The sequence below is a fragment of the Mariniphaga sp. genome (assembly GCF_041687215.1).
Taxonomy (GTDB): Bacteria; Bacteroidota; Bacteroidia; order Bacteroidales; family Prolixibacteraceae; genus Mariniphaga.
Window position 1 is genome coordinate 46,493 of record NZ_JAWLCI010000007.1, and the last position, 57,671, is coordinate 104,163.

At 41.0% G+C, this 57,671-nt stretch carries 40 protein-coding genes and 2 pseudogenes (1 of these 42 cut by a window edge); 22 read left to right on the forward strand and 20 right to left on the reverse strand.

The window, feature by feature from the left end; translation table 11 throughout:
- The 7 genes from ACESMA_RS04720 to ACESMA_RS04750 form a co-directional block, all read right to left on the reverse strand.
- Positions 1–1,967: hypothetical protein (locus ACESMA_RS04720; RefSeq protein ID WP_372947621.1), on the reverse strand; the 1,967-nt coding region annotated here is incomplete at its 3' end.
- Positions 1,968–2,300: 333 nt separating this feature from the next.
- Entirely contained in the window at positions 2,301–4,823 is a 2,523-nt protein-coding gene (locus ACESMA_RS04725) for a right-handed parallel beta-helix repeat-containing protein (RefSeq protein ID WP_372947622.1), read from the reverse strand.
- A 164-nt stretch (positions 4,824–4,987) separates the two neighbouring features.
- Positions 4,988–8,368, reverse strand: coding sequence for a M6 family metalloprotease domain-containing protein (locus ACESMA_RS04730; RefSeq protein WP_372947623.1), 3,381 nt, complete (start codon positions 8,366–8,368; stop codon positions 4,988–4,990).
- A gap of 79 nt (positions 8,369–8,447) precedes the next feature.
- A complete protein-coding gene (locus tag ACESMA_RS04735; protein WP_372947624.1) occupies positions 8,448–12,575 on the reverse strand; it encodes a PKD domain-containing protein in 4,128 nt (1,375 codons plus the stop codon).
- 132 nt (positions 12,576–12,707) lie between these two features.
- Positions 12,708–13,448, reverse strand: coding sequence for a LytR/AlgR family response regulator transcription factor (locus ACESMA_RS04740; RefSeq protein WP_372947625.1), 741 nt, complete (start codon positions 13,446–13,448; stop codon positions 12,708–12,710).
- 249 nt (positions 13,449–13,697) lie between these two features.
- On the reverse strand, positions 13,698–17,411 hold the full coding sequence (locus tag ACESMA_RS04745) for an HYR domain-containing protein (RefSeq protein ID WP_372947626.1): 3,714 nt from the start codon (positions 17,409–17,411) through the stop codon (positions 13,698–13,700).
- Positions 17,412–17,868: 457 nt separating this feature from the next.
- Complete coding sequence (locus ACESMA_RS04750) at positions 17,869–21,249, reverse strand: HYR domain-containing protein (RefSeq protein WP_372947627.1); 3,381 nt, start codon at positions 21,247–21,249, stop codon at positions 17,869–17,871.
- A 250-nt stretch (positions 21,250–21,499) separates the two neighbouring features.
- Between ACESMA_RS04750 and rpsO the strand changes: the two genes are divergently transcribed.
- From rpsO to ACESMA_RS04785, 7 genes are all read left to right on the forward strand, one after another.
- Positions 21,500–21,769, forward strand: coding sequence for a 30S ribosomal protein S15 (rpsO, locus tag ACESMA_RS04755; protein WP_372947628.1), 270 nt, complete (start codon positions 21,500–21,502; stop codon positions 21,767–21,769).
- Between the two features lie 107 nt (positions 21,770–21,876).
- Entirely contained in the window at positions 21,877–24,171 is a 2,295-nt protein-coding gene (gene pnp / locus ACESMA_RS04760) for a polyribonucleotide nucleotidyltransferase (RefSeq protein ID WP_372947629.1), read from the forward strand.
- A gap of 90 nt (positions 24,172–24,261) precedes the next feature.
- The gene (locus ACESMA_RS04765; RefSeq protein WP_372947630.1) at positions 24,262–24,744 is read left to right on the forward strand and encodes a hypothetical protein; all 483 of its coding nucleotides are present in this window, start codon (positions 24,262–24,264) and stop codon (positions 24,742–24,744) included.
- 17 nt (positions 24,745–24,761) lie between these two features.
- Positions 24,762–25,394, forward strand: coding sequence for a deoxynucleoside kinase (locus tag ACESMA_RS04770; RefSeq protein WP_372947631.1), 633 nt, complete (start codon positions 24,762–24,764; stop codon positions 25,392–25,394).
- Between the two features lie 178 nt (positions 25,395–25,572).
- A complete protein-coding gene (locus ACESMA_RS04775) occupies positions 25,573–27,246 on the forward strand; it encodes a tetratricopeptide repeat protein (RefSeq protein WP_372947632.1) in 1,674 nt (557 codons plus the stop codon).
- Positions 27,247–27,387: 141 nt separating this feature from the next.
- Positions 27,388–28,758: a dipeptidase gene (locus tag ACESMA_RS04780; protein ID WP_372947633.1), complete on the forward strand. Its 1,371-nt coding sequence runs from the start codon at positions 27,388–27,390 to the stop codon at positions 28,756–28,758.
- A gap of 60 nt (positions 28,759–28,818) precedes the next feature.
- Positions 28,819–30,246: a sulfatase gene (locus ACESMA_RS04785; RefSeq protein WP_372947634.1), complete on the forward strand. Its 1,428-nt coding sequence runs from the start codon at positions 28,819–28,821 to the stop codon at positions 30,244–30,246.
- A 4-nt stretch (positions 30,247–30,250) separates the two neighbouring features.
- Here ACESMA_RS04785 and ACESMA_RS04790 read toward each other — a convergent pair whose 3' ends face one another.
- Positions 30,251–30,775 (reverse strand): DUF2490 domain-containing protein, encoded by a 525-nt coding sequence (locus ACESMA_RS04790; protein ID WP_372947663.1) that lies wholly within the window; start codon positions 30,773–30,775, stop codon positions 30,251–30,253.
- A gap of 161 nt (positions 30,776–30,936) precedes the next feature.
- Positions 30,937–31,352: pseudogene (locus ACESMA_RS04795) on the reverse strand (DUF4956 domain-containing protein); the annotation flags it as partial.
- Positions 31,353–31,740: 388 nt separating this feature from the next.
- Here ACESMA_RS04795 and ACESMA_RS04800 point away from each other — a divergent pair.
- The 5 genes and pseudogenes from ACESMA_RS04800 to ACESMA_RS04820 all read left to right on the forward strand — a co-directional run bounded on the left by ACESMA_RS04800 (position 31,741) and on the right by ACESMA_RS04820 (position 38,475).
- Positions 31,741–35,121 (forward strand): VPS10 domain-containing protein, encoded by a 3,381-nt coding sequence (locus ACESMA_RS04800; protein ID WP_372947635.1) that lies wholly within the window; start codon positions 31,741–31,743, stop codon positions 35,119–35,121.
- A gap of 50 nt (positions 35,122–35,171) precedes the next feature.
- Positions 35,172–36,053 (forward strand): hypothetical protein, encoded by an 882-nt coding sequence (locus ACESMA_RS04805; RefSeq protein WP_372947636.1) that lies wholly within the window; start codon positions 35,172–35,174, stop codon positions 36,051–36,053.
- Between the two features lie 278 nt (positions 36,054–36,331).
- On the forward strand, positions 36,332–36,778 hold the full coding sequence (locus ACESMA_RS04810) for an alpha-glucuronidase family glycosyl hydrolase (RefSeq protein WP_372947637.1): 447 nt from the start codon (positions 36,332–36,334) through the stop codon (positions 36,776–36,778).
- A 54-nt stretch (positions 36,779–36,832) separates the two neighbouring features.
- A pseudogene (locus tag ACESMA_RS04815) lies at positions 36,833–38,234 on the forward strand (alpha-glucuronidase); the annotation flags it as partial.
- Positions 38,235–38,277: 43 nt separating this feature from the next.
- On the forward strand, positions 38,278–38,475 hold the full coding sequence (locus tag ACESMA_RS04820; RefSeq protein WP_372947664.1) for a hypothetical protein: 198 nt from the start codon (positions 38,278–38,280) through the stop codon (positions 38,473–38,475).
- A gap of 62 nt (positions 38,476–38,537) precedes the next feature.
- Here ACESMA_RS04820 and ACESMA_RS04825 read toward each other — a convergent pair whose 3' ends face one another.
- The 3 genes from ACESMA_RS04825 to ACESMA_RS04835 all read right to left on the reverse strand — a co-directional run bounded on the left by ACESMA_RS04825 (position 38,538) and on the right by ACESMA_RS04835 (position 41,584).
- Positions 38,538–39,287 (reverse strand): hypothetical protein, encoded by a 750-nt coding sequence (locus ACESMA_RS04825; RefSeq protein WP_372947638.1) that lies wholly within the window; start codon positions 39,285–39,287, stop codon positions 38,538–38,540.
- Between the two features lie 144 nt (positions 39,288–39,431).
- Positions 39,432–40,592 carry a M23 family metallopeptidase gene (locus tag ACESMA_RS04830; protein ID WP_372947639.1) on the reverse strand — a complete coding sequence of 387 codons (1,161 nt, stop codon included), beginning with the start codon at positions 40,590–40,592 and terminating at the stop codon, positions 39,432–39,434.
- A 134-nt stretch (positions 40,593–40,726) separates the two neighbouring features.
- A complete protein-coding gene (locus tag ACESMA_RS04835) occupies positions 40,727–41,584 on the reverse strand; it encodes a YitT family protein (protein ID WP_372947640.1) in 858 nt (285 codons plus the stop codon).
- A gap of 199 nt (positions 41,585–41,783) precedes the next feature.
- On the opposite strand from ACESMA_RS04835, the gene ACESMA_RS04840 reads away from it, so the two are divergent.
- Entirely contained in the window at positions 41,784–42,194 is a 411-nt protein-coding gene (locus tag ACESMA_RS04840) for a hypothetical protein (protein WP_372947641.1), read from the forward strand.
- Positions 42,195–42,354: 160 nt separating this feature from the next.
- Entirely contained in the window at positions 42,355–42,765 is a 411-nt protein-coding gene (locus ACESMA_RS04845; RefSeq protein ID WP_372947642.1) for a hypothetical protein, read from the forward strand.
- Positions 42,766–42,833: 68 nt separating this feature from the next.
- Here the strand turns inward: ACESMA_RS04845 and sucD are convergent, their stop codons facing one another.
- Complete coding sequence (gene sucD / locus ACESMA_RS04850) at positions 42,834–43,706, reverse strand: succinate--CoA ligase subunit alpha (protein ID WP_372947643.1); 873 nt, start codon at positions 43,704–43,706, stop codon at positions 42,834–42,836.
- 66 nt (positions 43,707–43,772) lie between these two features.
- A complete protein-coding gene (gene sucC, locus ACESMA_RS04855) occupies positions 43,773–44,906 on the reverse strand; it encodes an ADP-forming succinate--CoA ligase subunit beta (protein WP_372947644.1) in 1,134 nt (377 codons plus the stop codon).
- Between the two features lie 230 nt (positions 44,907–45,136).
- Here sucC and ACESMA_RS04860 point away from each other — a divergent pair, with 230 nt between their 5' ends.
- From ACESMA_RS04860 to ACESMA_RS04875, 4 genes are all read left to right on the forward strand, one after another.
- Positions 45,137–45,751: an SIS domain-containing protein gene (locus tag ACESMA_RS04860; RefSeq protein ID WP_372947645.1), complete on the forward strand. Its 615-nt coding sequence runs from the start codon at positions 45,137–45,139 to the stop codon at positions 45,749–45,751.
- Between the two features lie 29 nt (positions 45,752–45,780).
- Entirely contained in the window at positions 45,781–46,323 is a 543-nt protein-coding gene (locus ACESMA_RS04865) for a hydrolase (protein WP_372947646.1), read from the forward strand.
- Positions 46,324–46,591: 268 nt separating this feature from the next.
- Positions 46,592–48,010 (forward strand): amidophosphoribosyltransferase, encoded by a 1,419-nt coding sequence (locus ACESMA_RS04870; protein ID WP_372947647.1) that lies wholly within the window; start codon positions 46,592–46,594, stop codon positions 48,008–48,010.
- A gap of 11 nt (positions 48,011–48,021) precedes the next feature.
- A complete protein-coding gene (locus tag ACESMA_RS04875; RefSeq protein WP_372947648.1) occupies positions 48,022–48,780 on the forward strand; it encodes an MBL fold metallo-hydrolase in 759 nt (252 codons plus the stop codon).
- Positions 48,781–48,787: 7 nt separating this feature from the next.
- On the opposite strand, the gene ACESMA_RS04880 is transcribed toward ACESMA_RS04875, so the two are convergent.
- Positions 48,788–49,555 (reverse strand): Bax inhibitor-1/YccA family protein, encoded by a 768-nt coding sequence (locus ACESMA_RS04880; RefSeq protein ID WP_372947649.1) that lies wholly within the window; start codon positions 49,553–49,555, stop codon positions 48,788–48,790.
- Between the two features lie 274 nt (positions 49,556–49,829).
- On the opposite strand from ACESMA_RS04880, the gene ACESMA_RS04885 reads away from it, so the two are divergent.
- On the forward strand, positions 49,830–50,129 hold the full coding sequence (locus ACESMA_RS04885) for a CopG family antitoxin (RefSeq protein ID WP_372947650.1): 300 nt from the start codon (positions 49,830–49,832) through the stop codon (positions 50,127–50,129).
- Positions 50,130–50,137: 8 nt separating this feature from the next.
- On the opposite strand, the gene ACESMA_RS04890 is transcribed toward ACESMA_RS04885, so the two are convergent.
- The 3 genes from ACESMA_RS04890 to ACESMA_RS04900 all read right to left on the reverse strand — a co-directional run bounded on the left by ACESMA_RS04890 (position 50,138) and on the right by ACESMA_RS04900 (position 54,540).
- Entirely contained in the window at positions 50,138–52,333 is a 2,196-nt protein-coding gene (locus tag ACESMA_RS04890; RefSeq protein WP_372947651.1) for a S9 family peptidase, read from the reverse strand.
- 217 nt (positions 52,334–52,550) lie between these two features.
- Positions 52,551–53,891 (reverse strand): tRNA (N6-isopentenyl adenosine(37)-C2)-methylthiotransferase MiaB, encoded by a 1,341-nt coding sequence (miaB, locus tag ACESMA_RS04895; protein ID WP_372947652.1) that lies wholly within the window; start codon positions 53,889–53,891, stop codon positions 52,551–52,553.
- Positions 53,892–53,895: 4 nt separating this feature from the next.
- Positions 53,896–54,540, reverse strand: coding sequence for a ferredoxin--NADP reductase (locus ACESMA_RS04900; RefSeq protein WP_372947653.1), 645 nt, complete (start codon positions 54,538–54,540; stop codon positions 53,896–53,898).
- Positions 54,541–54,697: 157 nt separating this feature from the next.
- Here ACESMA_RS04900 and ACESMA_RS04905 point away from each other — a divergent pair, with 157 nt between their 5' ends.
- Positions 54,698–54,931, forward strand: coding sequence for a type II toxin-antitoxin system HicB family antitoxin (locus ACESMA_RS04905; RefSeq protein ID WP_372947654.1), 234 nt, complete (start codon positions 54,698–54,700; stop codon positions 54,929–54,931).
- Positions 54,932–54,963: 32 nt separating this feature from the next.
- A complete protein-coding gene (locus ACESMA_RS04910; protein WP_372947655.1) occupies positions 54,964–55,143 on the forward strand; it encodes a type II toxin-antitoxin system HicA family toxin in 180 nt (59 codons plus the stop codon).
- 112 nt (positions 55,144–55,255) lie between these two features.
- Here ACESMA_RS04910 and ACESMA_RS04915 read toward each other — a convergent pair whose 3' ends face one another.
- Positions 55,256–56,716 (reverse strand): tryptophanase, encoded by a 1,461-nt coding sequence (locus ACESMA_RS04915; RefSeq protein WP_372947656.1) that lies wholly within the window; start codon positions 56,714–56,716, stop codon positions 55,256–55,258.
- A 141-nt stretch (positions 56,717–56,857) separates the two neighbouring features.
- Entirely contained in the window at positions 56,858–57,319 is a 462-nt protein-coding gene (locus tag ACESMA_RS04920) for a GAF domain-containing protein (protein WP_372947657.1), read from the reverse strand.
- A 70-nt stretch (positions 57,320–57,389) separates the two neighbouring features.
- On the opposite strand from ACESMA_RS04920, the gene ACESMA_RS04925 reads away from it, so the two are divergent.
- On the forward strand, positions 57,390–57,671 hold the 5' portion of the coding sequence (locus tag ACESMA_RS04925) for a DUF4870 domain-containing protein (protein WP_372947658.1). Its footprint extends 87 nt past the window's final position; 282 of the gene's 369 nt are visible here — the first part of the coding sequence; its start codon is at positions 57,390–57,392; the stop codon falls past the right edge of the window.

Here is a 57,671-nt window from a genome sequence, read left to right on the forward strand (position 1 = left end):
CCTTCATCAGGAGAAATATTACCTATAAAATTTCGCCAGCCTCCAAGGAAACCAAAATCTTCTACTGCTTTTCCTTCTTCATCCTGGATTTTTACAAGAGTAGAATTATCGATAAGTGGTTGAAACAGGAATTTTATGTCTGCTGAATCAGGTGTCACAGGAGCAGAAAAAATCTGCCAGCCTTCACCGAACACCAGTTTCTGGCAGGTTTCTGCAGATTCATCCACTTTGAGTGTTATTTTCTTACTTGTGAGGGTTAAATCTGTTACAACATTGTTTGTTACTACACAATGGTATTTCCCGGAATCCTCATAAGCTAAATTGTCAATCACTAAATCCGCCCCGGTTTGAGTATCCAATAATACATCATCTTTGTACCATTGGTAATTATTTAGTTCTCCTCCTGTTGGCGCAGCAAAACTAAAATTAGACCCTGGGATTTTTGCTATGGTTTGACTTGTGCCGATACTGTCCTGAGGAGCATAAAAGAAATCGATGGATAGATCCAAATCCATGTTATACTCCAAATCTTCAAATGAAAGATTATTACTGGAAACATCAACAAAAATCAGGTTGGCCTGCAAGGTTATTTCGGGCAGCGAACTCAATTGATTTGATTGCAAATTCAGGATTTGCAAATTGCCTAATTGATTAATTTCTTCGGGAACAGCACCAGTTAATTGATTCTGACTTAAATTTACCCAATAAAGACTGGAAATTTGTCCTATTTGAGCAGGCAAGTTACCTGTTAGCTGGTTGGAGTATAGGTAAATAAATTCAAGATTGGAAAGTTGCCATATTTCATCAGGAATGTCTCCGGTTAATTGGTTCTGGCTTAAATCTATCCACCTGAATTCCGGTAATTGACCAAGTTCTGCAGGAATTGATCCCGTTAATTGGTTTTCATTTAAATACAACAGATTGAGATTTGTTAATTGTTCCAACTCATTTGGAATAGTTCCTGTAAGCTGATTTTTTCCCAGATTCAACCATCGCATGTTGGTTAACTGGCCCAATTCTAAGTGAATAGTGTCATTTAGCTGATTAGCGTCGAGATACAATTGTTCAAGATTTGAAAGATTAGCCAATTCCACAGGAATTTTACCGCTCAGCTGATTTTCACTTAACACCAACCACCTGAGACTGGGTAATTGTGCCAACGAAACCGGAATGGTATCAGTAAACTGATTTTGTCCCAAATCCAGGAACTGCAGCAATGGAAATTGTCCGAATTCCTCAGGAACAAAACCTGAAAATTGATTGTGACTCAAATCAAGCCACCTTAACCCTGAAAGTTGTTCTATGCCATCGGGAATGGTTCCGGATAGTTGGTTGTCACTTAAATACAATAGGTCGAGGTTAGTGAGTTGGAACAACTCAACCGGAATGGTTCCGGTTAATTGATTCCCGTTCAAATACAGGTATTCCAGTTCTGCAAGATTGCCCAGTTCGGCAGGTATTGGCCCGGTTAACTGATTGGTATCCAAAGCCAGATATTCGAGCGAAATTAATTGTCCGAGGTCAGCCGGGATTTCTCCGGAAAGATTATTGTCTTTTAATCGTATCTCGGTCACAAAATCTGATTCAATTGTTATTCCGTACCATGTACTTAAAGGACCTGTAAGCCAGTTTGTGTTGGTTGTCCAGTTATCTCCGTCAGTAACATTGTATAAGTTTACCAATATTAATGAATCACTTTCGCTAACGGCCGCTTTTACCGGAATATCTTTTATAATTGATGATTTTGTGTAAACTGACGGTGAATTATCTGTTTTTTGAAGGTTTTGCAGTTCTGTCTGAATAAGGTTATTTACCTTTTGTTCAATCTGGGTTAAAACATCTTCCTTCAAATTTGGCCCATTGCTTTTTTGTGTTGGTTGAGCTAATAAATCAATATTCACGATAAGAATAAAGATTAACATTGCTATAAGTGAAACAAATTTTAACTGCGTCCAATGTTTTTTCATAATACTGGTTTAATAAAATAATATTTTAAGTTTTTATGTGAATTTGTTTGTTTTCCCATATTTACGTGTACAATGTTACAAATTGTGATTTAAAAAAATCTGGTAATTTTAAGTTATTTTACGTCAAAACTAAAGAATATAAACAAAAAATAAAGCTATAAATTGCAATTAATATACCATAATAATTAAGTAATTGAAAACTTTTACTTTAGATGTTGTAAAAAAGAGAAAGCAGTATTATATTGGGACATTGTATCCCAAAGCTTTTTCTACAAAAGATTATAAGTGCGATCCACCGATAAAAGATAAATCCGACGTATCAAGTGCATTCTATTAATTTATTGTCAATGAACAATTGGCCGTAACGTTTACCCTATACCCCTTGCCGGGTTTTAAATTACCAATGTTGTTTTTCCAACCTCCCAAAAAGCCATAGTCTTCTATTGATGATCCGTTTTCGTCCATTACTTTATTCAAATATCCTTCGTCAATTAATGATTGAAAAACTTCGAGACCATCCTGTTCATTTACCAATGGCCAGGAAATAATATTCCATCCTGGGGAAAGTTGTATCTCCACAGGTGAAATTGTTCCGGTACCTTTAATTTCAAGCGTATCTTTTGAGGTAACATTTACTTTATACCCCTTTGTTCTGTCCAGATTTCCGATGTTGTTTGTCCATCCGCCCAAAAAGCCAAAATCTTCAATGGAATTTCCACTTTCGTCCATCACTTTTTTCAGGTTGCCTGAATCAACAAGTGGTTGTATAATATTCAATAGGTCTGAATCTGCCGGCATAACCCGCATGGAAACAATATTCCAGCCGGGAGAAAAAGTTAATTCCTGTTTTTCCTGGTACTTGTAGGCTCCCATGTCAATATCTATTCCTTGAATTAAGGGATAACCAGAGAAGTCCTGAGTTCCCGGATTTATATTGAAAAGTGAATTTAGATCCAGTCCTGCATTTATTACAGGCGAATTTCCCTGAACAGTATAACTAATCATTTCAGTTAATTGGGTTGGTTCAGTAATCGCAGTATTTCCGGGATTTAGGAACATGGGATCGGTGTACATTCCAACAATCTCACCATTCAGCATTTCCTGATTATTGGTTTGAGCCCACTGGTCAAAAACAATTTCGGAATCCAGGTAAAACGAATTGTTAAATGAATACCAGCAGTTTCCCTGGAAATTTTCTTCGTCAATTCCGTTGTAAACGTTGCTTTGTTTAGAAACAAAGATATTATTATGGAAGTTGAAATTGTTATTCAGGTGATCTAAAAAAGCCAAAGCCGGTCCATCTGAATTGTAAACTACATTGTTATAGAAATAAAGATCTTTGAATGTATTCAGGTCATTTGTCCCATTCCAGAACTCAATGCTGCCTTTTCCTGAAATATTTCCATCATTCTCGCTAATGCAATACCTGATGGTGTTGTTTCCCCAGTTTGTGGCACCGTTATATTGAAATGCAGCATAACCTGCACCATGATTGTCATATGATAAACAATACTGAATGGTTGAATTAGTTGTTCCTCCATCTAAATCAAACCCAACTCCATCAAGTCCTCCATCAGATGTTTTGTTATCATGTGAAATGCAATGCTGTATAACTGCACCATCCACTTCGGCAACCCAAATTCCACCAGGGCCATTTCCGGTTCGGGGCATATCCCAGCCATTGTTGGATGCTACACAATATTCTATCAGAATATTACTGGCATTGTAAACAAAAATTCCGCTTCCACTGTGGTTATCTGAAACAGTAGGATCGCCAGGATTATTCTCGGTAATACTTTGTCCTATGTAAATATCTGACAGTGAAGTTTTATAATTACCAGATATATAAATTCCGGCGTAACCATTCTCATGGGCATAAATGTTTGTAAATTGCAGATTATCACCTACGCATCTGGCAGTCAGGCCTGAGTGCTGAAATCCTCTGATCTCAGCACTGTCAACAACAATGTTGGAACAATAACTTAAACTGATACCATTTCCTTCGTTCCCGGTTTTTCGGCCATCTCCGGTAAAAATAAGATTATAAATGTTAAGAAATTGGCAATCTGCTGCAACAAATCCTGAGTTTGCTCCGGCATTAATGGTAGCCCTGCCTGAACCATAAGAACCTATAGTTACCGGGTTTCCGGCTACTCCGGAATCGAATGAGTTCAACCGGAGAGTTCCTGTAAAAGTATTTTCACCCTCAAACAAAATCTGATCTCCTGGTTGAAAAATCATTTGGTTTACCCTATCTATTGTTTGCCAGGCTTCGGAAGGTGATGTACCGGTATTGTTGTCGTCCCCTTGAGGACTGATGTAGTAAGTACCCAATCCTGCCTGTTCGTCAGGTACAGGGCCTGAAAATTCTGCTACCAAACTAATGGCATCTACCCAAACATCTCCTGTTCCTTCAGTTTTGTAAATATAGATAGTGGGATCATTATCCGGATTTGCGCCGGTGGTAAAAGTCAAACTATCAGTTTTAAAATCTGTATCTTCAAATGTAATACTAACCAATTCATTTCCAAAATTATTTGCACCAAGAAGAATCGGCGTACTTGACAGGGATTTTACAGAAGCTTTTAAGGTATAAGTGGTATTAGGCTCAAGATTAACCCTTTGGTATAGATATACTTCGTTGCCGGTAAGTTTTGCGCTGTTGAAACCCGAGTAAGGATCAACAGCATCTATTGTTGCAATATTGGTAACGTTATTAGGCCAGATTGCCCAGTACGGCATAAAGTCTCCTGTCTCAAAGCCTGGATTTTTAATCAAATTCTGTGCGGAAGTATTATTCAAACTGAATAATACTATACTTATAATAATATTGATTTTTATTTTAAGAATTGTCATTCTTTAAAATGGCTTTTTATTGCGTCCAAAAATAACTTTTACGAAAGGTTTTTCAATTCAAAAATAATTTAATATTTGACTTTTTTCACATTTTTCCCGGAAATACGTGCCTTTATGTTGATTTTCAGAAATTTTACTTTTTTAAAATTATCCGTGCATTAACCTTATTTACTGTAAATTAATTTTTTTATGATTATTTCATTTGCAAGAACAATCCTTAAATAATAAATCCCTGACGAAACCTGTTGGTTTGCGTAATTTATTCCATCCCAGCTAAACTTGTTTCTACCATTTTGCAGAAGCAACTTATTTGTAACCATTTGAATTCGTTGTCCCAATTGGTTTAAAACCTCAATTTGCACTTCCGCATCTTCCGCCAGATTAATTTCAATAGTAATATCATCGCTGAACGGATTCGGATAATAGTTGACTTCAGTTTTAGCAGAGAGCAATTCTACGTCTAACTTGGTGGTGGCATATTTTCCCAAACTCAGAAAAGATGATTCGTGCTTTATAAAAAAGCCTGGTCCTTTCAGGATTTCAGGTTCCAGTTCAAATTCCTGTTGTTGTTTTGTACTCCACAGTTTTAAGGTAAATTCATTGCCTTCTGTAAATCCGGGCATTCCAAAATCATCGGCTGCCGAGGCAGGAACAGAAACTGTTCCTGAATTCAAATGCAAGGGTAGCAGGGTTACTGCACCCACACAAATATTACCGTCGAAAACAGCAAGTTCGTCACCAGATTGAAGAAGAGAAATCGGCAGCTCACTGATGTTTAAATTCATGTGGTCCAATCCGTTGTTTTCATATTTAGGGCGGAAATGGGAAGTTGCCACTTCTTGCGGAAGTGAAGCGACAGACTTTGGATAGGATTCCTGAATCCAGACCGTATCGGCCACCGCAAGTTTGATTTTATATCCTTCTCCCGGGACAAATTCTCCGATAAGATTTTTCCAACCCCCAAGAAATCCCCAATTTTCAATGGCATTTCCTGCTTCATCCTGTACTTTTTGCAATGCACCTTTGTTAATGAGCGGTTGCAGAATTTCCATGGCATCAAAAGGTGTGGTTTTCGGATAACCCATAATGTTCCAGCCGCTGCTGAGCGGAATGGCAAACGGGTATTCCACAGGCTCTCCGTTAACTTCCAGCGTTTCATCAAAAGTCACTCTAATTTTATATCCTTCAGTGGTCTGAATATTACCGATAAGATTTTTCCAACCACCAAGAAATCCCCAGTCTTCCATCGCATTTCCCTGCTCGTCCTGGATCTTTACCAGTGAGGTGTTATCGATAAGCGGTTGAAACAGGGTTTTCATGTCAGAGGTTTTGGAATGAACGGGTGCAGAGAAAAGATTCCAGCCCGAATTAAAATGCAGGTCCATGGAAATCTCAGTCTGGCTTGTTCCATATAATTCCACAAATGCGGTTGCTCCGGCATTAAATGTGGGTTCATCAACCGGTTGCAACATGTTGTTGAAATACAGGGTGCTTTGAACCGGGAATTCCGCCGAAGCGCTGCAATCCCATAATTTGTAAGTGATGTTGTTCCCGGTAGTAAATCCGTTTCCGGTTCCGTCGTCGCGGGAAACAACAACAACCAGAACATTATCCAAACTGACTGTTTGCGCAACTTTGCCGAATCCCACACACAAATCTCCATCGAAAACGCCGATTTCATCGCCGGGCTGTAAATCCATTCCATCGAGTTGGGCCACTAAAATGTTAATGTTCATCTGATCGAACCCGTTTCCATTCCAAACTGATTGGAAATAAGAAGGACAGTCGGGAGGAGGAAATACGGTTATATAATTTTCTTTAAAAATGGTATCGGAATGGAAATCATCGGATATAATTAATTCAACTGAGTAAACTCCGGGAATTAGATAATAATGTTCAGGATTTTGCTCTGTGCTTAACTCTCCGTCACCAAAACTCCATAACCATGAAGTTGGGCTACCGGTTGACAAATCGGTAAAATTAACTTTTTCACCTGCGTTCACATTTGTTTTCGAAGTTGAAAAATTAGCGAAAATATGTTCACCAGTATAGAATTTAAATTCAATGCTGTCTCCCGTTAATTTAACATCGTAAATACTGAATGAATTTTTTGTGCCATTTTCAAGAAACGGATAAGGATCGCTGAAACTGCTCAGTTCACTTCGGTTTTCAACATCTGAAAAGGTTGCATTTTCCAAAAATCCGTTCTCTGAATTTTCATCAATACCGGGGCGGATCATATAAATTTCATCAGGCGGACCATTCCTGTTTCCGGTAATTTCCGGATTAACCCTGTAAACCAGGAGTCCTTCATCATAACTATAATACAGATTAGAATCGTATCCGGTTTTTTTTCTGTACTCTACCATAAAAAATTCGGAATCTGATTCAGGAACCGGAATTTTGTAACAAGCAAACGGATTTACTGAAACAGCCGGCAGTTTATAGGAACCGCTGGATGTCATTTCAGGAATGGTACTAAACCAGTTCCCATATTTATATTTCATCCAGGTGGTGGTATGCTGGGCATTGTCCCATGCCATTAAATCCCATCCACCCACAGGGTTTAAACCATCATGGCTGTAATGATAAAGGTCAGGAGCTCCAAGAGTATGGAACATTTCATGGCATAATACAGAAACATTAGTACTTTCACTAAGTTGAAAATTATAATCCCAAACCCTGGCATTGTTTATAAAAACTTCCTTTAAATATAGTGCCCAGCGATGCGGCCAGAGCAAATCTGACCAACCTTCTACATTTCCCTGGATGATAAAACAAATATTGTCAACATAGCCATCCTGGTCTGCATCAAAATTGAGTCCGCTTGCTTCAATTGCCGGTTTTACAAACTTTACTGCATTTTGCAACAGGGTATGTTCCCGTTCCACAAGTTCATCATCATTGGAATATCCGTATGGATTAGTGGTAGCATCATAGGCCTGATAATAATTTCTATTGTAGGGGTCCTGGTAAGAAAGTACCCAGCCTTCATGTGGAATTGGATAAAAAGTTGAAGATATACTGAGCTGATTCCCACTGACTTCTTTGAAATAATCATATAAGCTAAAATCATTACCATTAAAAATATTCTGATAATCCGAAACGGGCGTAATGTATTCACTTTGGTCAGCAAACCGTATAAAAATGACAATATTATTAAGTTCACCAGTTGATATATAGCTGCTTTTTGTTTGGAGTTCAGTTGATTTAAGCAAAGATTTTTCAGGATATACATTTATTCCCGGTTCCATTCCTGAATTTTGCGGATCATCCGTTCCAACAATAAATTCTGAAGGTGCCAGTTTTCCGTCTTCTATTACAGCAAATACATAAAATCCATTATTGGGATTTTTTATAATGGTGAAGTTTCGTTCGTCATGCAGCCAGTTATAAAATTCATCGCCCGATGCAAAACAACTAACTATTTGGCCATCAGGCTGTGTGATTTTTACCGGGACATTTCTTAGGTAGGCAGCAAAAATGCTTTTTGAAATCAGGAAGATCAATAAGCATAAAAAGAAGGGAAGGGTTTGTTTTTTCACACCTGGTAAGTTGAGTTTTAGTAATAATTAAAAAATCCCTGCAAAAACTTGCAGGGATTTTTGATGATTTTTAAAAATTCTATCGTAAGGTTATTTTCTCTGTGCGATTCGTATTTTGAGAAGAAACTTTTATAAAATAAACTCCGGCGGGATTTGCCGAAAGATCGATCTGGGTTGTTAGACCGTCAACCTGTTTAAACAGAACATTTTGCCCAAGTTGATTGAATACCTGCACTTTTGTTCCGTTTTCGGGTAAAGTTTCAAACTGAATATTCACCAGTCCGTTTGTTGGATTCGGATAAACTTTTAATGATGCAAATTCAATATCGTTAATTCCAACTTTAACGGTAATATTCAAAGTTAATGAAGTTTCAACGGTTTCAACACCATCACTGGCTTTTAGTGTAAATGTATGTTCACCCAAAAGGCTTTCCACTCTTGGAATAGAATCGGATGCCAGAGTAGCTGTGCCGTCACCGTTATCGGTGAGTGTCATCCATTCAGGAAGATCATCGGCAAAAATGGTTAAATCATCCAAAGCATCCGGATCAGTTGCAGAAACAGTAGCAGAAAATCCGTAACCAATATCGGCGGTCACGTTTTCAACAGGATCAAACTCAGGAGCTTTGTTCACATGCAGAACTGTAACCAAAACGGTATCTGGTTCTGAATCCTGTTCGCCGTCATTAACAACCAATACTACCGGAACAGTAATGTCATCATGCACTTCGGGTGCAGTTACTGTTATCGAATCCAGAGTGGCATCTTCAAGTACAATGTCTCCTGCACTCCAGGTAAAGGTAATTTCTTCCCCATCAGGATCAAATGAACCTTTTCCATTCAGGGTGAATTCTTCCCCTTCTGTTACTACAATATCTTCACCAGCAACGGCAACCGGGGCAAGATTTATATTCAGAACGGTAATAGTAACGGTATCCGGTTCTGAACTCAGGATGCCATCGTTTACCACAAGAATTGCATGATAGGTCATATTCTCAGTTACTTCGGGAGCAGTTAACGGAGCCATTTCAAGAGTTGGGTTATCAATGGTTAAATCATCTGAACTCCAGATATAACTCAGTGCATCTCCTTCCAGGTCAGATGAAGCTGAACCATCGAGTGTGAACATTTCACCTTCGTTTACAGTAATATCAGCTCCTGCATCTGCAACAGGCGCAGTATTTTCCCTTATGTGTAGCTCAATGATTTCCATTACCCTTTCTATGCCATCATTAACCTGAAGCTTTAATTTTAAAACGGTGTATTCATCAAATTCGGGAACTGTAATTGTCGTCACCTGTGCAGATGAATCGCTAAACTGAACTAAATCAGCTTCGTTTTCATACAAAGTGGACCACCTGAAAACCAGTTCGTCACCGTCGGGGTCATATGTGTCGGATGCATCCAATGTAAGGATTTGGCCTTCTCTTACTTCAAGCATGGTCTCTGTTACAATAACCGGAGGTAAATTCCCCACAACTGTAATATCCACTGTAGTTTCATCGGTCAGGCCCAAATCATCGGTAACAACCAATGTGAAGGTGTAATTTGCCTGTCCATCAATTTTGGGTGCTGTAAAAGTTGGATTGGCAGTCCCCGGATTGGTGAGCGTAATACCTGCAGGTGCAGTCCATGCATAGGTTACTAAATCTCCGTCGGGATCGCTTGAGCCGGTTCCGTCAAGGGTAACCAAATTGTCTGAATAAACCTTTTGCGTTTCACCTGCATCGGCAACCGGAGCTTTATTTTCAGTAACAGTTACAGTAACAGTTGCAATATCGGTTTCTGCTGAGCCATCTGTAACCACCAATGTGAAAGTATAGTCGGTATCAACTGTTACAGCCGGTGTAGAAAATGATGGAGTGGCCGATGTGGCATCATCCAGTATTATGCCTGCCGGAGCAGTCCAGCTAAAAGTAATGTTATCCAACGCATCAGGGTCAGCAGATGCTGTTCCGTCAAGACTGGCAGTTTTTTGTTCTCTTATTGAGAAATCAGTTCCGGCATCAGCTACGGGTGGTTTATTAATGTGGTTAACAGTTACAATAACAACATCAGAAGCCGTGTTATTTTCTGCTTCCCCATCATCCACAGTTAAAGTGATTTCAAAATCAGTATCTTCTTCCACTTCGGGAGCAGTAAATGTTGGAGATTCAGCAGTAGGATCATCAATTACAAAACCTGTGGGTGCAGTCCACAAATAGGTTAAATCTGCACCTTCGGGATCACTTGAGCCAGATCCGTCTAATTGCCCTGCTTCATTCTCATTAATTGCGAAATCAGCACCAGCATCAGCAACAGGTACAATATTAGTGTGTACAACAAATACAGAAACGGTATCCGGTTCAGAATCCACTGTTCCGTCATTAATAATCAATTCAAACCTGAAGGTACTGTCTTTCATTAAAGCCGGTGGTTCTGGTGCGGTAAACGAAGGTTGGGCAGATGTATTGTCATCCAACACTGCTCCGTCAAGCGAGGTCCACGTGTATGTTAAAACATCAAGTTCATCGGGATCAGACGAGCCGGTTCCATCCAAAAGTACAACCGAACCCTCATCAACAGTCTGATCTTCGCCGGCATCAGCAACAGGGGGTTTGTTAATGTGAAGTACTGATATTATTACATCATCAGGTGTTGAAGTCCAAATGCCATCATCTACAGTTAAAGTGAATACCAAATCCGTGTTTTCATGCACTTCCGGAGCGGTAAATAATGGAGTTGCGGCTGTTGGATCATCCAGTGTTATGCCTGCCGGAGCAGTCCATAAATAAGTCAATGGTTTCAATTCGGTATCTGTAGAACCGGTTCCGTCAAGTTGTACCACATCTCCTTCATCTACTGTTTGGTCTGGTCCTGCATCGGCAACCGGTGGGATATTTTCGTGAATTACGCGAACCGTTACGAAAGCCGTGTCAGAATCCAGTTTCCCATCGTTCACTACCAGTTTAAATTCGTAATCCTTAAAATCTTCAATTATAACCGGCGAAGTAAAGGTAACTGCCGGATTGGTATTGTCGCCGTCAAATGTAATTCCATCGGGTGCTATCCAAAGAAAGGTAATAATATCTCCTGCGTCAGGATCAGATGAGGTAGAACCGTCAAGTGTAACTGTGACACCTTCATCAACCTGCTGATCATCTCCGGCAACAGCAACAGGTTTGCGATTGAAGTCTTTTATAGTAACTACAACGGTATCTTTTGAACTAAGCGGTACAGTGTTGGTTACCGTAAGAATGGCGAGGTACTCGGTATCAGAAGTTACTGTAGGTGCTGTAAATGATGGAGTAGCCGATGTGGCATCATCCAGCGTAAAATCTGGCGGTTGAATTTCCCATGAATAGGTAATGGCTAGTCCTTCCGGGTCATTGGAGGCACTGCCGTCAAGTTGTCCTGGTTCTTCTTCAGTCACCTCGAAGTCAGTTCCGGCGTCCGCTGTTGGTGGTAATGGCACATCAACTACCTTAACCACAACGGTATCCGGTTCAGAATCTCTTTCCCCATCGTTTACAGTTAAGGCAAACCGGTAAGTGGCATCTGCCAAAACAGACGGAGCAGTGAATGCCGGATTTTCTGATGTAAAATCTGTTAATCCGAAACCATCAATGTCTTTCCACAGAAAAGTAAGTGTGGCACTTTCCGGGTCTGACGAACCTGATCCATTAAGTTGTCCTGCTGTTTTTTCATCAATGGAAAAGTCGGTGCCTGCATCGGCAACCGGTTTGTAATTGTGGGTTCCCAGTAAAACAACAAAAACAGATTCTCCTTCCTGAAAAACTGGAGCAGGATCAATTACAGTTCCTTCTGAAACATTATAATAAATAGATGTAACAGCGGCAATTTCTTCCTCTTCTGAAACATCCCAGAATTTGTATGAGATGGAATTCCCAATGGTAAATCCATCTTTTGAAATTGTACCTGCATCATCTTCTCCTGCCTGACCTGCAATTGTCAATAGATCATCAAATTCTCCAAGCTCTTCGGTAAGAACTACAACTCCAACACAGATGTCTCCGTCGAAAACACCAATCTCATCTCCTGCAACAAGATTAACCCCGTTGACTTTTGCTTCCATTAAATTTATGTTCATAAATCCCGGGGGGGTGATTTCTCCGTAAACAGGAGTAAAATGTGTTTGTGCTATTGTGATTTTACTAAAAGTAAAAATCAATGCAACCAATAAAATGTAAGTGTAAATGTTTCTCATAATATGATTAAATTTTGGTTTAACTGTTCTAAAAGTACAATTGCAAATTTCAATTAATCCACAAATTGATATACTTTTTTTAAATGAATCAATAATTCCAATGAACTGTCTGATTTTTTAAACAAAAATGTTCTAATAAAGTATTTTTTGCATATATTTTTTTGATGAAGGAATTTTAGCAATTGACCCATTATATTCAATAAAAAGCTGCTGGTCTTTTTTGGAATATTTTTTAATATACTTCATATTTACAATATGTTTCCTGCTTACCCTGATGAACTGATGTGCCGGAAGCCTTTCTGAAAGTTTCCCAAGGTTTTGACTGATAGTTTCTTGTTTGCCCTTGTATAAGTGTAAGACAGAATAACTCCCATCGGCCTCCATGTAAATGAGTTCATCGGGCATGAAAAAGTTAACTTCCTGATTTGACTGGATTTGAATAATTTCAATTGATTTTTGTGGGTTATTTTCCGATATTGAACTTTTGTGAAGATTAAGATGGTTTTCAACTTTCCTGATTGATGTTCTAATATCTTTCATAGTGACGGGTTTCCGCAAAAAATCGACAGGTGAAAACCGGAGAACTTCAGCGGAAAACTGATTGTGATCGGATACAATTATAACATGAGTATGAATTTGATGTAACTCTAAAAGCTTAAGAATGTCAATGCCATTCAGGTTTTCATTAAGAGTTAAACCCAGAAAAACAATGTCAGGTGTAAGAATTCTAATGGCTTCCATACCCGATTTCATATCGAAAAATATATTAACGTTTTTAAAGTTTAATTCGAATAGCAATTCCCGCAACCTGAATGCCGGGGTTTGTTCAGCTTCAATAATTAAAATATTTGTATTATCTGAAAGCTTTTCCATAATACGATAGATAATAAACGTCCAATGAATAAAGTAATAAATTAAATAAACTGCCGTTAATTCACAACAAATATATTTAAAATTACAGATTCCAGTCATTATTATAGAAAAAGTTTAAAATTTTAAAAAGGATAATGTTTTTGGTTTGAGTTGGGTTCATTTCAAGTCTTGGAAATTAAAACCTATATAAATAAAAAAGGGGTAGCCACACCTGGCCACCCCGTTCCCCGGTGTTTTGTTATTTGATTTTTATTTCCTGTCGAGCACCAGTTTTTTAACTGCTTCTTTTCCCTCAATGTTCAGTTTTACAAAGTACATTCCTGAAACCTGATATTCCATATTGAATGAAATGTTTTGGTTATTCGTGAATTTACGATGGATAATCTGCTGTCCGGTTATTGTATAAACGGTTACTTCAGCAGCTCCCACGCCGACATTTTTAACTTCAAGATTTACCCAGTCTCTGGCTGGATTCGGGTACATGTTCACGTTAAAATCGGTAAAAGCAATTTGTCCGGAGTTTACCGGGTAACCATCCACACACAACTGGAAGGTATCGGCTGCCGCGGCTCCATCCGGGTCGGTAGCCATAACAACGATGTGAACACAGCCGGTATCTTCAATCATCGGACTGAAAACCAGGGAATCGTTCATCATTTCGGCCCATGCAGGCAGCGGATCACCGTTTTTGAGCATTGCGCTGACTGTGAGAGCATCTCCATCAATATCATCAAATAATTCACCCAAAACCTTACTAACCGGAACTTTCAAACCATAGGAAGCATTGACTACCTGGTCGGATATTGGATTCACAACAAATGGAGCATCGTTTACCGAATTTACTGTTAATGTAAATGATTCGGTAACAATTCCTCCTTCACTGTCCTCAACTTTGATGGTAATTATCGCATCGCCCGACATTTCGGGTGCAAGTTCAATTTCCAGCGAACCTGTGTTTCCTGATGTATAATTCACTGCGATGCTGGTAACCAATTCAGGATTGTCGTTTTCTGCAGTTAGAGTAACCGTTTGTTCTTCTGCATCATTTCCATACGAAATGCCTGTTAATTGAACCATCACAGGTGGGTCATCTTCATTCGCTGTTATGTTTTCAATAGGATCAATAGTGGGCAAATCATTAGTTGTAATAATTGTAACAGAAAATGAAAGGGTAGTAGTATTTCCGCCACCGTCTTCAACTGTCCAGGTTTCGGTAGTGGTTCCGGCAGGGAATATTCCGTCAGGTCCGAGGCCTTCAATAAGTTCAGGAACAAGCGTGCAATTATCCAATACCTCAATTGCAGGGTATTCAATTGCAGATTCTGCCAGACCGGGTTCAAGAACAACTTCAATATCATCAACCGCAACAAACGTTGGAGGAAGCGTATCGTGAACAGTCACCGTTGTCCATGCCCTGGAAATGTTGCCCTGAGCATCTTCAACGGAAAGCCGGGTGTGAATTACTTCATCAAACACTTGATCACAAGAAAAAATGTGTGGATATGCATTTATTTTTAGTTCTTCAAATGCTGTCGATTCATCGGTTGTTCCTTCTGTCATTTTTTCCAAGTCCTCGCGAGTCAGCCAATATTTTCCTGTTTCATCAAGATAAACATCAATTGGATTGGCAACAACAACAGGTTCCTGGTTTCCACCTGTAATTGTGATGTTGGCAATGCAAGAAGAAGAGTTTCCGGCCAAATCGGTAACAGTAAGAATAACTTCCTGGGTTCCCAAGTCGTTCCAGGTAAAATCAGTCTGGCTCAGTTCCATGCTTTCAATGCCGCAATTGTCGGTGCTGCCCTGGTCAATATCTTCGGGTGTGATGGTAACTGTGCCAGTTTCATCCAAAACAAACTCAAAATCTCCTGTTGATGTAGTGCCCCATTTTAAGGCATTGACAAAAAGTTTCTGCACATTAACATTTGAAAGAGAATTACTGCTGGCATAATTTCCGGCATGCCCAAATCCAACCACTTTGCCTTTTTCCAACTCCCTTACGGCAACAGCGGCATTGCCATCGTGGTCAAGCATCAGGGTTTCGGCCGGATAAGTATCATACTGCCGTACTTGCCCTACATTGTGTCCAGCAAAATCAATGATAAAAGAGGAAGGTATTCCATCCAAAACCGGGTGTGTATCATAACCGGGAACTGTGTTGTAGGTTATGGCCGTTTCATAGCCGCTGTTTCTTTGAAGAATTACAATGGGTGCCAATGCAGGATGAGTTGGGTATTCATCCAATTCGTAGGCATCCCATTCAGAATGAACAAACAGTTTCCCCTGAACCTGGACAAAATCGAGTAGTGCATTTTGTGCAGACAATGGTAATCCAAAGGAGAAAGTTGATCCGTTTAAATGAACAACGGCATCAAACCCATCCAGTGAGGGATTGGTTCCATCCCATTGGTATTCGGGTACAGTTGGCAAAGTTACGGTGAAACCTGAAGCTTCAATGGCAGTTTTAAGACTTTGGGTGTTTGCATTGTCAATATCCCACAGCAGCAATACGCTTTTCCCGGTTCCATTGCTTCCGCACACTGCAAACGGCGCTTCGGTGTCTTCAACGGTAACATTAAACGTGCAACTTGTTTCGTTGCCTGCTGCGTCGGTGGCAGTTAAGGTTACAGGAGTTGTACCAATCGGGAAAAAAGAACCTGATGAAATAGTTGCTTCGACTTGCGTTCCGGGACAATTGTCAGAAGCTACCACCCCGGTGTTTTCTGTTCCATCATCAATGCTGCCGTTTAAAACTCTCAAGTGATCAAAAATGATGGAATTTTCACCTATACAAGTATAATTGGCAAGCTTAATGCTAATTTTGCTAAAATCTATGTTCTCACCAACTTCTGCAAGATCCAGAATCATATCGCCTGTTGCCGAAGGAAGTTCTGTGTAACTGTCAGGATTTGTCAAAATATATGTAGTTAAAAACCAACTGCCTACCATATCTTTTCCGTAATAAACATGTTGTCCAAGACTTTGATTATTCTCATCAAACAATTCTACAGTTAAATAAGGGAAATTATATGTTGTTAAATTTGAAGCAAATTCCATATAAGCCTGAAGGTCAGTTGTTTTGGTATTGCCATTGATGTCATAAATTTTTGTGAGCGATTCAGTTGAACACCATGAATAAGTGTTGCCAACAACGCTTGTCTTTATTGCGGTAGAGCCGTCGTAAGGAGAAGTAATTTCTTCGTAGTTGAATATCGGATTGTTATAGTGATCATAAACCTCCCATTCAGAAAGACTGGCAGGAAGAACTTCATCAAGAAGAACTTCATCGGCCAGTGTGCTAAAAGTAACTACAGCTCCGCATTCGCCGGGATCGTTTGAAACCACAATGTTTTCGGGGCAGTCTAATAACGGCGGTTCGGTGTCGTTTACGATTACTGAGAAACTGCAAGTAGTTTCAACACCCAAAGAGTCGGTTAAAAGAAAAGTATTCATTGTGGTGCCAATTGGGAATTCTGATCCGCTGGGTAATCCCCCGGTTTGGACTGCACTTCCTTTTTCAGAAGCGATAACTGTATAATTTACTACAGCACCACAAACTCCCGGGTCATTGTCAACCTCAATATCATCAGGGCAAAAATGACCCGGTACCGAATAGGTAATGTTGCCGGGAGTAACTCCTCCTTGTCCGGATTGTGCCACCACAACTCCTTCTTCATTTTTAATTACATATTCACATTCATGAGCAAAGTAGGTCCCCGGAACGAAGTTTGTGGTAATTGTATTTCCGGGATTTACTGAAAACGTAAAAACAGCAGGTCCTGCATCACTAGAAAGGGTTATGTTATCCAGAACTAAATTTCCGTCTATTAATACGTCAATAGTTCCTCCGTTCCACCCATCACCAAAAATATCTCTTAATTCTATAGTATAAGTTAAAGTTTGGCTAAAAAGGGTGGTTGCTGAAAAAAGCATTGATAAAAAGAACAGGTAAAATTTTTTCATAACAATTTAGTTTTAAGTAAAATTGATAATTTGGTAATATTTTTTTTGATTGAAATTGATTATAATAAATACACGACACACTGTTGGTATCGTTACATTTCAATGAACTATAGCCACAGGTATCCTTCTTATTTATTAAGTCGGACTATTTAAGATTTATGACTGTTTAAACGTTTGTAAAAATCGGAGCTAAATTTAGAGATTAAAACAAGTGTTGAATGTTTAAATTGTAAAATCGATATCCAAATTGTAAAATTTTTTCTCATTTTGTCAATCACCGGTGAGTTTAAATTAGTTTTATTTAATGTTTTTTGGGGTCAGTTTTGATTCCATTTAGAATGTTGAATGACTTTTCAATAAAATCAAAATGTACAAATTCCAGACAGAAAAAATTTTTATTAAAGAAAAAGGGGATGATTCTAATCACCCCCTTGTTTAAGCTTATAATAATATTGAATTATTTCCTGTCGAGCACCAGTTTTTTAACTGCTTCTTTTCCCTCAATGTTCAGTTTTACAAAGTACATTCCTGAAACCTGATATTCCATATTGAATGAAATGTTTTGGTTATTCGTGAATTTACGATGGATAATCTGCTGTCCGGTTATTGTATAAACGGTTACTTCAGCAGCTCCCACTCCGGCATTTTTAACTTCAAGATTCACCCAGTCTCTGGCCGGATTCGGGAACATGTTCACGTTAAAATCGGTAAAAGCAATTTGTCCGGAGTTTACCGGGTAACCATCCACACACAACTGGAAGGTATCGGCTGCCGCAGCTCCATCCGGATCAGTAGCCATTACAACAATGTTAACACAACCGGTATCTTCAATCATAGGGCTGAAAACCAGGGAATCGTTCATCATTTCGGCCCATGCAGGCAGCGGATCGCCTCCTTCAAGCATAGCGCTGATGGTGAGTTCATCGCCATCAGAATCGTAAAATAATTCACCCAAAACCGAACTAACCGGAACTTTCAATACATAGGAAGCATTAACCACCTGATCGGCAACTGGATTCACAACAATCGGAGCATCGTTCACCGGATTAACTGTTAATGTAAACGTTTCGGTAGCAATCCCTCCTTCATTATCCTCAACTGTTATGGTGATTAAAGCATTGCCCGACATTTCGGGTGCAAGTTCAATTTCCAGAGTACCTGTACTTCCAGTAGCATAATTTACCGTAATTGCGCTGACCAGTTCATTGTTGTCGCTTTCTGCAGTTACAGTAACAGTTTGTTCTTCCATATCGTTGCCATACGAAATTCCCGACAGTTCCACTGTGACTGGTGGATCATCCTCGTTGGCTGTTACATCTTCAACAGGATCAATTGTTGGCAAATCATTGGTTGTAATAACTGTTACGGTAAATGAAAGGGTAGCAGTATTACCTCCACCGTCTTCAACCATCCATGTTTCAGTTGTGGTTCCGGCAGGGAATATTCCATCCGGTCCGAGACCTTCAACAAGTTCAGGAACGAGTACGCAATTATCCAATACCTCTATAACCGGATATTCAATTGCAGATTCAGCCAGACCAGGTTCAAGAACAACTTCAATATCAGTAACCGGAACGAAGTCTGGAGGAAGCGTATCGTGAACAATTACCGTGGTCCATTCCCATGCTTTATTGCCTGCTTCGTCTTCCACAGTTAAGCGGGTGTGTATTACATCATCATAAACCTGTGCACATGTAAAAATATGCGGATAGGCACTTAATTCAAGTTCTTCAAACGGTGTGATGGCGTCATTAGTTCCTGCCGCCATTTCTTCCAGGTCTGCACGAGTCAGCACATATCTTCCTGTTTCATCAAGGTAAACCTCAATGGGATTGGCAACAACATTCGGAGCTTCTTCCTGGTTAACAACCGTTACATTAAAGCTGCAGGTTGAAGAATTCCCGGCTGCGTCAGTGGCTGTTAGTGTGACTTCTGTGGTACCAATGGGAAAACAAGTTCCTGATGGATAATCATAAGTTGCTGTTACTGCGCCACAATTATCAGAAGCACCGCTTTCCAATATTTTGTAAGAATGCCATAAGGTGCCGTCTGAAATCCAGATATGGCCATTGGCGTAACTTGTGTTTAAGTAGCTTGCCCCTGGTGCTGAAATTGGCAGTTGAACTGAATGGGAATAAACGCCGGTAGTTTTATCCACAAAATACACGGCTTTATTTAAATAGTCGTAAATCAGTGCTTCTCCTCCTGGTATTCCTGTATAACCAACAAAAGTGGAATTTAATGTATTGGCAGGAAGTCCGGTGATTGGAATTGCACCTCCAATCAAGGCTCCCGTGGTTCTGGAAGTTTTGTAAATAGAATTATTAAAAAAATAGATAACTTCATCCAAATCATAATCATAATCTGCTTGAGATTGTGAATCTGGTTGATAATTAGTTGCCGGGTCATTTGTTCCGGTTGAAAGTGCATATCCATTGGCATCCAAATCTACAACCCTGTAGCCATCACCGCCATAGCTGCTGCCTTCCAATGCTGAGGTGTTTGGATTCCACCATAATCCTCTGAAATCAAAATTTGCAGTGTTTGCAGCAAGCTGACTTCCAGTTTCGTCGTAGGTATATAATGTATAGCCCGAAGAACCTGCCCGAATCGCGTAATAAAGTTTTTTATCCGGATTGTATGCTACCCCAGCCTGGTTTGTGGGTGCATTGGGCAGTGTAATCCCCGGTTCTGCTTCTCCACCTGTTATTATTCCCAGGTCGGGCAAATTCACAACTGCACAGTTTTCTCCCGGATCGTTGTATACAACAATGTCTTCAGGACAGGTAAATACGGGAGGTTCTGTGTCATTTACGATTACATTGAAGGTGCAGGTATCAAGATCTCCTCCGCCAAAATCAAACTCGTATTGCTGAATTGTGGCTCCTACAGGGAATTCATCACCACTTGAAAAGTCGCTGTTATCGATTTGCGTAACGGTGGCTCCCTCTGCTGTGGGGGTATCGTAATTTACAATAGCGCCACAGATTCCGGGATCGTTATCAACAATAACATCTGCACAATCGCATTTTTTTGAAACCCAGAGCAAAGCATTGGCCAGCAAAATATCTCCATCGGTTGTAGCATCCCAAAAATCACCACGAATTGTTGAAGATGGTGGAAAGATATTAATATCGGCTCTTCTTGCGCTGGCAGGGCCTAAATTTTCTTTTACCACAACCAGCGGCAGCCCGTCACTCCATTCCGCAATTACTTCCGAGCCGGCTGTCATTGTTGCATTATTGCTTCGGAATTCATTAGGATTAACCAAACTGGTTAAACCCTCCATAATGGGATGGTTTGCGTCGTGAACAGTTCCAAGTGTGGTTGTGGCACCTGATGTGTAAGTTCCCAGGTTTAATAACAAATAGTCTGTATTAAATCGGGTACCTTCTATTCCCCAACCAGTAAAGAGATTAAAAACTGCTGATACCACACCTCCGCCTTCATCAATATAAGCTGCAAGGGAATCTCCAACAGTATCATTTAGTGAACCATCTGCCCAAACAAGTATGGCATCATAATTTCTGAGGGTTTCCAATGTGGGAGTGGTATAAATTTCTGTATCCACTAAATTGAACATACCCGTATTCATTAAATAGGTTTGAACGTCGGTTACATAAGTGACATCGTCAGCCGCTAATAATAAAGCATCAATTTTGCACTCAGCATCATTTGCCAAAGCTTGTTTAGCAAAATGGCCGGGAACAGTTGCCGATTTCAAATTTTGCACTCCTTCTTTATAGGAGGCATAAGGTAAATTTTGGGTATTAAACTCTTGTCCTGTTGTAAATAGAAAAATAAAGGACAACACTAAAAAGAAGTAAATTTTTTTCATAAATAACTGAATTTACGGTTAATAATAATTATATTAAATTTATTTATTTGAACATTATTTACTTCCTACAATTTACGTAGTTTAAAATTAATAAAAGGAAAAGTTCAATAGTTTTTTACAAAAATAATTATGCTATTCCTCATCTTTGAAAATCAAAAACTTTTCCCTACTTTTGCGCCCGGTAATTTTAAGCCGTTTCTATCTATCGCGATGCTGCGGCTTAAACATGGTATAATTAAAAATTTTAAAGATGTATTTAACACCGGAAAAAAAACAGGAGTTTTTTGCCCAATTTGGCAAAGACGAAAAAGACACAGGTAGTTCCGAAGGGCAAATTGCCCTTTTCACTTACAGGATTAACCACCTTACAGGACACCTGAAAAGCAACAAAAAAGATTTCAGTACGCGCAGAGCGCTAATCAAGCTTGTTGGTAAGCGGCGCAGGCTGCTCGATTATTTAAAGGAAAAAGATATTGAACGGTACCGCGCAATCATCGAAAAACTGAAACTGCGTAAATAGAAAAAATAATGGAAAGGCAATGATTGAGTTGCCTTTCTTTTTTGTATCTTGCAAAACCTCACCACCCATTGTAATTTATAAACATTTTGAATTTATTGAGAAAAATTATGGTAAACGCAACAACAAAAACAATCGAACTTGCCGATGGCAGGACGATTACCATAGAAACCGGCAAACTGGCCAAGCAGGCCGATGGGTCGGTGGTGGTTCGCATGGGTGAAACCATGGTGCTGGCAACCGTTGTTTCAGCACAGGAAGCAAACGAAGATGTAGATTTTATGCCGCTTTCGGTAGATTACCGCGAGAAGTTTTCAGCAGCCGGACGCTTTCCCGGTGGATTTTTAAAACGCGAAGGCCGCCCTTCCGACGAAGAAATTTTAACTGCCCGCTTGGTTGACAGGGCATTGCGCCCGCTGTTTCCCGAAGATTACCACGCAGAAACTGCCGTGATGATTTCGTTGATTTCAGCCAGTAAGGAAGACCTGCCCGATGCACTTACCGGACTTGCAGCTTCGGCTGCCATTGCAGTGTCTGATGTGCCTTTTGAAACACCAATCTCAGAAGTACGCGTGGCTCGTGTAAATGGTCAATTGGTAGTAAATCCTACCTATTCGCAGTTAAAGGAGTCTGACCTCGATATTATGGTTGGTGCTTCTTCCAACAACATTATGATGGTGGAAGGGGAAATGAATGAGGTTTCTGAAGAAGAAATGCTCGAAGCCATTAGGTTCGCCCACGAAGAAATTAAAAAACACTGCCAGGCTCAAGCTGAACTTGCAGCAGAATTGGGTATAGTAAAACGGGAATACAGTCACGAAAAGAACGACGAAGATTTGCGTGAAAAAGTAAAAGCCGATTTATACGATAAATGTTACACACTGGCAAAACAACAAACTACTAAACAGGAACGGACGGCTGGTTTCGATGCCATCCGCGATGAATACATTGAAGCATACAAGGAAGCCAATGCTGAAAATGAAGAGGTTGACATTGAGCTGCATGAAAAGCTGATTAAACGGTATTTTCACGATGTGGAAAAAGAAGCCATGCGTCGCATGATCCTGGATGACAAAATCAGGCTCGATGGCCGGAAGACAGATGAAATAAGGCCAATATGGGGCGAAGTGGACTATCTCCCGGGGTCACATGGTTCGGCACTTTTTACCCGCGGCGAAACTCAATCACTGACCTCAGTTACGCTGGGCACGAAAATGGATGAAAAAATCATCGATAATGTGACTGTTCAGGGAAAAGAAAAATTTCTGCTTCACTATAATTTTCCTCCGTTCTGTGTTGGCGAGCCCCGCACTCCGCGTGGCCTGAGCCGCCGTGAGATAGGACATGGAAACCTGGCGCACCGTGCTTTAAAACGGATGATTCCGGAAGATTTCCCTTACATGGTTCGTATCGTTTCCGACATTCTCGAGTCTAACGGATCGTCGTCAATGGCAACGGTTTGCGCCGGAACGATGGCTATGATGGATTCAGCTATGAAGATGAAAAGGCCGGTGTCGGGAATTGCCATGGGTTTGATTACAGATAAAGGTTCTGAAAAATACGCTGTTCTTTCCGATATTCTGGGCGACGAAGATCACCTGGGCGATATGGACTTTAAAGTAGCCGGAACCGTAAATGGAATTACTGCCACACAAATGGATATTAAAGTGGACGGACTTTCATACGAAGTTCTTTCTCAAGCGCTTATGCAGGCAAAAGAAGGCCGGTTGCACATTCTGAATAAAATGATGGAAGTGATTTCTGAACCACGATCCGAATTCAAACCAAATGTACCGCGTATTGAGGTTATTGAAGTTCCGAAAGATATGATTGGTGCAATTATTGGGCCAGGTGGAAAAATTATTCAGGCTATTCAGCAGGAAACCGAAACCGTGATTGCTATAGAAGAGGTTGGTGACATAGGGAAGGTTGAAATTTCGGGTGCCGGAATTGAAGCTATTGAAGCGGCTAAAAAACGAATAAAAGCCATTATTGCGCTGCCCGAAGTGGGTGAAATATATAAAGGGAAAGTAAAATCTGTTGTTTCATTTGGTGCATTTGTGGAAATTATTCCCGGCAAAGACGGACTACTGCATGTTTCTGAAATGGCCTGGGAGCGGGTTGAATCAGCAGAAGATTTTGTGAAAGAAGGAGAAGAGCTGGAAGTAAAACTTATTGGTATTGATGAAAAAACCGGTAAACTTAAACTTTCGCGCAAAGTTTTGCTACCAAAACCTGAAGGTTATGTGGAACGTCCGCCACGTGGCGATCGTCCGCCCCGCAGAGATGGAGGCCACCGGGATGATAACCGCCGCGGAGGAGACCGCAGGGATTTTAACCGCCGTGATAATGACCGCCGCGACAATGACCGCAGAGATCATAACAGGCCACGACGCGACAACTAATTTTATACGATATATTTTTTTACAGAAGCCGTTCATTCATTGGGCGGCTTTTCTTTTATTTGCTAATTTTAAGTCGAAAATATTTGAGAAATGGAAGATTGGTCAGAACAGATAATTTTAAGGCTCGATGATAAGCTGCGAGGAATAAAACAGCGCGATTTAAGATTTTTTCGCATTGAAGAATTTAAACGGAATATTGAAAGGGTTGGTAATTTTTCGAAAAGTTGTCCGGCCTGCGAAAAGGAAAAGTTAAATATTTCCGAAATTACCGGGAAAATTAATGAAGCCATCAATGTTCCGGGAAAATCGCGCAGGGAATACGACCGCATTATAAGCCGGTTGTCCACACATATGCAAAAAGTGCATGGCTTTTTCCCTCCGTTTTATTTTACCTATTTGCTTTCATTTTTTGGAATGGTTGCCGGTCTTTTGTTGGGGTACTTTCTTATGAAAATTTTTCCTGCCTGGAACTGGATTATGCTTGCTTCGGGATTTGTGGCCGGTTTATTTGCCGGTTATGTTTGGGGTATCAGAAAAGATGCAAAGATTAGAACTCAAAAGAAACTTATGTAATAATTTACAGACTGCTTATGAAGTATTTAGTTATTGAAGGAAACATTGGATCGGGGAAAACAACCCTGGCAAAAATGCTGGCAGATGTTTTAAATGCAAAACTCATTTTGGAACAGTTTGACGACAATCCGTTTTTGCCCAAATTTTACAAAGACCAGGAACGGTATTCTTTTTCACTCGAACTCTCTTTTTTGGCCGACAGGTACAACCAGGTAAAAAAGGAAGTTTTGAACCTCGACCTTTTTCACCCCCTAACCATTGCTGATTATTATTTTGCAAAAACTGCCATTTTTGCGCAAAATACACTAAAACCAGATGAGTACCGTCTTTTCAGGCAAATTTTCAATATGGTAGTCGATAATATTCCAAAACCTGATTTATATGTGTTCCTTTATGCTGATACCTCAAAACTGCTTGAAAACATAAAAACCCGGGGCCGGGATTACGAGCAGGAAATTTCTGCCGGTTACCTTGAAAAAATAAACGAGGGATATTTCAGCTATTTTAAAGGAATCTCCTCATTCCCAGTACTTATTGTTGATATAAATCAAATTGATTTTGTAAAATATCCTGAACATTTTGCACTTATTAAAGAAACCCTTTTTAAAAGTGATTATAAATTAGGCACAAATCGGTTGATTTTGTCTTAAAATTATATTTATTCACTTTCTGAAATAAAAAAGCTTACTATTTTTGTGTGATTAGGAAAATAATATTAATTCAAATAAATAAATAATACGGTATGTTATGAAAAATTTCAGATTAAAAACGTTGGTTCTGTTTGCATTAACTGCTGCGCTGCTATCGGGTTGTGCAGGCTTAAAAAAAATGAAAAAAAATGCTGATCAGATTCAGTTTAAAGTTACACCCGAGGTTTTGGAAACCCATGCAGGAGAAGTTGATTTGACTGTTGATGGAAGGTTTCCGGTAAAGTATTTCGATAAAAAAGCCACACTAACTGCAACGCCGGTTTTAAAATATGATGGTGGCCAAACCAATTTTAGCCCGGTTGCCCTTCAGGGAGAAAAAGTTCAGGGAAACAACAGGGTAATTAGCTACAATGCAGGAGGAACTTTTAGTTATAAAGACGCTGCCGATTTTAAAGAAGCAATGAGAAAATCAGAGCTCTTTGTAAATATTACCGCTTCAAAAGGTTCAAAAACACTTGATTTCGATCCCATTAAAATTGCCGATGGAGTTATTGCAACCAGTACCATGGTGGCTAATTTCCCAAAACCAATTTTGGGTGTACGCCGCGAAGCAAACAATTCAGGCAAATACGATCCCAATGTCGATCCGTTTCAAAGAATCGTGCCTGACGAAATGCTGGCTGACATTCACTACCTCATTAACCGCGCAAATCTTCGGAATGAAGAAATTACAGCGGAAGATGTAGCTGCTTATTTGCAATACACGCAAAAAGCAAACGAAGAAGAACGTATCGATTTGAAAGGTGTTGAAGTTTCAGCTTACGCTTCACCAGACGGTACCATCGATTTTAATACCGAACTGGCCGGAAAACGTAAAGATTCTTCTTCCGATTTTCTGGCAGGTAAATTGAAAGAGCTGGGTGTTGATGTTAACCTAAGAACAAAATACACACCTGAAGACTGGGATGGTTTCAAGGAAAAACTCGAACAATCAAATATTCAGGATAAAGAACTGATTCTGCGTGTTCTTTCCATGTACAGCGATCCTGAAGTTCGCGAACGTGAAATCAGAAACCTTTCTGAAACTTTCACCGAACTGGCTGAAAAAATTCTTCCTGAACTGCGTCGTGCAAAACTGCTTACCAGTGTTGAACTGATTGGAAAAACCGATGAAGAACTGATGGCACTTGCAAAATCAGATCCGGCTTCACTAAATCCGGCAGAGCTGCTTTACGCTGCCACTTTGTTTGAAGAACTTGATGAACAACTTTCAGTTTACAACTCATTCATTAAAGTTTATCCGAGCGACTGGCGCGGACCCAACAACGCAGGTTATGTTTTGGTAAAACAAATGAAATATAACGAAGCAAAACCATTGTTTGAAAAAGCTGAAACACTTAAAAACGACGAGCCTATTGTAAAAAATAATTTGGGTGCAGTTGCTCTATACGAAAATAAAGTTGAAGAAGCTGAAACACTTTTCGGTGCCGCTTCAGGAGCTGGTAAAGAGGTAAACTACAATTTAGGAATTGTTAGCCTTAAAAAAGCAAACTACGACCAGGCTGTTCGCTATTTCAGCGACTTCCAGGATGTAAATACCGGTCTGGCTAAAATTCTGGCTGGCGACAATAACGGCGCATTGCGTGATTTGGAAGCATTCCAACGTCCCAACTGTTTTATGAAAGAATACCTGAAGGCAGTAATTGGTGCCCGCACCGCTCGCGAAAACCTGCTTTTCGAAAGTCTTGGCACTGCAGTTGAATACAATGCGGATATGAAAGCAAAAGCAAAAACCGATTTGGAATTTGCTAAATATTTTAATAATCCACGTTTCCAGGAAATTGTGAATTAATATTTTTAGTTCAATAAAAGCGAAGGGCAGTCATTTTTTGGCTGCCCTTTGTTTTTTATGACATTTTACGTTTCATATTCAACAAGAAAACAGTATTTTTTCCGAATCATTTATTTTAAACGAAAATTCAATTTATAAACTATGAAAAATATCAATAATTACATTGAAGAGAACAAAGACCGGTTTTTGGAAGAATTATTTGGACTGTTGCGGATTCCGTCAATCAGCTCAATAAAAGATCATAAACCGGATATGTACAAAGCAGCCGAATACTGGAAAGAATTGCTGCTGAAATCGGGTGCAGATAAAGCCGAAATATTTGAAACAGCCGGAAACCCGGTTACTTACGGCGAAAAAATAATTGATCCCGTTTTGCCAACTGTTTTGGTATATTCTCACATGGATGTGATGCCGGTTGATCCCATTGAAAAGTGGAATACTGATCCGTTTGAACCTGAAATCCACGATGGAAAAATTTGGGGCCGCGGTGCCGACGACGATAAAGGCCAGGGAATGATGCACGCTAAGGCATTCGAACTAATGGTTAAAACCAATGCGCTACCCTGCAATGTGAAATTTATGATTGAAGGCGAAGAGGAAATCGGTTCGCCCAACCTGGGAAAATGGTGCGAAGAACATAAGGAAATGTTGAAAGCCGATGTAATTTTGGTTTCAGATACCTCAATGATTGCCCCTGAAATTCCTTCCATTACAACTGGTTTGCGCGGACTGGCCTACTGGCAGGTGGAAGTTACCGGACCAAACCGCGATTTGCATTCCGGTTTGTTTGGCGGAACAGTGGCCAATCCCATAAATGTACTTTGTTCCATGATTGACCAAATGGTGGACGAAAGGGGAAAAGTTACGATTCCAGGTTTTTACGACGATGTACTTGAAGTTTCGGCAGAAGAACGCGAACTTTTAGGGCGTGCACCTTTTAATGTGGAAGAATACAAAAAAGCCATTGATGTTGAGGAATTGGCTGGAGAAGAAGGTTATACACCCACTGAACGCACTGGTATCCGGCCTTCGTTTGATGTGTGTGGAATTTGGGGCGGCTACACCGGAGAAGGTGCCAAAACGGTTTTACCATCAAAAGCCTTTGCAAAAATTTCGACCCGTTTGGTTCCCAACCAGGATCATGAAAAAATTGCAGAACTCTTTAAACAACACTTCGAAAGTATTGCACCGAAATCTGTTAAGGTGGAAGTCACACCCCTGCACGGCGGACAAGGTTATGTATGCCCTATCGATTTTCCAGCTTACCAGGCCGCCGAAAAGGCTTACACCGATGTTTATGGCAAACGACCTGTTCCTGTTCGGTCAGGAGGAAGCATTCCCATTATTTCCACTTTCGAGGAAATTCTGGGAATTAAATCTGTGCTCATGGGATTCGGCCTCGAAGCCGACGCTATTCATTCACCCAACGAAAACTACCCGCTGGAACAGTTTTTTAACGGAATTAAAACCATTCCGCTGTTTTATAAGTATTTTGCGGAAATGAATAAATAACTTATTTGCAATTATTCAGATGGTGGCTTCTGGTCACCTGCTGAATTTTTTTGGTTTGACATGATGTCGTTAAAAAAATCATTTGTATTTATTTTTGTTCTTGGGGCAATTTTTGCATGCGCCCCAAAAAAGCAAAAACCCAACTTCGTTTTCATTCTGGTTGACGACCTGGGCTGGGCCGATGTAAAATGCAATTATCCTGAAAGTTTTTACGATACGCCAAATATTGATAAGTTGGCCGAAGGTGGAGTCCGTTTTACACAGGCTTATTCTGCCAATCCGGTTTGCAGTCCCACCCGCGCGTCCATTATGACCGGCAAACATCCAAACAGGGTAAATATTACCGACTGGATTCCGGGCAACGATCCCAAAAACCGCCCACTGCTTGGGCCGCAAGATGGAAACGAACTGGCACTGGTAGAAATCACTTTAGCCGAAAAGTTAAAAGAAGCCGGTTACCAAACTTTTTTTGCAGGGAAATGGCATTTGGGCGATGAAGGTTTTTTCCCCGAAGATCAGGGGTTCGACATCAATCTTGGTGGCCATGACAAGGGGAGTCCGCCGGGAGGATATTATTCGCCATACAATAATCCAAAACTTAAAGATGGTCCGGATGGGGAATATTTAACCGATCGGTTAACCAACGAAAGCATTCGGTTTTTGGAAAAAAACAAGGAAAATCCGTTTTTGCTGTTCCTGTCGTTTTACACGGTTCACACGCCCATTCAGGCTGCTAATAAACATGTTGAAAAGTATGAAATGAAAAGGGAAAAACTGGAACTGGATTCCATTCCCCACAAAAAGGAGGGCGAAGGATGGACAAAACTGGTACAGGAAGACGCTGCATATGCATCGATGGTGGCAGCTATGGATGAAAATGTGGGCCGTTTGCTTGAAGCACTTGCCAAAAATGGTATGGATAAAAACACCTGGGTTATTTTTACCAGCGACAACGGTGGACTTTCAACACTTACCCGAAAAAACGCACCCACAAACAATGGCCCGCTGCGTGCCGGGAAAGGCTGGTGTTACGAAGGAGGAATCCGGGTTCCGTTAATTATTACCGGACCAGGGTTAAATAGCCCTGGCCGAATTTCGGAACAACCAGTAGTGAGTATGGATTTTTTTACCACATTATTATCTCTGGCCGGAATTCAACATGAAAAAAATGATGGAGTAAATTTGCTGCCAATTTTAGCAGAGGAGAAAAACATCTCACGCAATGAATTGTTCTGGCACTTCCCGCATTACCACGGCAGCGGCTGGAAACCTGGTTCGGCCATCAGAAAAGGTGATTGGAAACTTGTGATTCATTACGAAAGCAATCATATAGAACTTTTTAATCTGGCTGAAGACCCCGGAGAAACAAAAGATATTTCCGGAAACTTTCCTGAAAAACTGATTGAACTCAAAATATTGCTTGAAGAAAAACTGGCCGAATCAGGCAGTCATTATCCTATTTCAAATCCAGGTTTTGAACCGGATTAAAACCTCAGCCGGTAATCAATTCCCAAAATTTGAATGGAAGCTTTTTCAGTAAAATAACTGTGGAGCCGGTAATACAGCCCACTCTGTGCAAATCACCAAACCGGCGGGTGAACCCTACGTCAAACCTTGATTTATGCAATTTATTTTTTATCAGGTTATGAAGGAGTTCGTAGCTTGTAAATGGACTGATTCTTTTGGCTTTGGTTCTGTTTTCCAGTTTCGCCCTTGGCCTGAAATATTTACTCGAATTTTCATCACCTGCCTCGGAGAAGTTGGTGTATCTTCCGCGTAACGATAATTCGAAGCGGTTTATATCTTTTGATGCCTGTGCATCGAACGTAAACCGGCTGTAAGACACATTCCCCTTATTTTTTACTTCTGCACCAATTCTGTAGGTACCTGAAAAAGCCAGAAAAGAAAAAACATCATACGAAAGTTTTCCCTGCACCACATATTCATCTAACTGATATTGGTCTTTTAATCTCATTTGGGATATATTGCTAAAAGAAAATCTTTCCTGAATTCCAATTCAATCCAGGTTTTGAATTTTTCAGTTTTGGCCTTTGCCGGAAGTCCACTAAAAACAGTTAAAAAAATAAGAATTTTTTGCAATCATATTATTTTGCCTCCATTTTTGAATGGCCATTGTTGTCAAAAAAATGATAATCTGGGCCATTTTGCATTTGTAATTTATTTGGCCACTTGAAATTTTTTAATTTTCACACCGGTTCTGTTTTCCAGATCTTGCAGAAGAAGGGCTTCATTTTGCCTATGAAGGTTTTCAATATTTTTGTAAATAATTACTACCGAATTTTCCTGGTGCATCTTTAAAATATTTTCCAAAGCCCATATAGCTCCAACAAACAGGATGTTTACAAAAGTAAGTTCCAGAAAACCTAAATATTCTTTTGAAAGAGCATTGATAACCGATACAACAATGATGATAAAAGGTAAGTCATTTCTTTGGGTGGAATAGTATCAGTACGGTATCTGATGATGCCAAAAATAGCAAATAATTCCAAGGCAAAAACCAGCTCAAGAGTTAGGCTTTCAAGCAGATATATATACCAGCAAAAAAAAGCAATACTTATTGCAAAATAACTGAAATAAAACTCCTTTCATTTACTGATTAAGGCATATAGGAGCACAACAACAAAAGTAGTGGCCAGATTAATGGCAAACCGTAAAAAAAAGGGGAGTTAAAAATTCTGTTTCTATTGTACTCAGGTTAAAGTTACTGAACATGATTTTGTTTTTAAAAAGAATGCAACATAAATGTAAAATTTAATTTACAATCCTACCTTCCAAAGTTTTTAATTTGAAAACCTTTCTTCTAAAATTGCCACAGAAAATTATATGCTGACGAATTTTCTAGTTAATTTTGTTTCAACATCAATTATAACCTGTTAAATGAAGAATTTATTTTATGCTATTCTCATTTTAATCTTCCTGCCAAAATTAATTGCAGGGAATTCAGTTTAAAAAAATCAAATCATGCACAATAGTATTTTTAAATACAGTGTTATATTCATTGCATTTCAATTGTGCTGTACTGAAATTACAGCCCAAGACTGGAAGGCAATACCGCTGGTATCTTCAAAAATACTGAGCAATGGACATTCGGGTGGCGAAGGATGCCAGTGGCCCCAAGCCATTGAAGTGGATCAAACTGATGGTTCGTTCCTTTTGTTTGGCACCGATGTAGGAGGAATATACCGCAGCACAAATCGTGGGAAACTATGGGAGCCCTGCAACATAGGTTATCATCCGCGCGGAAATTGCGGATTTGCCATTGATCCCAACAATAATCAACGTGCCCTTGCTATTGGAGGTAACAGTATTGAAAATAAAAATCATGGCATTTATCTCTCAACAAACCAGGCAGCATCATGGAAGCACGTACTGCAGGAAGAATTTTACAACGGATACCGGGATTTTAAAGATAAAGTTGCTTTTGATGCAAGCAGCCTTGATGAGGACCTGGGATATTCTACAATTGCCTACTGGTCAAATCCTGCTGGTGGATTGTATAAATCGATCGACGGCGGTGAAACATGGAAGGAAATTAACAGCGAATTTGGTGATTGTACAATAAAAGTAAGCCCTGAAACAGGTTCAGTTTACGCAGGAACAATGAATGGATTTTACCAAAGCAATGATGGCGGAACAACTTTTAAACAGGTTTTCAGCGGTGTGGTCAGGGATATTGCCGTTGTCTGTTCGGAACCTTCAAAGGTTTGGTTCACAACCAGCAGGGAATTGCACGTTTCTGTTGACAATGGAGAAACATTTTCGAAAATAGAATCGACTAATTTTCCGGATAATGTGTTGGCTTTAAAAGTGAGCCCGGCCAATCCGGAAAAAATAGTTGTTTGCCATAGTGCTGGTGAGTATTCCAAACCCATTTACATTTCTGCAAACGGTGGAATTACCTGGCAAATAGCACAAATAGACAATTCCAATGCATTTATGCCATTTAACGGCCGGCACCATGAATTTGCCTGGCATCCGACCGATGAAAACAAGGTGTGGGCTTTTGGCGGCGATTGGATTACCAGTAGTAGTGACGGTGGAAAAGAATTTGAATGGGATGCCAACGGATACACAGGAATCCTGGTAGGCGGCACCTTTAATTTTAATATTTCAGATCCTGATTTGCTATACATTGCTTCGCAGGATTACAACGGAGCTTTCACAAATAACGGAGGGGGAACATGGAAATATTGCAATGCAAGTGGTCACGGCTGGGGCGGTTTTACCTATGGCGCTTATGCAGCCGATAAAAACGTGCTGGTAACTATGGTTTCACCCGGATGGAACGAATCCGGACTGCTTACTGTTAGCCGTGATGGCGGAAATACTTTTACCAAAACCGATTTGGTTTGCAACGGTCTGAAAACAGGTTGTGGTGACGCAAAGGACCCTGATGTAATATATTTCAGTGAATATGTAACTTATGACCGTGGTGAAACATGGCAAATAATGGAAGGATGCAGCGGTGTATTCATCGCCAATTTATCGGGCGCAAAAGAAGTTTACGGTGCAGATGGAATTTCGGTAGTAAGGTCAAAAGACAAGGGAATTACTTGGGAGAATGTTGTAACATTACCGCAATCAGTGTTGGATGTGGCCACTGACCACATTAACAACCGACTTTATGTAGTAACAGGCGGCGACCGGTTGTTTATTTATGAAAATGAAATTCTAACCGAATTATCTTCACGGGTTCCAACTGATCAATTCAATAACCGTTCAATCCTTACGGTGGCAGTCGATCCTAATAATCCAAATATGGTTTATTGTGCCGGCCCTAAAAACGTTTATAAAACTGATGCCAGTGTAAAACGATCGACTGACGGTGGCGAAACCTGGGAAATAATTACACCGAACCTGCGCACAAACAACGGCGCAAATACTGGTGATGGTGCCAACGAAGTTTTTGCACTCCGGGTAAATCCCAAAACCCGAGAATTGTGGGGTGCCGGTGGGTGTTACGGAATATGGAAATTTATCCCCGAAAATAACCTGTCAATCAACTTAACGGCGCCTGCCATTGATACCATTCTCATTGCTCCCGGTAATATCATTCTCACTGCCGAAATCATTCAAAACAGCTATTCGGTTGAAAAAGTGGAGTTTTTTTATGGAGATACGGTTTTGATGAAAGATACAATACCTCCATATCAATATGAATGGCAAAATATTGAAACCGGCGAATATGAAATTTACGCTGCTGCTACCGATAGTTCAGGAAATATTGCTTATTCAGGAAAAATAAAAATGCAGGTTATTGCTTTATTGCTTCCTGAAGTAGTTGTAACATCTCCACTAAACGATGAACAATTTGAATATGATTCAACTATAGAAATTGTGACTGAAGCAAACGACCTTGACGGACAGGTAATTAAAGTTGAATTTTTTGCGAATGATACTAAACTGGGCGAAAAAACCGACGGTACTTTTTCTTTTATTTGGGAAAATGTTGTCGACGGATTCTATACTATTATCGTAAAAGTGACCGACAATACCAACCAAACGGTAACATCAAACCCGATAAAAATTGTAGTGCAAACAGAAGAAGGGTCCATTACCTACTTCGAGGATTTTAATGATAATCTGGCTCAGGACTGGATACCTGTCTTCGGAGAATGGTCGGTTCAATTTAATCAGTTCAATAATTTAACATCCAATGGAATGAATTATTGTATTTATCAGGGAACCACGTTCGCCGATTTCACATTCTCAGCAAAAGTTAAATCCGATTGGAATAACAACTTTGGCCTTATATTCAATTTTACAGATGATAATAATTTTTACCTCGTTGAACTTGATGCAGAACCTCAAGGGGTATGGTTAAAAATGGTGAAAGACGGAAATGAATCCACCATTTCAACAGCGTCTTATTCTGGTGGAGGAGTTGGGGTATTTGTAACCATTGAAGTGAAAAACGATGGTAGTTACACCACAGTGATAATTAACGGCAACACCATTTTCGATGAAGTTTTAACACCCGATCTTTCTTTTGGAAAAATAGGTTTGTACACCTGGTGGAACCCGGTTTGGTTCGACGATGTTTCGGTAATAGCAAAAGGCACAGTCATTTTCGATAATGTTTCAATGGTTGAAAAGGATAATATGTTCAGCATATTTCCAAATCCTGTTTCGGGAAATTTTGTAACGGTTAAAACAAATTCATCCTTATTTCCTTCACCTGAAATTCATATTTATAGTTTAGAAGGAAAACTTTTACATTCTGGAATAATGACCAGTGATATCATAAAATTATCAACCCAAAGTTTCCAATCGCCCGGTATTTATTTGGCCAGATTGATTAAAGGTAACAATTGTGTTCAAAAAAAGATAGTAATTCAATAATATCATCCAATGAATATGTAATATAAATAAGATTTATGAAAATGTTTAAAATGATTGCTTTAGCAATGGCGGCAAGTGTGATTTTTCTGTTTGCCAATGCAGCCAGCAGAGAGCAAAAAAAAGCAGAATGTGATAAGGTTAAGGAAAATATTGAATTTTTGCCCGGGACAAGAAATCCCTTGAAATGGCCATTTTCACGCCATTCTATCTGGAATATGCCAATTGGGAGTAATGCAAATTATGTACACGCTCAAATAGAACAGGCTCAGGCAAAGGGTATGACTGTAGATGAAGATATCATTGTAATGGAAAGCGATGCTGCCACCACTGGTATTTACGGGAACAATGCAGGATGGGATAGAAATAAAGACCGCTGTATTGTGGAAGGAGGGTTACTTTTCGAAGCTCCTGTTCCTGAAGATTTCGTTGTAAGACCCGGTAACTGGGATGGTGTAACTCCTAATTCCGGGCTTGCGGTGCTGATGCCGGATGGAAGAACAATTAAACAAACCCAACCATTTGCAAGATGTGAAGCAGGGAAACAGGCCACTTCGAAGTACCTTTTTGACGATCAGGATATTTATGGACAGGGAATGTATGGAGCGCATGGTGGTTCAGTATTATCAGCAATAGGTGGAGCATTGCGGCTTGGGGAATTGAGGCCAGATTCCGGACCAATCCATCATGCCTTAAAAGTTAATCTTTTTGCAGCCAAAAATCTTTACTACGATGGCGAAACGAAAGGTTACAGGTGGCCTGCCAAAAGAGCTGATGGATATGCAGAAGGAAATTATGGCTCCTACCGAACCAACCCTGAAGTTAAAGAATGCAGAATGGGGGCACTTTTGGCATTGCCATCCAGTTGGAATCTTGACAGTATTGGCTTTGAAACCGAACCTGCCAGAATTTTGGCCGAAACATTTCAAAAATAGGGTGCCTATATAGTAGATGATACCGCATGGGATGTTTATGCGATTGTTACCGAATGGGGTCCCGAAGGGCACTTTACCAATCAGTTTGAGAAGGACTGGGGTTTTTCAATTATTCAGGAAAGTAAAAATACACCCTGGGCACGGGATATGGATCGTATTTTTCTTAATTTGCATGTGGTTGATAATAACTCTGGAAGTTCAATAGGTGGTGGCGGACATCCATTAATGCCACTGGCACCTGATTTTGAATGAGTTTTAATTAAAATACAAGAAAGTTGATGAGAAAATTTATTTTTGTTTTACTGCTGGGTTTTATCGTTTTTAACTCCTATTCTGAAGACGGCTACAAACTTTGGCTGCGTTACGCACCGGTTGAAAATTCAACTTTGCTTCAGAATTACCGAAACCAGATTAAAAATATTGTTTTGAATGTCGACACTCCAACCCTGAAAGCGGCCAAAAATGAATTGGAAACTGGTCTCTCAGAAATGCTGGAAATCAGGCCTTCATTCACTAAAACGTTAAAAGGTGGGGGTAACCTGGTTGTTGGACTACACGGTAATTTTGAAGAAATAAAAAATAGTACCGGCGAAGAGGAATTACTGGATATTGGCAGCGAAGGTTTTATTTTAAGGCAAACCGAAAAAAACAATATAATTATTGCTGCAAATACGGATATTGGACTGCTTTACGGTGTGTTTCGTTTTTTGCAGATAATACAATAGGAACTGCCGCTTTCAAGATTAAATGTTGTTGATTCTCCCAAAACAAAAATCAGGATTCTCAACCACTGGGACAACCTTAACCGAACCGTGGAACGTGGATATGCCGGCTTTTCACTTTGGGGCTGGTTTCGTCTACCCGAAGTAATCCATCCACGATATATTGATTATGCTCGTGCAAATGCATCTGTTGGAATAAACGGTACAGCAATTACTAACGTAAACGCCAATGCACAGATTTTAACTCCGGTTTACCTTGAAAAGGTGAAAGCGCTTGCCGATGCATTTCGTCCGTATGGGTTGAAAATTTATCTTACTGCCCGGTTCAGCGCGCCAATTGGACTGGGTAAACTGCCAACCGCTGATCCGCTTGATAAACAGGTTCAGGATTGGTGGAACAGAAAAGTCGAAGAAATTTACACCTACATTCCTGATTTTGGCAGATTTTTGGTGAAGGCTGACTCCGAGGGGCAACCCGGTCCGCATAATTACAACCGCACTCAGGCAGAGGGTGCCAACATGCTGGCCGATGCAGTGGCTCCTTTTGGAGGAATTGTGATGTGGCGTGCTTTTGTTTACGACCAGCATGTGCCGGAAGACCGCACCAAACAAGCTTACAACGAATTTAAACCATTTGATGGCAAATTTCGCAACAATGTGATTGTTCAGGTGAAAAACGGGCCGCTCGACTTCCAGCCACATGAACCTTTTCATCCGCTTTTTGGGGGAATGGAAAATACAAATCTGATGATGGAATTCCAGATAACTTAGGAATACCTTGGCTTTTCAACCCATTTGGTTTACCTCGCATCGCTTTACGAAGAGTGTCTGCAATTTGATACACACGCCAAAGGTGAGGGTGAGGGTTCAACGGTAGCCAAAACAATTGAAGGATCGCTATTCGGACAGAAACTGACTGGTATGGCCGGCGTTTCCAATATAGGTACCGATCGCAACTGGACCGGACATCCATTCGGACAGGCCAACTGGCATGCATTTGGGTGCCTGGCCTGGGATCAGTACCTGAGTTCAAATGAAATTGCAGATGAATGGATTGCAATGACTTTTACCCAAAACAATTCATTTGTAAAACCTGTCAAAGAAATGTTGTTGGAATCACGGGAGGTGTGTGTCAATTACATGGCTCCACTTGGGCTGCACCACATTATGGCTCGCGGGCACCATCATGGTCCCGGCCCATGGGTGGAAGGTGGCTGGCCCGACTGGACAGCAGTTTATTACCACCGGGCTTCATCGGATTGTATTGGTTTTGATCGCTCTTCTTCAGGAAGCAATGCTGTTGGGCAATATCATGAACCGGTTGCTAAACTATTCGACAATATTGACATGTCCCGAAGAATACCTGCTTTGGTTTCACCGGGTGCCATGGGATAACCGCGTAAGATCGGGAAATACACTTTGGGATGAAATGGCTAACAAATACCAGAAAGGAGTGGATGACTTACGAAAAATGCAGAAAACGTGGGATTCACTAAAAGATTATGTGGATTCTGAGATTCAGTTATGTGGAGTCTCTGCTCGGAATACAGGAAAAAGAGTCTGTTTGGTGGCTGAACTCCTGTCTGCTCTATTTTCAGACTTTTTCCAAAATGTCCATTCCTGAAAGTGTTGAAAAGCCGGACAAAACGCTGGAGTATTATATGGGAATCAATGAATTATACATGCCGGGACATCACTGATTAAATTTTGTGGCCAACATAAAAAATTGACGGCTGGAAAATGTCTATTTGAGCAGGGTTAGCTACATTGATATTTTAGCCGTGGATTTGTTTACCAGGGTAGCTTCCTCCATTATCACTTCGTAAAAATATCCTGAGCCGAAATCTTTTTCAAGGGTGATTTTTCCTTTAAAGGTCACCTCATCATTTACTTCGGCCAAATCCTGACTGGTAATGGTTAAATCAAATTTTCCTTCACTATTGGTTCCATCCTGGATGTGAATCCAGTTTTTACCCATAATTTGTTTATTAACTTTTACAACCACACCTCTTATTTCAATTTCTTTTCCAGAATAATCCTGGCGGTTACCAAAAACTTCGGCTATGGTAATTTCACCATTCGCTTTTTCAAGTTGAATGTTACTTTTTGGGTCAGATTCAACTTTGCCTGAATGTGGATTTCCCGTCATTCCGCCCATTCCCTGCATTCCTCCTGGCAAATTCTTGTTTATGGGATTTTTACTGATTTGATTTACGAAATAAATCACATCAAATGTGCGATCCAAATCTTTACTTGCAAAATTGGTCATTTGTAATGCTTCATCGTAATAATAAACTTCACCGGGGGAAACTTCCTGTTTGGTAACTGCCATCCAACGATCGCCTCCGTTTTCTTTCACTTTCAGGTAGGTGTAACTGTTTGCCTGAAGTACTTCTGAAACTTCAAAAACATTTTGGTTAACAGGTGTGGCAGTTTGGGTAACCTGCCCGCTTTTATTTCTTACACAAGATGAAAAAATTATCACCAGCCCAATTATCAGAATATATTTCATTTTGTTCATTTTGAATTACTTATTTATTTATATGGCAAAATTAAATTTTTCGCCGGGCATTCAAATTATATCTGGTTCTATTAAATTGAATAAACAAGCAAAATCTTATAATGTTTTTTTATTTTCCACGAAAATTGAAAAGCTTTAATCCGGATTTGTTCCGGCCAATGCTTCTACGTCCCACCTTATTTTTTGCAATTCTGTAAGCAGAGAGTCTTTCATTGTAACATATTCCGGCATTCGGCTTTCGTTAACCGGTTCAACCGGAGGTGCTTCCACTTTGAGTGGGTCAACAGGTGTTCCGTTTTTATGCACCCTGAAATCGAGGTGCGGACCGGTTGACAATCCGGTAGAACCCACAAAACCAATAACCTGGCCTTGCTGAACGCGTGCTCCCTGAACAACTCCTTTTGCAAAACCCGAAAGATGCATGTACGTGGTAGTGTAAACCGAATTGTGTTTAACCTTTAAATAGTTACCTCCTCCGCGCGCCTGATAAGCCCGGGCTATTACTGTTCCGTCGCCAATGGTTCTTACCGGAGTGCCCTTGGGTGCTGCATAATCAACGCCGTGGTGCGGCCTGCGAATTCGCAAAACCGGGTGCATCCGGCTGTGTGAAAACCGGGAACTGATTCGGGCAAATTCAAGCGGAGACTTTAAAAAAGCTTTACGCAGGCTCTGTCCTTCTTCATCGAAATAATCGAAACGTTCGTCCTGGAAAAACCGAAACGCATAATTTTCAGTGCCCATGTGGTCGAATTGAACTGCGTAAATGTTTCCAATACCAATTGAAACTGAATCTACAAACATTTCATCATAAATTACCCGGAACTTGTCGCCTTTCTGGATGGCATAAAAATCGATTGACCAGGCAAAAATATCGGAAAGCCGGAGTGCCAGCATCGGATCCAGACCGTTGTCTTTCATAGTATTCCAAAGCGATGATTGAATTTCTCCATGACCGGTCCGGAGTTTGGTTTCTATCTCTTTTTCGCCCCGGTAAACTTTCAACGAATCGAACAATTCGAAAACATAATAATCGGTGGCTGAATTTTCATAAATAAAGTAACGGGCTTCTGCCAGCGAATCCGGCGTTTGAAAAATGGTATAACGGTTTCCACCGCGTATTTTCCGCACATCGAAAACCTCTTTCGACTCGCGGGCAATCTGATCAATAATTCCCATTCCCACACCGTAGTCACTTAAAATATGACTTAGATGTTGATTGGGCCGAACGGTTCCGTCTGCAATTAGAAACGAATCAACAGGCAGCCCGTACTTTAAAACGGGTGGGAGGGGTGGCATTAAAGTATCAGTTTCTGCCTGATCTTTATTTTTCTTTTTTTGTACTTGCCGACATGAAAATGAGAAAAAAAGTATTAGTGCCAAACCTAATAAAGGTATTGTTTTGCGTATATATCCTGTCATCGAAATTTCTGTTACATTTTTAATTTATCAAATCCTTTTCCGTAAACACCCATCACACTCCCCATGGAAATGAAAGCATCCGGATCAATCTCCCGTATCTTTCTGAAAATCTGGCTGGTTTCCTTTTTGCGAACTACCGACATAATAATTTTGGTATTCTCGCGGGTGTACCAACCTGTTCCGTCCAGTATAGTAACGCCTCTTATGGCCTCATTATTGATAAAATTGGCAATTTTTTCATATTCTTTTGAAATAATAAACATTTGTGCCGAACGGTTGGCTCCGCTTAAAAACGAATCAAGGGAATAGGCAACCACCCACATGGAAACGTAGCCGTAAACCAGTTTTTCGGGCGACTGAAACACAAAATATGATGAGGCAATAATGATTACATCGCAGTAAAGAATAATCCGGCCAGGACTAATATTGCGGTATTTGTTAACAATCATTGCAAAAATATCGGTTCCGCCGGTACTTCCACCACGCGAAAATACTATTCCCAGTGCGATTCCACAAGCCATTCCACCCAAAACGGCAGAAAGAAACATGTCATCAACAATGGGTTCTTTTACAATTCCCTGGAAAACCGCAAAAAATAAGGAAAGTACTAAAATGCTGTAAATGGTTTTTACGCCGAAGTTGGCACCAAGAATTTTTATAGCTACCAACACTAAAACTACATTCACAGAAAGATAAGTAACACTAACCGGAATTTTGGTCGCAAAATAGAGCACTGCGCCCACACCACTAACGCCACCTCCTGTAATTTCAGCCGGAATAAGAAAAACCAGCCAGCCAAGGGCAAACAGCAGCAACCCAAAGGTAATGATGATGTAATCTTTAATGGCAATTGCCAGTTTCCTGTTCATATTCACTATTCCTGTAAACATCGCAAAATAAATGATTTCGGTTTAAACGGGCGCAAAAAAACGAACCGAATAATGAAAAAAACGTGAGGTTTGTCAGGAAACCTAAAGCTTAATGGTGATTTAAACTCATTCTCTATAACTATTCAGAAATAGTTAACGTAATAGCAATAAAATTTTATAACCAAAAATCGATAGAATCATGTCAACATTAAAAAGAACATTAGGTATTCTGCTTTCAAGTTTGCTTCTGGTGGTTTTTTCGGGTTGCGGCTCCGGACAGAAAAAAAGCGTGGAAGAACCCCAACCGGAAATTAGTGCTGAATTCAAACAAGAACAAAGTGATTTGCTCGCCAAAGCCAATCAGGAACTTTCCAGCATCAACCAAAAAATCAGGGAGTTGAATGACAAGATTAAAGAAAATGGCGGAAAACTTACCGATGCCCAAAATGAGGCTATTGATGAGTTTGAAGAAAAACGTGCATCAGTAAACAAATGCATGCACCAGATTAAAAATATTTCCCCTGAAGGTTGGGAAGATTTTAAAACTACTTTTGAAAAAGACCTGGAGGAGGTGAAAACCAGCATTGATAAGATTTTGGAAGAACTCTGAACCTATTTGGTATCTGAAAAGCAATTATAATCTTTTGTTCGAATAATTCTTAATTAAAGGTTAAGTTTTGGTATTTATTGTGCCTGTTTTAATAACAAATTGGGATATTTAACGTAATAAGTAGTGTAATAATTACGTAAAATATAATACAGGTATGAAAATGAAAAATTTTGTTAGTGTACTATTTTTAAGTTTAATTGTGATTCTTCTTTCAGGCTGCGGCTCCGGCCAGCAAAAAGGAAATGAACCGGATACTGTTGAAAAATCTGAAATTAGTGCCGAACTTCAACAAGAGCAGGATGAGCTTGTAAAACTGGCCAACGAAGAGCTTTCCAAAATTAATGAGAAGATTATGGAATTGAATGAAAAAATTCAGGAGGAAGGAACCGGACTTACTGAGGTTCAGAATGAAGCGATTGATGAATTTGAAGAAAAACGCAAATCTGTTAATAACAGGCTAAACGAAATAAAAAATATTTCGGAGGAAGAATGGGCATCTTTCAAATCCAAATTTGAGGATGATCTTGATGAGGTAAAGTCAAATATTGATAAAATTTTAGATGAGTTTTAGTCTGTTGAAATCAATATAGAATTAAAAACCGGATACGAACTGTACCCGGTTTTTTGGACTTTTTCAATCTAAATCCCCAGTTTTTCTTTTACCAGCCCCGGAATTTTACCCGGTTCATTGGCAACCGGAACTCCGGCTTCGTTAAATGCTTTTATCTTTTCTTCGGCAGTACCCGAACCGCTTGAAATAATGGCACCGGCATGTCCCATCCGTTTTCCGGGAGGAGCCGATTGTCCGGCAATAAATGCCACAACCGGTTTGGTCATTTTTGCTTTAATGTAGGCAGCAGCCTGTTCTTCGGCATCGCCGCCAATTTCGCCAATCAGTACAACGGCATCAGTTTCCGGGTCATTTTCGTACATTTCCAACAAATCGATAAAGTACAATCCCGAAACCGGATCACCGCCGATTCCCACGCAGGTTGATTGTCCCAAACCGCTTTCGGTAAGCATGTTAACTACTTCGTAAGTAAGGGTTCCTGAACGGGAAATCAAACCCACATTTCCTTTTTTGAAAATCATTCCGGGTAAAATTCCAATCAGGCATTCGTCAGGTGTAATCAGTCCCGGACAGTTGGCGCCAATCAGTTTGGTACCGTTTTGTTTCAGCACAGGCATGGCTTTCATCATGTCCTGAACCGGAACCCCCTCGGTAATACAAACCACCAGTTCAACACCGGCATAACTTGCTTCCAGAATAGCATCGCCTGCAAACGGGGCCGGCACAAAAATTACTGATGCATTGGCGCCGGTAGCTTTTACAGCTTCTTCAACCGTATTAAAAACGTGAATTCCACCCACATCGCTGCCGCCTTTACCGGGCGAAATTCCGCCAACAATGTTGGTGCCGTAATCTTTCATTTTTGAGGTGTGAAACGCACCATCGCGTCCGGTAATTCCCTGAACGATAACTTTTGTGTCTTTATTTATTAATATACTCATTACTAAATTACTTTAATCTCTGAACTTAAAACTTTGTACCGATAGCTATCAGGATGAACTTCGAATTCACCCTCTGCTTAACTCAATGGCTTTTTGCGCAGCTTCGCTCATTGTGGAAACGGTTGGCAGACCAAATTCCCTGATAATTTCAAGACCTTCTTTGGCGTTGGTACCCGATAGCCGGATTACCACCGGAATATCGGTGTCTATTTCTTTCAAGGCAGTTACAAGTCCGCGCGCTACATCGTCGCAGCGGGTAATTCCGCCAAAAATGTTAATCATCACGGCATTCACGTTAGTGTCGCTCAATAAAATATTCATGGCTTCCACCACTTTTTGCGGGCTTGAAGAACCGCCAATGTCGAGGAAGTTGGCCGGCTCGCCGCCATACAGTTTTATCATGTCCATGGTAGCCATGGCCAAACCGGCGCCGTTTACCATACAGCCAATGTTGCCATCGAGTTTAATGTAGGAAAGTCCTTTTTCGTTGGCTTCAATTTCTTTCTTTTCGTCTTCGGTTGCCTCACGCATTTTTAAAATTTCAGGCTGCCTGAAAAGGGCATTATCGTCGAAATTCATTTTGCCGTCAATAGCCATTACGCGTTTATCAGGAGTAAGAACCAACGGATTGATTTCAGCCAGTGAAGAATCGGTTTCCACATAGAGGCGATACAATTTTACCAAAATGGCGGCTGCCTGGCGCATCTCTTTTGGGTCGCTGAATAACTGAAGTGCAATTTTCCGTGCCTGCCAGTCCATCAAACCCATGGTGGGGTCGATGCTCATTTTAATTATTTTTTCCGGCGAAACACGCGCAACTTCTTCAATTTCAACGCCGCCTTCGGCGCTGGCCATCAAGGTTACCGACTTGGTGTTTCGGTCGTTTATTAAGCCAACGTAGAATTCTTTTTCAATATCCACAGCGTCAGCAACCAGAACTTTTTCAACGGTAAGCCCTTTAATGTCCATGCCGAGAATCTGTCCGGCTTTTTCAACGGCTTCGGCTTTTGTTTTTGCCAGTTTTACACCGCCGGCTTTTCCACGTCCGCCAACGTGCACCTGAGCTTTTACCACACGCAGCTTGTCATCGCCTGGTACATTTTTTTCAACTTCTTCTACCGAATGACATACAACTCCATCCGGAACAGGAATCCCGTACTTCCTGAATAAATTTCGGGCCTGATATTCGTGAATCTTCATTTTTTTTATTTAGATGAACAGAAGTGATTATAGCGTGCAAAAGTACCAAATATTTAATAATCGAGAACTATCAATATGTGCCTTTTTTTATGATATTTAGCATTGTTTGCATTGACTTTCTGCAATAAAATGGATGCCTGAATTTTTAAGTTAAGGAACTGGGTTCATTTACAAAAGTAACATGGAGGGATCATTTTTTTCTTTTAGATTTGCCTTTAAATTGGAAACAAATGGAAGAATTAATCCAAAGTGTAATTCAGCGGGAAGCCGATGCCATTAAAAATATTCCGGTAAATTCAGCTTTTTCTGATGCCATTGAAATTATTTTCAGGCAGGTTCACAAAAAAAATGGGAAACTGGTGGCCAGTGGAATGGGTAAAGCCGGACAAATTGCTGACAACATTGCCACAACGTTTAGTTCAACCGGAACGCCTGCGGTTTTTTTGCATCCAAGCGATTCGCAGCATGGCGATTTGGGCGTTATTCAGCAAAACGATGTGTTGTTGCTGATTTCCAACTCAGGAAAAACACGGGAAATTCTTGAATTGGTAGGTTTGGCCGGAGAACTTCATCCCGGTTTGCCGCTGATTGTAATTTCAGGAAACCCCGAAAGTGTTCTGGCAAAAAATGCCAATGTGTTCATTTTTACAGGGAACCCGGAGGAGGTTTGCCCGCTTGGTTTAACCCCAACAACTTCCACCACAGTTATGACCGTAATTGGCGATGCGCTGGTTGTGGCAATGATGACTAAAATAGGATTTTCCAGTCGCGATTACGCCAAACGCCACCACGGCGGATACCTTGGCGATAAATCGCGTTTGCAGGCGGGAACCGGTCTTTTTTAAATGAAAATGTAGAACTAAAAAATTGTATCATGCGAATTGCAAAACAGCACACCACCGGCCTTGTTATCGACATTCAGGAACGGCTGTTTCCGGTAATGTGGGAAAAGGAAAAATTTCTGAAAAACTGTCAAATCCTCATTCAGGGTTTAAACGAACTGGGTCTGCCTTTGGTAGTTACACAGCAATATACAAAAGGTTTGGGTGAAACGGTGGAAGGTATCAAATCTGTGTTGCCGGAATTTCATCACATTGAAAAACGGGAATTTAGTTGTTGCGACGAACCTTCAGTAAACTTGCAACTGGCAGAACTTCAGACCAAAAACGTTATCATTTGTGGCATCGAATCGCATGTTTGTGTGTTGCAAACAGCCATCGATTTAAAAGAAGCCGGATATCATCCGGTGGTGGTTATGGATTGTGTTTCGTCGCGTACACCGGAAAGTATTGAACTGGCAAAAGAACGTTTTCGTTTTGAAGGGATTATGATGACTTCAGTGGAATCCATTCTGTTTGAACTCACCCGTTCATCGGCAGCACCCGAATTCAAAGCCATTTCGAAACTGGTGAAGTAGGGGCATCTAAAATTTTCAAATATCAATCATCAAAAAACAAATAAGTTCCAAATTTCAAAATAAGAAATTTCAAATAAGAGACCGTTTGAAACATTTAGTTTTGATTTTTGGTTATTATTTGAGATTTGTGTTTTGCTAATTGTTATTTCATCGGGCTTGTCCTGTTTGTTGTTTGCAGTTTGTTAAAAAAGAAATATACACTGATCCACTATTCCAAAGAAAAAGCCCTATTTTTCGAACCTGAACAAATTGAAAAAACCAACAGCAAATGAGCGGATTTTTTGGTGTTATTTCTAAAACCAATTGTGTTTCTCCTGTTTTTTACGGAACCGATTACCACTCGCACCTCGGAACAAAACGGGCGGGATTATCATTTTATAATTCAAAAGATGGTTTTCAACGTGCGATTCACAGTTTGGAAGATGGCTATTTCAGAACAAAATTTGAAAATGACCTGGTAAATTTCAGCGGAAATGCGGGAATAGGGGTAATCAGCGATACCGAGGCGCAACCACTGGTAACCAGCTCTCATCTGGGAAAGTTTGCCATTTCAACAGTGAGTAAAATTAACAATGCAGACGAGTTGGAAGATGCTTTTCTGAAAAGACACCGTACTTTTTCAGAAACCAGTCAAGGCAGTGTGAATCCAACCGAACTGACTGCCATGCTTATTGCCGATGGCGACGATTTTGTTTCGGGAATCGAAAATGTTTTCCAAAACGTAAAAGGTTCGTGTTCCATCCTGATTCTTACAGAGAATATGATAATTGCCGCACGCGATATACTTGGGCGAACACCGGTAATTATTGGAAAAAACGGCGATGGATATGCCATCGCTTCCGAATCGTGTGCATTTCCCAATCTTGGTTACGAAATTGATAAATTTCTGGGGCCGGGCGAAATTGTTCGGATTACGGCAGATGGATACGAGCAAATTCGAAAACCCAACGAGGAAATGCAAATTTGTGCTTTTTTGTGGGTTTATTACGGCTATCCGCCTTCGTATTACGAAGGAATTAATGTGGATGAGGTGCGATACCGCTGCGGAGCTGCCCTGGCAAGAAAGGATAGGATTGAAGCCGACTTTGTGGCTGGAATTCCCGACTCCGGATTAGGCCACGCCATTGGTTACAGTAACGAGCGGAAAATTCCGTACATGCGCCCCTATGCCAAATACACGCCAACCTGGCCACGTAGTTTTATGCCACAAAACCAGGTAACACGCGATTTGGTGGCCAAAATGAAATTGATTCCAAATCCAGCAATTATTAAAGAAAAGCGGGGCATTTTTCTCGATGATTCTATTGTGCGTGGAACCCAGCTAAAAGACAATACGCGCGATTTACACAACGAGGGAATAAAAGAAGTGCACATGCGTATTGCCTGTCCGCCGCTTACCTACCCGTGCGAATTTCTGAACTTTTCACGTTCGAGAAAAGCAATGGAACTTGCTACCCGCAATGCCATCAGCCAATTGGAGGGAAAAGGTGAGGTGGACATGAAAAAATATTCCGATCCGAATACCGAAGAGTACAAAGCGATGGTTGAACGAATTCGTAAAAATTTGGGTCTGACGACGCTGCAGTTCCAGGAATTGCCAGATTTGGTGGATGCCATTGGACTGCCCAAAGAAAAACTGTGTACCCATTGCTGGGACGGAAGCAGTTACTTTAAAAATTCAAAATAGATTTAAAAGAAATGCTTGAAATCTGCGCCCTCGCTTCGGGCAGTAATGGAAATTGCTACTACATTGGAAATGAAAAAGATGCCGTTCTAATTGACGCGGGAATCTCTTGCAAACAAATTCTGAAGCGGATGGCTGAAAAAGGATTGAATCCGTTAAAAATAAAAGCTGCCATTATTTCACACGAACACAGCGACCACATCCGGGGAGCACGGGTTCTGGCTAAAAAGCTGAATATTCCGATTTACCTTACAGCAAAAACTTATATTGCGGCATACAAAAATATGCAGCCTGCTTATCCCCGGTTTTTTGAACCAGGAATGGCTATTTCAATCGGCGAATTTCAAATTCATTCTTTTCTGAAAAACCACGACGCTTCCGAACCCTGTTCTTTTCGGGTGGAATATACGGGAAAAAATGTGGGCGTGTTTACTGACATTGGTGAACCATGCGAAAATGTGGTTTCACATATTGGATTGTGCGACGCCGTTTTTCTGGAATCGAATTACGATGAAGAGATGTTGCGCACCGGTTCGTATCCATATTATCTGAAACAGCGGGTGGCTTCTTCCCACGGGCATTTATCGAACGCACAGGCGCTGAAATTGCTGGAAGAAAATGCCGGCGCTCATTTAAAATGTGTTTTTTTAAGCCATCTTTCGGCTGAGAACAATACTCCTGAACTGGCGCTGGCTACTCATCAACCGCTGACTTCCCGTTTTGAAGTGCGGCTGACTTCACGGTACAGCCCGACAGATGTATTTGTGCTTTGAAAAAACTTTAATCCCTGCTTGCCAGTTTCGACAGCAATCTCAATATTTCGAGATACAACCATACCAGCGTCACCATCAACCCAAAAGCGCCATACCATTCCATGTATTTGGGTGCGCCCTGTTCTGATGCCCGTTCAATAAAGTTGAAGTCGAGGACCAGGTTCAGCGCAGCAACGGCAACCACAACAAGGCTGATGCCGATACTCAGGTTACTGTTTCCGTGCAAAAATCCAAGTTGGGCGCCAAACATTCCGGCGACGAAACTAATCAGGTAAACAACTGCAATTCCGGCGGTTGCGGCAAATACCCCCATCATAAATTTTTTGGTCACTTTAATAATTCCTGAGCGGTAAAAGAAAAGCATAGCAGCAAAAACGGCCAGGGTAAGTGCAACGGCGCGCATCACAATGCCGCTGTACGATGCTTCGAGAATGGCAGATAAACCACCCAGCAGCATCCCTTCCAAAACGGCGTAAATGGGTGTTGAAATGCCTGCGCTTTTAGGCCGGAAAATTGTGACTATCGCTGTAATAAATCCGCCGATTCCTCCAATGGCCAACCACGGAATCACTGCCGACATGCCGGCTTCAGGTGTGACTGCATTAAAAAATTTGTTCCATGTAAACAAGGCCGCAGCAATTACCAGCAACAGCGACAACGCCGTTTTATTTATTGTACCGTTTACGGTCATCACCTCCGAAGAGGCAGTGGTATATTCTTTGTTGAAAACCTTTTCGCTTAAAGCGGGATTCGAACTTTTTGTCAAATTCATCATGGCAATAAAAATTATATTTTAAATTTTCAGACTGCATTATAACAAAAAATCTGCCATACCGGTTTGCCTGACAGATTTTCGGGTTTTGTATTGTTTATTTAATTTCTGCCAGTTCGTAATTTAGAGGATATTCAACATTGAAGATGAAATCGTCAAAAATCAATCCAGTCAAAAAACAATTTTATCTGTTGACAAAAAGCACACAATGCATTATACTTGCAACATGTACATCTTTAACTGGAATAAGAAAATATATATATTGGAGGAAGAAATAATGAAAACAAATAAAGATTTGAATTTAAATATCGAAGAAAAGGAGTTGTTGGACTCATTCAATAAAGGAGAATGGGAAAAAATTTCAGACCACGAAAATGAACTGAAAAGATTTCAGAAACTTGCCGGCGATTCGTTAAAAAAAGACAAACGAATCAACATTAGGATTACTCACAGAGATTTAAGTGAAATAAAAAGAAAAGCAGTTCACGAAGGTATTCCATACCAAACTTTGGTTTCCAGTGTTTTGCATAAATATGTTAATGGCAGGTTTATTGAAAAACCAGAGCCATCAACATAGCGTCGGAATTATTTCAACTGCTCCTTCAAAAAGTTGGTCATTCTGGTGTACAAATGCATAGTTGTATTTCCGCCGCGAATGCCGTGGTTGCGGTTGGTGTAAATGGCCATGTCGAACTGAACTCCTTCCTGCACCAGTTTTTCGGTAAACTCGTATGTATTTTGAGCATGTACATTGTCATCGGCTGAGCCGTGCGCAATCAGCAACCTGCCTTTGATGTCGCCGGCATGGGTGAGTGGCGAGTTGTCGTCGTAGCCGTCAGGGTTTTCGCGTGGGGTACGCATAAAACGCTCAGTGTAAATAGTGTCGTAAAACCGCCAGTTGGTGACCGGCGCCACAGCAATTCCGGCTTTAAACAGTTCGCCTCCCTTTTCCATAGCCAGCAGCGTCATAAAACCGCCGTAACTCCAGCCGAAAATGGCGATGTTTCCTGCATTCACGTAGGGCAACGAACCGAGGTATTTAGCGGTTTCCACCATGTCGTCCGATTCATACTTTCCTAAATTCAGATAAGTCACTTTGCGGAAATCCTCGCCACGGGCTGCGGTGCCGCGTGGGTCAACCGAAATCACAAGAAAGCCTTCCTGCGCCAGGTAATCGTTCCAGGAAACTCCCCTCCATGAATCAGTCACACTTTGCGAATTGGGCCCGCTGTACTGAGTAATCAGCACTGGGTATTTTTTCCCCTGGTCGAATCCAACTGGTTTAATCATGTAACCATTCAGTTCAACGCCTTCCGAAGTGGTGAACGTAAAAAACTCTTTTTGCGGAAGCCTGTAATTCTGGAGTTTGTTTTTCAATACGGTATTGTCCTGAAGCGTGCGAATAAGCCTGTTTCTGCGGTCGTGCAGGGTAATCAGCGATGGAGTCTGGCTGTTGCTGTATGTATTCACGTAGTAATTGAAGTTTTTACTGAAATCGGCACTGTTTGTCCCGGGCAGCGTTGAAACTTTTCCTTGCTTTTTCCCGTCTTCGCTGGTGAAATACACTTCGCGACGAAGCGGCGATTCGGCAGCCGCCTGGTAATAAAACACTTTTTGCGACGGGTCGTATCCATAAAACCGGGTTACATCAAATTCGCCTTTTGTGAGCTGTCCCTGCTCAAATCCGAGCCGGTCATACAAGTAAAGCTGCGACCAGCCGCTGCGTTCGCTTTTTACAATAAACCGGCCGTCTTCGAGATAGGTAAATGCATCTAGGAAATCTTCGTCGATGTACCGTTCATTTTTTTCGGTATAAATGGGTCGGGTTTCGCCGGTAAACGGATTGGCATACAAAATATCGAGTTGGTTTTGCCGGCGGTTCATGCTCATCACCACTAGGTCTTTGGAGTCGGGCGTCCAGTTCAACCGGGGAATGTAAATGTCGGTGTTGTCGCCAATCTGCACGTCGATAATTAACCTCGAATGCAATTCGTAGCTTTTCACTGAAACCGTAGAATTGGTTTCTCCGGCTTTCGGATATTTGAATGTCTCCTGGCCAGGATATAGTTTGTTCTCTTCGATGGTTGGATTCACGCCTGCATACATAGTCATGCTGAATTCCGGTACTTCGGTTTCATCGAACCGGATAAATGCCAGAAATTTACTGTCGGGCGACCACCAGAAAGCCTTGTTGAAGCCGAATTCTTCCTCGTAAACCCAGTCGGGGGCACCATTTATAATTTCATTCTTTTTGCCGTCGTATGTAATCTGACTTTCACTGCCAAATTTTAAGTTTTTTATGAACAGATTGTTGTCGCGCACAAAAGCCACGCGGTCGCCGTCGGGCGAAAAAGTGGCCAGTTGCTGTGTCCCTTTTTCCGAAAGGGCAGAAAGTTCCTCGGTTACCGAATTCCAGATGTAATATTGCGCCGTATAAGAGTGCCGGTAAATTTGCTTTTTGTCGGTAGTCAGCAAAATCTTTGTTTCATCTTCGCTGAATTCGTACTCAGAAAAGGACGAGATGGGCGCCCGGTCGATTTTTTCCAGATCGAACAGTATTTCTACTATTTCGCCGGTTCTGTAACTGTTTTTTGCAATTTTTGTGCGGCCTTCCTGAGTGGTGTAATGTTCGCCATCGTTCATGGAACGCAATCCCCTGACCGATTCAGCCCGAAAGGTGTTGTTTGTGAAAATATCTTCCAGCGTGATTTGCTGGCCGGTTTGTGCCTGCAGGGTAAAAATTAAAAGCGCTGCCAGTAGTGTCAATCCAACTCGTTTCATACTTCTGTTTTTGAACTTTTATCTAAATTTTAAAATCATTAATTTTCATAAACGTTTGCAGAGAAGTGTTCCATTAGGATGAATCTTAAATCCCCCTCTAAACCTCCCCCTTTTTGCAAAGGGGGACTCATTCTGAACAACTGTTGCGAGGTTATCAAATCCTCACTCAAAAGCTCAAAAATAGTCAGAATTTAATTTTTACGGAAATGAAACAGCACTAAACCAATTCTTCCACTTTTACCAGTTCCCCTTCCAGCGAAAAATCGGATGCGGACGTGATTTTGACATCTGCAAATTTTCCGGTTAAATCCTCGTTTTCAGCAGGGAAGCGGACAATCAGTTTTCCTTCGGTTAATGCCGAAAGGAATCCTTCTTTTCGGTCTTCGCCCCGAACCAGCACGCGTACTGTTTTTCCCAAAAGGTTGTGGTTGTAAATGCGGTTGTGTTTACGCAATTCTTCGGTCAGTTCGTGGAGCCGGCGCTTTTTTTCTTCCAGTGGCACGTCGTCTTCCCAACGGTGACTGGTAGCCCCGGGGCGCGGGGAATACATGGCCGTGTAAGCCATGTTGAATTGAAACTCTTCCATGGCTTTCCTGGAATTTTCAAACTGCTCTTTGGTTTCGCCTGTAAATCCCACAATAATATCGGTAAACAAGGTGGCTTCGGGCAAAATACGGCGGATAGAATGTACAATCTGTCGGTATTTTTCCATGTTGTGTTTACGGTTCATGCGAATGAGTACCTTGTCGTCGCCGCTTTGCATGGGCAGGTGAATTTGTTTGGCCAGCACCGGGTATTGCGAAATGACCTCAATCACTTCGTCGGTCATGTCGCGGGGGTGAGGCGAGGTAAAGTAAACCCAAAACTCCTTATTCATGCGGTTGCCCAGTTCTCCAACTTCCCGTAACAATTCAGAAAAAGTGATTTCTTCCCCTTTTTTGTCGAGACCGTAGGAGTTAACGTTCTGCCCGAGTAACGTGATGGATTTGTAACCTTGCGAAACCAGCAGCGCCACTTCGGCCAGAATATCTTTCGACGGGCGGCTCACCTCACGGCCACGGGTAAACGGCACGGCACAGAAACTGCAAAATTTGTCGCAGCCGTTCTGTATAGGAATGAAGGCTTCAAAATCCGACTGGTACGAGGGTTTTACATTCCAGAACTCTTCGATGTTTTCGTTGTGCGGGTCGATTCCGGCTTTAAGATGGACTGGTGTTGTGACGCCATACCGGCTAATCATTTCGGGCAGCTTGGGTAAATCTTTCATCTGAAAGGTAATGTCGAAAAGTTTCAGAAATTTCTCGTGGTCGTCCGGAAGAATGCACCCTGAAATGAAAGTAATAAGGTTTTTATGGTTTTTCCACTTGTTCCATTTGTAGATGCGTGAATAAACTTTGTCGATGGCTTTTTGCCGCACCGAGCAGGCCAGAATGCCAATCATACCGGCTTCTTCCTCGTTGTCGGTCCACGTGTAACCGGCTTTGTCGAGCACTGAAATCACCCGTTCGCTGTCGGAGAGGTTCATCTGGCATCCCAATGTGATTAAATGGTATTTCATCTTTCTAAAAATAAACTTCAGTATAAATATTTTGCACCGGAATTCCTTTGCCGGTGAGTATATCAAAGGCTTCGTGAATCATTTCACTGTTGCCGCACAAAAAGCATTGGGTGTCTGAATCCAATTTTTGTGTAAATAAATAATCGGTCACTCTGCCATTAAAATTACCGGTGTTGTCTCCTGTGGTGCACAGTGTAACTTTCTCGTTGCCGAAGTGGATGTGTTCGTAGGCTTCCTCGCCGAAACGTACTCCGTGAACCAACTTGTAATCGAGTTCAGGATACGTTTTTACGAAACTGTGAAACGGACTGATTCCGGTGCCGGTGGCTACAAACAGGAATTTTTGCGTGGGAAACATGGTGGGCTGAAAACGGAAAAATCCAAACGGACCATCCACTTCCAACTCATCACCAGGAAGCATTTTTTTTAGCCTCGGGGAAACTTTTCCATCGTTCACTTCACGGACCATAACTTCCAGAAAATCGTCCTGTTCGCCGCTGTACACCGAATATTCACGTTGTTCGATGGTTCCTGGGCGCCGCAAAATCACAAACTGCCCGGTTTGAAACGGTAATCCATTACGTTCCATTTGCAAAACGAATGTGAATTCTGTGAGATACCTCACTCCGGTTATGATATGTTTTTTCAACTTTCCTGTTTTTGTTTTCTGATACAGGAGGACAAAAATACAAAAATATCCTTTATGGGATTTAAAAGGTTGAGAGATGAAAGTGTTTGCATAGAGAATAATCTTGACATTTTATATCTTTGAAGTTGGAATTCCAGATATAAAAAAATTTACCACTATGAAACAATTAACTTACAGGTTGCATTTAACTCCGGAACAGGAAGGTGGATATACAGTCATTGTTCCGGCACTTCCGGGTTGTATTACCTGGGGAGAAAATATTGACCATGCCATTGAAATGGCTAAAGAGGCCATCGAAATTTATATAGAAAGTATGGTTGCGAATAACGAAACAGTGCCAGATGAATCCAAAACGCTTGAATATACATTAACTCTTAATACGGCGGTATGAGCATTACCCCATCATTAACACCAAAAAAGCTGGTGAAACTGCTTGCAAAAAAGGGGTTTGTTTTGGATCGTGTCAAGGGAAGTCATCAGGTTTGGTTGAATGACAACGAAAATAAAAGGGTTGTTGTTCCCATGCATAAAAAGGATTTACCAGCAGGTACTTTGTATGCAATCTTAAAGCAGGTTGGAATTGACAAGAAAGAAATTAGATAATCCGAATATTTTTAATAGAGCAAAAAAGGGAACCCTTCAGATTCCCTTTTATTGTGTTATATGGTCGATTCTCTCGTCTCTCTGTACTAAAATCTCAATACTTTGTATTCAATTACAACGACTCCCCAAAATCTGCCCTGAATTTGGCCATCAGTTTTTCGGGCCAGTCGGTTTTGGCTTTCAGGCGTCCCATGAAGAAGCGCAGCAGCGGCGGTTCTTCCACCCATTCCAGTCCGCCCACCAGTTCGCGGTTGTCGTAAAGCCATTTCACACGGTCAACCACAAACATGGTCTGTGAAAGCGTAAACACACGGCGCGGAAAAGCCAGGCGCAGTAGTTCCACGTCGGCCAGAATGTCGTCGCCGTTTTCGTCGCGAACACTGGAAATAGTTCCGCGTTCCATTCCGCGAATGCCTGAAATAATAAACAGTGCAGAAGCCAGCGCTCCTGCCGGGTATTCCTGCTGCGGAACGTGTGATAAAAATCCTTTGGCATCAATGTGGCAGCCAAGCGCTCCCGGTGGGGTAATGACCGGAATTCCGACAGCATCGAGTTGATTTACTGCGTATTCAATAAACGAAGGCGATTGACTAATAACAGTTTCATCGCAGGTTTCGATAATTCCCACTGCCATCGCTTCAATTTCGCGAACCGACATACCCCCGTAAGTGAGGAATCCTTCATATAGCACCAGTAAATCACGCATTTTCATGTACAAGTCTTTACTGTCGGTTACAATTCCGCCACCACGGGTAGAACTTACCTTACGGCTCGAGAAATAAATTAAATCAGCATAACTGCACATTTCAAGCAAAATGTCTTTTATTTCGGTATTTTTAAATTCTTCTTCACGTTGTTTGATGAAATATGCATTTTCGCCAATCAAACTGGCGTCGAGCACCATCATGGTTCCGTTTTCTTCGCAAATCTTTTTCACATCGCGCATGTTTTGCATGGAGAACGGCTGTCCGCCAATCAGGTTAGTAGAAGCTTCCATGCGCACAAATGCAACTTTTTCCTTTCCGTATTCTTTATAAACTGCTTTCAGTTTATCAATATCGATGTTTCCTTTAAATGGTTTGTTGCTTTTAATTTCCAGTGCATCATCGGCATAAATTTCCAACACTTTTCCACCGTTCAGTTCCATGTGCTCTTTGGTGGTGGTAAAGTGGTAGTTCATGGGAATCACATCCCCTTTTTTGATGAAAACCTGTGAAACAATGTTTTCGGCTGCGCGGCCCTGGTGAACCGGCAAAACATAGTGTTTTCCAAATACATCACGCAGGGCCTTTTCCATGCGGTAAAAACTTTGCGAACCGGCATAGGCGTCGTCGGCCTGAAGCATAGACGAAACCTGGTTGTCGCTCATGGCATTGGTGCCCGAGTCGGTGAGCATGTCCAGGAAAATGTCTTTCGTATTCAGCAGGAATGTATTGAACCCTGCTTCTTCCATTGCGGCTTTTCGTTCTTCAATCGGTTTAAGGAAAAGTTTTTGTACGATACGCACCTTGTGCAGTTCCACCGGAATCTGTTCGCCACTGTAAAATTTGATGGCATTGTTCTGATCTGTCATTTTTATCTGTTTTGAAATTTCGATTTGTAAAATTTCCAAAAATAATTTCTTTAAATTGAAATCAGCTATAAATTAGCTGTTTGTTTTCGTTTAAACTGAAATTTATAATAAGTTAAAATAACGACAACGGGGTTCATGTTTTCATGAATAGATAAGCTCCAGGATTTTCTCCAGCCACCGGGCGTCCACTTCGTCAAATGCAGCTTTCTCTTTACTGTCCACATCCAAAACGCCAATGATTTCACCTTCGCGGTTTTTTAGCGGCACCACAATTTCGGAGTTGGAACGCGAATCGCAGGCAATGTGTCCGGGAAACTGGTGCACATCTTCTACCACTACCGATTCTTTTTTATTGAAAGCCGCCCAGCAAACGCCTTTGTTTTTTTCAAGAACCTGGCAAGCCACCGGTCCCTGGTACATATTTACGGTCATCGCCCCGTTTTCGAGAAGGTAAAATCCCGTCCAGAAAAAGGTGTCCATTTTATGGTGTAAAACGGCAATAATGGTGGCCATCCGTGCTGACGGGCTGTTGCTTTTTTTTACCAATTCGCTCAACTGGTTGTATATTCGGGAATACCGGCCATCTTTTTTGTTTTTTTCCATGGATAAACATTTTAATTCAAACTGCGAAAAAACAAAAAATGTTTAATTTAGATGACTAAAAACTGTAATTATGCAACGAATTGTTACCGACCACAACGAAAAAACCTGGGGAATGCTGACCCACCTTCTTGCTTTGTCTGTTTTTGTGGGAATTCCTTTCGGGAATGTTATCGGCCCGCTCATTGTTTACCTCATTAAAAAGGACGAATACGAATTTGTTGCCGAACAGGGCAGGGAAGTGCTGAACTTCCAGATTACCTGGTCGCTGATTTTAATTATTTCCACGATACTGATAGTGATTGGAATTGGTGTTTTAATGCTGATTGCCTTTGGCATTGCCTGGCTGGTGCTG

Bases quoted from the DNA above. Each gene is read 5' to 3' on its own strand.
- ACESMA_RS04770 (WP_372947631.1), top strand. From the start codon at position 24,762: ATGAAGTATTTAGTTATTGAAGGAAACATTGGATCGGGGAAAACAACC.
- ACESMA_RS04775 (WP_372947632.1), top strand. From the start codon at position 25,573: ATGAAAAAAAATGCTGATCAGATTCAGTTTAAAGTTACACCCGAGGTT.
- ACESMA_RS04810 (WP_372947637.1), top strand. From the start codon at position 36,332: ATGAGAAAATTTATTTTTGTTTTACTGCTGGGTTTTATCGTTTTTAAC.
- ACESMA_RS04735 (WP_372947624.1), bottom strand. From the start codon at position 12,575: ATGAGAAACATTTACACTTACATTTTATTGGTTGCATTGATTTTTACT.
- rpsO (WP_372947628.1), top strand. From the start codon at position 21,500: ATGTATTTAACACCGGAAAAAAAACAGGAGTTTTTTGCCCAATTTGGC.
- ACESMA_RS04800 (WP_372947635.1), top strand. From the start codon at position 31,741: ATGCACAATAGTATTTTTAAATACAGTGTTATATTCATTGCATTTCAA.
- ACESMA_RS04870 (WP_372947647.1), top strand. From the start codon at position 46,592: ATGAGCGGATTTTTTGGTGTTATTTCTAAAACCAATTGTGTTTCTCCT.
- ACESMA_RS04830 (WP_372947639.1), bottom strand. From the start codon at position 40,592: ATGCCACCCCTCCCACCCGTTTTAAAGTACGGGCTGCCTGTTGATTCG.
- ACESMA_RS04915 (WP_372947656.1), bottom strand. From the start codon at position 56,716: ATGACAGATCAGAACAATGCCATCAAATTTTACAGTGGCGAACAGATT.
- ACESMA_RS04880 (WP_372947649.1), bottom strand. From the start codon at position 49,555: ATGATGAATTTGACAAAAAGTTCGAATCCCGCTTTAAGCGAAAAGGTT.
- ACESMA_RS04890 (WP_372947651.1), bottom strand. From the start codon at position 52,333: ATGAAACGAGTTGGATTGACACTACTGGCAGCGCTTTTAATTTTTACC.
- sucD (WP_372947643.1), bottom strand. From the start codon at position 43,706: ATGAGTATATTAATAAATAAAGACACAAAAGTTATCGTTCAGGGAATT.
- ACESMA_RS04860 (WP_372947645.1), top strand. From the start codon at position 45,137: ATGGAAGAATTAATCCAAAGTGTAATTCAGCGGGAAGCCGATGCCATT.
- ACESMA_RS04765 (WP_372947630.1), top strand. From the start codon at position 24,262: ATGGAAGATTGGTCAGAACAGATAATTTTAAGGCTCGATGATAAGCTG.
- ACESMA_RS04780 (WP_372947633.1), top strand. From the start codon at position 27,388: ATGAAAAATATCAATAATTACATTGAAGAGAACAAAGACCGGTTTTTG.
- ACESMA_RS04875 (WP_372947648.1), top strand. From the start codon at position 48,022: ATGCTTGAAATCTGCGCCCTCGCTTCGGGCAGTAATGGAAATTGCTAC.
- ACESMA_RS04825 (WP_372947638.1), bottom strand. From the start codon at position 39,287: ATGAAATATATTCTGATAATTGGGCTGGTGATAATTTTTTCATCTTGT.
- ACESMA_RS04750 (WP_372947627.1), bottom strand. From the start codon at position 21,249: ATGAAAAAAATTTACTTCTTTTTAGTGTTGTCCTTTATTTTTCTATTT.
- ACESMA_RS04920 (WP_372947657.1), bottom strand. From the start codon at position 57,319: ATGGAAAAAAACAAAAAAGATGGCCGGTATTCCCGAATATACAACCAG.
- ACESMA_RS04725 (WP_372947622.1), bottom strand. From the start codon at position 4,823: ATGACAATTCTTAAAATAAAAATCAATATTATTATAAGTATAGTATTA.
- sucC (WP_372947644.1), bottom strand. From the start codon at position 44,906: ATGAAGATTCACGAATATCAGGCCCGAAATTTATTCAGGAAGTACGGG.
- ACESMA_RS04885 (WP_372947650.1), top strand. From the start codon at position 49,830: ATGAAAACAAATAAAGATTTGAATTTAAATATCGAAGAAAAGGAGTTG.
- ACESMA_RS04840 (WP_372947641.1), top strand. From the start codon at position 41,784: ATGTCAACATTAAAAAGAACATTAGGTATTCTGCTTTCAAGTTTGCTT.
- ACESMA_RS04785 (WP_372947634.1), top strand. From the start codon at position 28,819: ATGATGTCGTTAAAAAAATCATTTGTATTTATTTTTGTTCTTGGGGCA.
- ACESMA_RS04820 (WP_372947664.1), top strand. From the start codon at position 38,278: ATGTGGATTCTGAGATTCAGTTATGTGGAGTCTCTGCTCGGAATACAG.
- miaB (WP_372947652.1), bottom strand. From the start codon at position 53,891: ATGAAATACCATTTAATCACATTGGGATGCCAGATGAACCTCTCCGAC.
- pnp (WP_372947629.1), top strand. From the start codon at position 21,877: ATGGTAAACGCAACAACAAAAACAATCGAACTTGCCGATGGCAGGACG.
- ACESMA_RS04805 (WP_372947636.1), top strand. From the start codon at position 35,172: ATGATTGCTTTAGCAATGGCGGCAAGTGTGATTTTTCTGTTTGCCAAT.
- ACESMA_RS04845 (WP_372947642.1), top strand. From the start codon at position 42,355: ATGAAAAATTTTGTTAGTGTACTATTTTTAAGTTTAATTGTGATTCTT.
- ACESMA_RS04745 (WP_372947626.1), bottom strand. From the start codon at position 17,411: ATGAAAAAATTTTACCTGTTCTTTTTATCAATGCTTTTTTCAGCAACC.
- ACESMA_RS04905 (WP_372947654.1), top strand. From the start codon at position 54,698: ATGAAACAATTAACTTACAGGTTGCATTTAACTCCGGAACAGGAAGGT.
- ACESMA_RS04865 (WP_372947646.1), top strand. From the start codon at position 45,781: ATGCGAATTGCAAAACAGCACACCACCGGCCTTGTTATCGACATTCAG.
- ACESMA_RS04740 (WP_372947625.1), bottom strand. From the start codon at position 13,448: ATGGAAAAGCTTTCAGATAATACAAATATTTTAATTATTGAAGCTGAA.
- ACESMA_RS04835 (WP_372947640.1), bottom strand. From the start codon at position 41,584: ATGAACAGGAAACTGGCAATTGCCATTAAAGATTACATCATCATTACC.